This is a genomic window from Pseudomonas sp. GW822-FHT01E03 (assembly GCF_058802985.1).
Window position 1 is genome coordinate 248,949 of sequence record NZ_JBXAOQ010000001.1, and the last position, 57,349, is coordinate 306,297.

The window sequence follows — 57,349 nt, forward strand, 5'->3', positions numbered from 1 at the left end:
GCCGTAGATGGGGGTTCTGAAAATTTTGTGCAACCAGATAGGATTCAAGCGACTGGCAGGCCGCCATCGCGAACAAGCTCGCTCCCACAGAAGAGCAAAAAGCAGAGCATCCCGCATCACCGCATCGCTTCTCACCACTCTTCAGGCCGAGCGTTAGCTCGCCTGCAGCTCTTGATCTTGATCCACCCGCCCCCTCGGCAGGCTGAGCGGAGGTGTTCATCCGGGGATTGGCGCGCAGCGCCGTTCGACGCAGTCGAACTCATTGCATGTAGGTCGAAGCGAAGCCGACCGGAGGGCAATGCCCCCGGATGAATACCGCAGCGAAGGAACCCCGAGCCTAAGCGAGGGGCCGTACGTTCGGGGCGAGACCTTTGGTTCCTTTGGGGCGTTTGCCAAAGGGACTCGCCGTAAGGGCGAAACCGCCAGCCGCCGTTACCGAAGAAACGGATATGTACTCAATCAACCAAGAACCTGGTCGGCCCAAAGGCCGCCAAGTTCAAAAGCCAAGATCAAGCCAAACTCTTGCTGACCACTTCAAACACATCACTGGACAACTGCCCCGAAGCCCGAATCCGCTCCAGCTCCGCCTTCATCAAAGCCTGACGAGCACTGTCGTACTTGCGCCAGCGAGTCAAAGGCGCCAACTGCCGAGAAGCTATCTGCGGATTGAAGCCATTCAACTCGATCACCAAATCCGCCAGGAAGCGATACCCGGAACCGTCAGCGGCATGGAAGTTGATCAGGTTCTGCCCGGCAAACGCACCGACCAGTGCCCGCACCTTGTTCGGATTCTTGATGTTGAACGCAGGATGCTGCATCAACTGACGAACCCGCTCCAGACCACCAGGCAACACGCTGCCGGCCTGGACGCTGAACCACTGGTCCATGACCAGCGGGTTGTCCTTGAAGTGCTCGGCGAAGCTGGCCAGTGCCTTGGCCTTCTCGGCTTCGAACGGTGAATTGACCAACACGGCAAGTGCGGTCAGGCGCTCGGTCATGTTGTCGCACGAATCGAACTGCTCCAGAGTCGCAGCCACAACTTCCGGCTTGCCGCTGAGCATCAGGTACGACAGCGCAATGTTCTGCAACGCGCGGCGAGCGAAGTGCTCGGCTTCGGCCACGTACGGCGTCTGCTTCGACAACTCGCGATTGGCCTGATAACGCAGCCACAAACCTTCGAACAAAGCGTCAGCCAGTTGCTTACGGGCAAATTCACGCGCCGTGTGAATCGCTTCGACATCCGCCACTTCACTGATCTCGGTCAGGTACGCCTCGCTTGGCAGAGAGAGCATTTCCGCGACCATCGCCTGATCCAGCGACTCATCCGAAAGCACCGTGCGCAACGCCGCCACCAGACGCTGATCGAGTACCAGCGCTTCGCCCTTCTGCTGCTGGGCGATCAGCTCTTGCAGCACCTGCACCGACAGTTGCTGGCCGGCATCCCAGCGGTTGAAGCCGTCGCTGTCATGCTGCATCAGGAACATCAGCTGATCACGGTTGTACGGGAAGCTCAATTTCACCGGCGCCGAGAAGCCACGCAGCAACGACGGCAACGGTTGTTCGGCGATGTCGACGAAGGTGAAAGTCTGCTCGGCTTTGGTCACCGAAATGACCCGCGAGGTGCCTTGCGCAGTGGCTTCACCGGACAGACGCAGGGCAATCGCTGCCCCTTTGGAATCCAGCAGCCCCAGTTCGACCGGGATCACGAACGGCAGTTTTTGCACCTTGTCCGGGGTTTCCGGGCAGCTCTGACGGAAGGTCAGGCTGTAGGTTTTCGCAGCGGCGTCGTAGGACTCAGTTACCGCCAGGCGCGGTGTACCGGCCTGGCTGTACCAGCGCTTGAACTGGGTCAGGTCAACGCCATTGGCTTCTTCCATGGCCTTGATGAAGTCATCGCAGGTCACGGCCTGGCCGTCGTGGCGTTCGAAGTACAGGTCGCTGCCTTTACGGAAGCCTTCGGCGCCGAGCAAGGTGTGGATCATGCCGACCACTTCCGAGCCCTTTTCGTACACGGTCAGGGTGTAGAAGTTGGAAATCTCGATGAAGCTGTCCGGGCGCACGGCGTGGGCCATGGGGCCGGCGTCTTCGGCGAACTGGTGGGTACGCAGGTACGCCACATCCTGGATGCGCTTGACCGTGGCCGAGTTCATGTCCGAGGAGAAACCGGCATCGCGGAACACGGTGAAGCCTTCCTTGAGCGACAGCTGGAACCAGTCGCGGCAGGTCACGCGGTTGCCCGACCAGTTGTGGAAGTATTCGTGGGCGACGATCGCCTCGACCCGCTGGTGCGCGGCATCGGTGGCGGTTTCGGCCTTGGCCAGCACGGCGCTGGAGTTGAAAATGTTGAGGCCCTTGTTTTCCATGGCGCCCATGTTGAAGTCATTCACGGCGACGATCATGAAGATGTCCAGGTCGTACTCGCGACCGTAGACCTCTTCGTCCCAGCGCATGGATTTCTTCAGGCTGTTTATCGCGTGCTGGCACTTGTCGATGTTTTCCGGCTCGACGTAAATGCGCAGCGCCACGTTGCGCTCGCTCATGGTGGTGAAGCTGTCTTCGACACACCACAGATCGCCGGCCACCAGCGCAAACAGGTACGCCGGTTTCTTGAACGGGTCTTCCCAGGTCGCCCAGTGCCGGCCCTCTTCACCGGGACCGGAAGCGATCGGGTTGCCGTTGGACAGCAGCACCGGATAACTGTGTTGTTCGGCGACGACTGTGGTGGTGAAGGTGCTCATCACGTCCGGGCGGTCGAGGTAATAGGTGATCTTGCGAAAACCTTCAGCCTCGCACTGGGTGCAGAACATCGTGCCGGACTTGTACAGGCCTTCCAGCGCGGTATTGGTTTCCGGGTGGATCCGGACGCTGGTATCGACCGTGAAGGTGGTGCTGGTCGGATGCAGGGTCAGGTGATTCTCGGTCAGCTGATACTGCGCCTCGGAAAGCTCCTGGTCGGCAAGGGTGACCGACAGCAGTTCCAGCTGCTGGCCGTCCAGCACCAGCGGCGGCAGGCCCGGGCCGCGCTCGGGGTTGCGGCGCATCACCAGTTGCGCATGGACCAGGCTGTGGTCCTCGTACAACTCGAAGGTCAGGTGCGTTTCGTCGATCAGGTACTCGGGCGCCTGATAGTCCTTGAGGTAGATCATCTTCGGTTGTTCGGTGCGCATGCTGGAGTCCTTACTGATGCACGGCGAGCTGGTAAGCCGTGTATTTACGAATGTTGATCACGCCGGTGTCGAAGATCAGGTATTGACCCTTGATCCCCATCAGCGTGCCTTCGGCAATCGGGTTCTTGTCCAGGTTGAAGCTGACGATCTTCGCCGGGTACTGCTCGACCGGGTAGCGGATTTCCAGCGGTTCGACGTCGGTCACCGGCTGGATCGCCTGCAAGCCAAATCGCTGCTGCAACCCGAGCAAGCCTTCGGCACAGCTGTCGAACAGCTGATCGCGGACCTCGGCCAGGTTCACCGCCGCCGCATCGCCCTTGAGCAAAGCGCGCCAGTTGGTCTTGTCGGCCACCTGGCTGCGCAACAGATCCTCGACGAAACCGGACTGCTGGCGAGTCGATACGCGCATGATCGGCAAGGCCTGGCTCGCACCCTGGTCGAGCCAGCGGGTCGGCAACTGGGTGGCGCGGGTAATCCCGACTTTGACCCCCGACGAATTGGCCAGGTACACCACGTGATCGGTCATGCAGAACTTCTCGCCCCACTCAGGCTCCCGGCAGGTGCCGGCCTCGAAGTGGCAGCGTTCCGGGCTCATGATGCACACGTCGCACTGGGCCAGTTTGGTCATGCACGGGTAGCAGTAACCCTGGCTGAAACTGGTCTTGGTCTTGCGTCCGCAATGGGTGCAGTGGATCGCACCCAGGTATTCCAGGCGCACCGTGGTGCCGACCAACGGATTGACCGGGACCTCGGTTTCGCCCAGACGAAATGCGTATTGCACGTTCGGCCCGTCCAGGCGCGCCGACATTTTGCTGATTGCACCGCGGCCAATCTCGATCAATGGATGGCATCCGATTTGAACAGGATATTGGGCACTTGAATCGACTTGGAGCTGCATTCCTGCGGGCCCATGTAGCCGGTGCGCTGGTCCTCTGGCAGGTTCTGGATTTCCCAGGCGATCATTGCCTGCAGCGACAGCTCGCGTTGTTCGGCGGTGAGCTTGCCACCGTCGGACCATTTGCCGATTTCCACGGCCAGTTTCAGGCTCTCGTAGATATCGGGGGTGATGTTCTTGATCATTTCGTTAAAAGAGGACATTGGGTCTCCGTCTCTTTATTGCATGTTCTGAATTAGGCGGCCAGTTTACGGCGGTTATACAAACCGCCCAACAAACCGGTGAAGCATCCGATGAGTAACCCGCTGACGTGGGCCGCGTTGGCGATCTCGCCGAAGCCGATCATCGAGACCAACCCGGACAGGCACAGCAGCAACCACACCAGCATCATCACCAGCACGCCTCGCGGCAGGCGATAGGCCGGGTTCGGCGCCAGCAACTGGAAGATCCAACAATGCCCGAGCAGGCCATACAGTACGCCGGACAAACCGCCGAACAAGGTCGGGCCGCTGAAGAAATACTGGGCAAAGTTCGACACCAGGCTGAACAGCAAGGTCAGGCCGATCAGGTTGATACTGCCCTGGCGCGACTCGATGCGCCGCCCCAGCTCCCAGTACCACATGCCGTTCATCGCCAGGTGCAGGATGCCGAAGTGGATCAGCATCGGCGTGACCAGGCGCCACCACTGCCCCGCCGCCAGGCTGTCGGCCAGTGGCGTGAAGTGGATGTATTCGCCGACCACGCGGAACTCGAGGAAGGTCAGCCAGCGCATCGTTTCAAGGTTGTCGCCCAGCATGGTCACCGCGCCGACAACCAGGCTCAGCAGCAGCACCAGCGCGGTGGCCCTGGCGTATTTCAACTGCTCGACGAACCCCGGGCGCTTGACGGTATGCGCCACCGGAATGTCCAGTTGCTGATCGGGGTCACCCGCCGGAAAACGCTCGTACAGCGCACGCACGTCTTCACTGATGTTGTCCGGCACCCACAGCACCTGCTCGCCAGCTTCCTCGCTGACCCGATGGGGCACTTGCATGCGCTTGAGCAGGGTGACGAACCCGCTCAAGTCCACCGCCAGGGGCAGACGCAATACCGCTACAGCACTCATTGCAGCACCTCCGGCCGCTCGACATCGACCCAGACGAATTTTTGCGGATCCAGGCGGGTTTCCTGATCCAGTCGGTAGGCAACCAGTTTGCCGTACAGCACTGCGCTGTAATCCAGACAGGCCAGGTTCGGCCGGATCGGTGCCGGCTTGCCGCTGCGCCAGTAATGGCCGACGAACAACAGCGGCTCATCGATGCCATAGCGCAGCAAACTGTTCTTTTCGGTGGACGACAGCGGCGTCCGGGCCACGGGTTCCGGCAGTGCATCCGGTTGGAACACGATGTCGCCGTAGGTTTTCGGATCGTCTTCCCAGAACTTGGTGCGGAAGAACGAACGCACCAGGCCGTCGCCGCTGGTCATCGTCAGGCCATGGGGCAAACGCATGTCCGTGCCGCGCAGCAGCCGGTCGAATACGGTGCAGGCAAAAGAGCCCGACTCCGCCGACGCCTGGAGAAAATGCTCGTCGACGCAGCCGTTGGGGAACAACGCCCGCAGCGGCTCGATCAGCCCGGCGTCCCAGCAGGCGTGGACCACGCGAAAACGCCCGGCATCGACGAACAATGGCAACTGGTAGAACCATTGCTGGAAGTCGTGCCAGTCGCCCGGATGGTGTTCGAACTGGGTCAGGGTTTCGTGCAGCAGGCGGGCATGGCGCGGCGTGTGCTCACGCACGAACTGCTTGCCGCTGCCGGGCAGTGCCGGCGTGCTCCAGCCCAGCGCATTGAACTCGTGGTTGCCCATGATGCACAGCGCCTGACCGGCCTCGACCATGTCGTGGACGATATGCAGTGCCTCGCGAATCCGCGGGCCGCGGTCGATGATATCGCCGACGAACACCGCCATGCGCGAGGCATGTCGCCAGACGCCACCCTGCTTGTGATAACCGAGTCGGTCGAGCAAGTGCTCCAGGGTCAGAGCGCAACCGTGCACGTCACCGATCAGGTCGTAGCTACGCGCGGGATCGAGCATCAGTCGCCTCCACCCCCCAACTTGCTGCCCCAGCCAAGCTTGGTCCGGCAGACTTCATAGTAATTGTGGTCCAGCGGATGGATCAGCCGCAGTTTCTGGGCTTTCTTGCTGACGGTAATGGTGTCGCCCGGCGCGCAGGTGAAGTGGTTCTGCCCGTCGCACGAGACTTGCGGGTAAATCTGCATATCCTTGGACACGACGATTTTCAGCTCACTGTTGCCATCGACCACAATCGGTCTACCCGACAAGGTATGGGGGTACATCGGCACAATCACAATGGCGTCGAGCTTGGGATGCATGATCGGCCCGCCGGCGGACAACGCATAGGCGGTGGAACCGGTCGGCGTCGCGACGATCAGGCCGTCGGCCTTCTGGCTGCAGACGAACTGGCCGTCGATGTACAGCTCGAACTCGATCATTCGCGTGGATTTGCCGGGGTGCAGCACGACGTCGTTCAGTGCATCGCCCTGGCCGATGGCCTCACCGTGGCGGCGGACTTCGGCCTGCAACAAAAAGCGGTTTTCCACCAGATAGTGGCCATCCAGCACTTCGGCGACCTTGGTTTCCAGCTCATCGGGACGGATATCGGTGAGGAAACCCAGGCTGCCCCGGTTGATGCCGAGCACCGGAATATTGTGTTTGGCCAGCGCCCGGGCGGCACCGAGCAGGCTGCCGTCACCACCGACCACGATGACCATGTCGCAGACTTCGCCGAGCATCTTGCGCGACGAGGTTTGCAAGCCGTGCCCTGGCAGCACTTCGGCGATGGTGTCTTCGAGGATCACGTGCAGGTGACGGTCGAGCAGAAACCGTTTCAGTCGGCGGACGGTATCCAGCACCTGGGAACTGCCCAGGCGACCGATGATGCCGATATTGCGAAATTGCTCCATGGGGCTCCTGCGGGGATCTGCGTGGCGGCGAAAACCACGATTATGGGCGAAAGCCGCCCGTAGACAAAATCCTTTCAGTTTCAGGGGTGTGCCCGGGTTTCGGGCTATGCTCGCAAGATGATGCTATTTCCGGATTTGCTCCACCTGCCCCATCAGTTACGCCATCCCGAAGTGCGTGACCTGGCGTGGGTCATCCTCGCGCCGCCCATGCTGGACAATACCCCGTGGCCGCAGCGTCACCCGCTGGCCGGCAGCGACTGGGTGCAGGCACCGGATCGGCTGGAGCATTGGCTGCGGCAGCTGGATCGGGACAGTTATGGCCTGCTGCACTGGCTGGCCCAGGCCCGGACCCGGCGCCTGGGTTTGTACTACGAACGCCTCTGGCAATTCGCCGTGCAGCATGCACCGGGCATTGAACTGATTGCCGCCAACATGCCGATTCGCCGCGAAGGGCACACCCTCGGTGAACTTGACATGCTGCTGCGCGACCGCGACGGCGTGCATCACCTGGAACTGGCGATCAAGCTCTACCTTGGCCCGCAATCCGGCGACGGACACGACACTGCCAAGTGGCTGGGCCCGGGCTGCCACGACCGGCTCGACCGCAAACTGGCGCACCTGAGCCAGCATCAATTGCCGATTTCCACACGCCCCGAGAGCCGTGAAGTGCTCGCGGCGCTGGATATCCAGGCGTTCAGCGCACATTTATGGCTGGGGGGTTACTTGCTGTACCCGTGGCCCGGACAAGCCGCCCCGCCATTGGGTGCCCATCCACAGCATTTGCGGGGTCGCTGGTTGCATCAAAAGGATTGGCCGGCGTTGTTGGCCCAAAGCCCGCCCGGTCGCTGGCAACCCCTGCCCCGTCACGCCTGGCTGGCGCCGGCGCATTATTCGGCGGAGCACACCTGGAACCCCGGACAGATGCAGGCGTGGCTGGATGACCTGGACCCGCTGGCGCCAGCACAACTGCTGGTGCGCCTGACGGAAAATGCCAGCGGCGACTGGGAAGAGGCCGAGCGATTGTTTCTGGTGGCGGATCTTTGGCCGAATGTGCCGGGCAATGCCTGAGTTTTGCGTTGTCTGAGCCGGCCCCATCGCGAGCAAGCTCGCTCCCACATTGGAACTCAGCCGTATACACGCCTTGTATCCACTGAAGATCCCTGTGGGAGCGAGCTTGCTCGCGATAGGGTCAACCCGTTCCAAAGAGACAACCGTATCCCCGATTGTCCAACGCTTCGCAGGACAAAGCGCCGGCCAATGACCATCAGTCTTTCTTGTGCTGCTCGACCCATTGCCCATAAGCATTGATGAAACTTTGCAGGAACGGCTTTACCGACTCGGACAACTTGCCCGATTCGTCGAACGCCGAGCCGGCGTTCCCCAGATAGGCCTCCGGTTGCTGCATCATCGGCACATTGAGAAACACCATGGATTGACGCAGGTTGTGATTGGCACCAAACCCGCCGACGGCCCCCGGCGACACACTGATAACGGCTCCCGGCTTACCGCTCCAGGCGCTTTTGCCATATGGACGCGACCCCACGTCAATCGCGTTTTTCAACGGTGCCGGCACCGACCGGTTGTATTCCGGGGTCACGAACAACACCGCGTCGGATGAGCTCACCTGTTGTCGGAAAGTGCTGTAGGCTGCCGGCGGTGAAGCGCCATCGATATCTTCGTTATAGAGCGGCAGATCGCCAATTTCGACGATGTTGAGCTTGAGATTGGCCGGCGCCAGTTCTATCAGGGCCCGTGCGACCTTGCGGTTGATCGATTCCTTTCTCAAGCTGCCGACCACGACGGCGATCGTATAGACGTTGCTCATAAGATTTCTCGACTGTCCGATAGGAAGAGCTTGTAGTTATAGATGACGATTCAAACAGCGGGCGACCGAAAACCCCGTCCCTGACTATTTTTTTCCCGTAGGAAAACTTACCTCGCCCAAGCACGGTCTACAGTGCCGCAAATTGAGTGATTTATCTCCAGAGGTTCTAAGCAGATGGCAGCAGTACTCGTCGGTCAGTTCCATGCAAGAGACGCGCAAGGCCGCATTTATTCGGTGCACGAGTTTCAGGACTCCACCCCGGCGGCAGAAGGTTCAGGGCCTGTCACCACCTACAAGCTGGCCATTGGCGACCGCGTCAACAAGGTCGACGACAATGAATTCATGCTGGTGCAAACCGGCGTGACCATTACCCGCGAACCGCAGATCGCCAGCGCTTCATAACCCGTCGTTATGAGCAGAAGTCATATGCACGGACTTGGGGTAGGATTCAGCCACTGACTCCTCCACCTGCTGAACATGGACTTCACGCATGCGCTTACGCCATATCGAAGTGATCCAGGCACTCTTGCAGACCGGTCACCTGGGCACCGCCGCCGAATGGCTGCAGTTGCCGGTGGCCGAAGTCGAGCGCTTGCTGCGCGACGCCGAGGATCAGTTGGGTTTCATGCTGTTCGCCAGCGTGCGCGGACGATTGCAGGCCACCCGCGAAGCGCGGGAACTGCAGGTGGAAATTGCCCGGGTCTATGATGCGCTCGAACCGGTGCAGCGCCTGGCCAACAGCCTCAGGCAATACCTGGCGCCGCCGCTGCGCATCATCTGCACCCCTCCCCTGGCCAACCAATTGTTGCCACACAGCATCGCGGCCCTGCGCCGACGCCTGCCCGATGCGCCTTGCACGCTGCTGAGCCAGCCCACCCGCGACATCGTCAGAAGCCTGCTGCTGCGTGAAAGCGATCTGGGCCTGAGCCTGCATGACCCCGATCACGCAGACCTCGACTGCCATGTGATCGCCCAGGGCAAACTCCAGTTGCTCGCCCCCCATGGCTGGCTGCAACCGAAACAGAAATACATTTCACTGCAGGATCTGGCCGGCCAATCGATGATCGGCCTGGAGGGGCAGGACCCGTTGAGCCCGGCGCTGGAAAACAAACTGCACGGCTTGCGCCCTGCCCCGGTAATTCAGACCCGGGTCCAGACGCATCAGATGATGCGCAGCATGGTCGAGGCCGGCGAAGGCCTGGCCATCGTCGACCCCTTCACCGCCCTCGGCGCCAAAGCCTCGGGGCTGGACACCTGCCCGCTGGCGCCAGCGGTCCCGATCAGCCTCTACGCCCTGACCCTGAAAAACGCCGAACCCTCTCCGGCGGTTCAGACGCTGTTAACCATCGTCACGGAACAAGCCGCGGCGATGCTGACGAACTGAACGGATTTTCCAGCGGGTTTTCGAACAATCGATACCAGAACAGCGCCACTTCGGCGGTGTTCGGATCGATGCCGCGATAGCGCAGGTGGTCGATCCCACCAATCACGTAACCGCAGCGTTCATAGAGCCTGCAAGCCCCCAGGTTGTTGTTCTGGGTTTCGAGCATGATGCCTGGCAGCTTTTTCTTGCGGCTCCAGAACTGCGCCACATCCAGCAGGGCCTTGGCCACGCCATGCCGCCGGGCCGGTGCATGCACCGCCAGCTCGTCGATATGGGCAAAGCCGTTCCAGTTGGTGCTGACCACCAGGTGCCCCACGGGCTGGTCATCCAGATAAGCCATGAAAATCGCGCTGTCGGCGGAATCGCGAAAGCTGCTGAATTCCTCGGGATCGATGCCGTAGCACTTGCGATAAGGCGTGATCGGGGTGACAGGCCACTGTGCCACCGGCGCTCCTATTTGTGCCGCACCGTAGGCCGCGACTTCAAAACTGAAATCACTGCCCCAGATATAGGCGGCAAAACCCTCGTCGGCAACCCGTACCGACAACCCTGGATAATTCGGATTTATAACCGGCTGCATACTGGGAAATGTCCTCATTCCTTGATGCAATCGACGGTGTAGCACCGTCCACTGCCCTGATCTTCATGTTGCAATCCGTGCACATCAGCAACGAACCCCGGAAAACTGCTATCGAACGTGCGGGCAAACGCCAGGTAATCGATGATCGAGCGGGTCGACTCGGTAAAGCGCTCACCCGGCATGATCAGCGGAATGCCGGGTGGGTACGGCACCAGCATCACCGCAGCGATCCGCCCGTCCAGCGCATCGATCGACACGGCTTCGACTTCACCCCGCACCAATTGATCATAGGCGTCCGCCGGCTTCATCGCGACTTCCGGCAGAACGGTGTACATGCGCTTGAGGTGCCTGGCGGTGGCATTGCTGCGATAACAGGCATGCAACTGATCGCACAGATCACGCAGCCCCATGCCCTGATAGCGTGCGACATTCTCTTGCGCCACACAGGGCAGGCAACTGGCCAGACTGACGTTGGCGTCGTAGCTGCGCTTGAACTCCAGCAGTTCGGTGAGCAGCGTGCTCCACTTGCCCTTGGTGATGCCCATGGAGAACAACACCAGGAACGAGTACAGCCCAGTCTTCTCGACCACCAGGCCGCGCTCCCACAGGAACTTGCTGACCACCGCCGCCGGAATCCCGCGCTCGCTGAGGGCGCCACCGGCGGTCAATCCCGGCATCACCAGCGTGACCTTGATCGGGTCGAGCAGCACATAGTCGTCGGTCACGCCGCCAAAGCCGTGCCAGTCGGCATCGGGTTGCAGCAACCAGTCCTCGGTGACGACCCGCTCGATGCCTTCCGCCGACGGCGGTTGCCAGATCGAGAACCACCAGTCATCGGCGGCAATGTGCTGGCGCAAATTGGCCAGCGCACGGCGAAAACTCAGGGCTTCGTCGAACATTTCCTGCAGCAGCGAACGCCCGGCCGGCCCTTCCATCATCGCCGAAGCCACATCCAGCGAGGCGATGATGCCGTACTGCGGCGAGGTCGAGATGTGCATCATGAATGCTTCGTTGAAGCGATCCCGATCCAGTTGCCGCGCACCGCCATCGCGCACGTGAATCATCGATGCCTGACTGAAGGCCGCCAGCAACTTGTGGGTCGAATGGGTGGTGAACACCAACGGGCTGTCTTCATCACGGGAGGTGCCCATGCCGTAGCGCCCGGCAAAGAACTCATGAAACGCTGCATAGGCGTACCAGGCCTCGTCGAAGTGCAACACCTCAACGCTATTGCCCAGTTGCTGTCTGATCAGTTCGGCGTTGTAGCAGAGGCCGTCATAGGTTGAATTGGTCACCACGGCAAGCTTGACCTTCGGTGAACGCCCCTTGGTCAGCGGACTGGCGTCGATCTTGGCCTGGATCGATTCGCGACTGAACTCACTCAGGGGAATCGGGCCGATGATCCCCAGTTCATTACGCTCCGGACACAAGTACAGTGGGATGGCGCCGGTCATGATGATCGAATGCAGCACCGACTTGTGGCAATTGCGGTCCACCAGCACCAGGTCATCGCGGGCGACCACCGAGTGCCAGACAATCTTGTTGGCCGTGGACGTGCCATTGATCACGAAAAAGGTGTGATCGGCGCCGAAATTGCGTGCTGCACGGGCCTCGGCTTCAGCCAGGGGGCCGGTATGATCGAGCAAGGAGCCGAGCTCCGGTACCGACACCGAAAGATCCGAGCGCAGGGTGTTTTCCCCGAAAAACTGGTGAAACGCCTGCCCGACCGGACTTTTGTGATACGCCACGCCACCGCCGTGACCGGGGGTGTGCCAGGAGTAGTTGGAATCCGCCGTGTGCTGCACCAACGCCTTGAAAAACGGCGGCAGCAGGCCATCGAGGTATTTGCGCGCGGCGCGGGCCACCTGCCGGGCGAGAAAGGGCACGGTGTCCTCAAACAGATAAAGAATGCCGCGCAACTGATTGAGCTCGGCCATGGCGTCGGCGGGTGCGTTTTCCAGGGTCACTTTTTCGCCCAGGGCGAAGATCGGCAGATCCGGTGCACGCACCCGCGCCAGACCGATCAGTTCGGCCATGTTTTGCAACAAATGAGAATGGGTGCTGGCGTCTTCAGAGGCAATCAACATGCAGGACAGGCCGTGGTAAGTCGACGCCACCAGTCGTCCTTCGGTGTAGTCCACCGCCGAAACGACGCTGAACCCTTCCTGCTCCAGCTCCCGGGCAATCCCCCGCACGCGGTCACCGGCAACGCTGTCGGCCTTGATGTCGCGATGAACGATCAGGACCGGGAATTTCAAGTCTTTGTACATGAGGCTCAGCGTCCTGAGGCGGCAGACCAGAGCCTGCCAATCACCTCAGGGTAGAGTGTTGCAGCGGATGTGGCGAGCGGGATGCACCAACTTGTGGCGACGAGGGAGTTTACCTGTGGCGAGTATCTGCCAAACAGGGTGTTATGCCTGGGCTTCAGCCTCGGCCAACTGCACCCACAACGCCGGGGCACCAGCGGATTTGCCGATGATTTCCAGGCGCGCCGCGTGGCGGGCCAGGTCATCTTCACTGGCGCGGATGATGCGCGTCGGCTGACGGTCCGCCGGCAAACGGCGAATCTCGGTGGCCGAATTGTCCGCCCCTTCACCCGAGCCATTGCCATCGGAGGCATTGCCGGCCAGGGACAGACTGGTCTGCCCCCCGGTCATGGTCAGGTAGACGTCGGCAAGAATCTCGGAGTCGAGCAAGGCGCCGTGCAGTTCACGGCCGGAGTTGTCGACGCCATAGCGTTTGCACAGGGCGTCGAGGCTGTTGCGCTGCCCCGGGTGACGTTCCCGGGCCATCATCAGGGTGTCGAGGATCGAGCAGTGCTGCGTGATGTCCGCGCGGTCCTGTTGGCCCATCAGGGCGAATTCGTTGTTGATGAAGCCAACGTCGAACGCCGCGTTATGGATGATCAGCTGCGCGCCCTTGATGAACTCGAAGAACTCTTCGGCCACCTCGGCAAAACGCGGCTTGCCCACGAGGAATTCATTGGTGATGCCGTGGACGCCGATCGCGCCCTCGTCACTTTCGCGATCGGGTTGCAGGTACACATGGAAGTGCCGGCCCGTCAGGCGTCGGCCGATCAACTCGACACAACCGATTTCGATAATCCGGTGGCCGTCGGTCACCGGCATGCCGGTGGTTTCGGTGTCGAGTACAACGGATCTGGTGGCCATCAGTGCTCAGCTCTCAATCGGTCAATCGTGCAAAAGCGGCGATGTTAACACGCTCGCCGGGGTCTTTCAGATACACCGAGTCACCGCCTTCGCGAGCAAGCCCGCTCCCACATTGAATCGGCGTCGGCTCACAACTTTGTGGACGACACGAATCCAGTGTGGGAGCGGGCTTGCTCGCGAAGGTCACGGCGCGGTGCATCGGCAGTACCGAAATCAGCCCTGCTTGTACCCACGCACTTCATCCACACCACGGTTGGCCAACTGGTCGGCCCGTTCGTTGCCGTGATGGCCAATGTGTCCGCGCACCCATTTCCAGGTGACCTTGTGACGGTTGACCTGCTCGTCGAGCAACTTCCACAGGTCAGCGTTTTTCACTGGTTCCTTCGCCGCGGTTTTCCAGCCGCGCTTCTTCCAGTTGTCCATCCACTCGTTGATGCCTTTCATCACGTACTGCGAGTCGGTCACCAACAACACCTCGCAGGGACGCTTGAGCTCTTCCAGGCCACGAATCGCGCCCATCAGCTCCATGCGGTTGTTGGTGGTATTGGCTTCGCCGCCCCAGAGTTCCTTTTCAACGCCCTTGCACACCAGCAGTGCGCCCCAGCCGCCAGGACCAGGGTTGCCTTTGCAGGCGCCGTCGGTGAACAGTTCTACGCTATCGCTCATGCCAATCTATCCAGAAAATGCGCTGGCCCGCCGATCGCTGATCGACGACGCCCGAAGCCGGGACATGCCCGGCCACAAATGAAAAGTGTGTATTACGGTTCGATGTTGCGCCGGTTGACCTTGGCCATCGGCAACGGGATCAGCTTGCCCATCGGTTCGCGCCGCTCCTGGCGGACCGGTCGCAAGCCCACCACGATCTTGCGCGCCACCAATAAATAGAAGCCGCCGCCCGACAGTTGCCAGTCACCGGCCTTGCGCTCCCAACCGGCCAGGCGGGTCTGCCACGCCGGTGACGCAAGCGGCGGACGATAGCACCCGAAGCGGCGTTTCTCCAGCGCGAAACCCAGCAGGTTCAGCCAGTCGGCGACCCGTGACGGCGAAATGCAGCGCGCCTTGCGCAGCGCATCCTGGGCAAACACATGCCGCAGGCCCCAACTGCTCCAGGGATTGATGCCAATGATCAGCAAATGCCCGCCGGGACGTACGCTGCTTGCCGCCTCGCGAAGCAGACCGTGGGGCGACAGGCAGAAATCCAGGCCATGCTGCAGCACCACCACATCGGCGGCATGCTCGCTCAGCGGCCAGGCCTGCTCCTCACAAACGATCTCGACCCCCGGCAACGGCGCACCAAGGCGTACATTGCGCTGTACCTGAGGGGCAGACGGCGGAGTCTGGGCCGAGGGACCGTAATGCACCAGATAACCACCAAAGAACCGCCCGAGCTCGTCTTCGAGCATGCGCCGCTCTTCGTCCAGCAGAAATTGCCCGAGGGGACCGGCCAGCCATTCGCGGGCGGCGCTGATCAACGCCAGCCAGTCAGGATCGGCTTGTGCGAACGCTTTATCAGTCATTGCATTCTCCAACGCGCCAGGAAGTTCTAAGATGCGCCAATGTTTTCCGCTTGGCGAATCCGACGATGATACAGATCACTGCCCTGCCCGCCTTCACCGACAACTACATCTGGTTGTTACAAGACCACGGCAGCAAGCGCTGCGCGGTCGTCGACCCGGGTGATGCCGGCCCCGTACAAGCCTGGCTTGCGGCCAATCCGGGCTGGGTACTGAGTGATATTTTGATCACTCATCACCATCATGACCACGTCGGCGGCGTCGAACAGCTGAAAAAAGCGACGGACGCGAAAGTCTATGGTCCGGCCAGCGAAACGATCCCGGCGCGGGACGTTGCGCTAAAGGACAACGACAAGGTCTGCGTGCTCGGCTGGGACTTCGACGTCCTCGCGGTCCCCGGCCACACCCTGGGGCACATCGCCTATTACCATCACGGCTTGCTGTTCTGCGGCGACACACTGTTTGCCGCCGGCTGCGGACGCTTGTTCGAAGGCACGCCACAGCAAATGTACAGTTCGCTGACACGCCTGGCCGGGTTGCCGGAAGACACGCTGGTGTACTGCACCCACGAATACACCCTCGGCAACCTGAAGTTTGCCGCGGCCGTCGAACCGAACAACCCGCACACCGCCGAGCGCCTGGCCAAAGTCACCCGCCAACGGGAATCCGGGATCATGACGCTGCCGTCGACACTGGCGCTGGAAAAGCTAACAAACCCGTTTTTGCGCTCCGGCGAAACATCCGTTAAAGAAAAAGCGGACGAACGGACCGGCACCGATAACTCGGCGCCCGATATGGTTTTTGCGGCGCTTCGAGCGTGGAAAGACAGGTTCTAAAGAGGCCTATCAAGATTGCAACAATTCTGAAAGGTTGACCGCGCAGGGTGCGCTTCCTAGAATCGCCCGACATTTTTGCCCGGAACTTACTTCCAGCCAATGTCGTCACCTATTCGCAAAGCCATCAGTTCAGACGCATTGACCCGCTTGGCTCAAGCCATTGCGGTGGCTGTGTCCGCCACCCTGGCGGGCTGTTCCAGCCATGCGCCGCAGACCGATGCGGCGCACACGCAGAACATCGCCGCGCGCGCCAAGCAGAAGCCGATCTGGCTCAGCGAAAAACCCAGCCCGCAAATTCCCCAGGACGTCTGGGAGCGCATGCGCCAGGGCTTCCAGCTGCAAGACGGGCTGGGCGTCAACCCGCGCATCGAGCAACAGCGCCTGTGGTTCGCCAGCAATCCATCTTTCCTCGAAAACGCCGGCGAGCGTGGCAGCCTCTACATTCACTACATCGTCGAACGTCTTGAAGAACGCAACATGCCGCTGGAACTGGCCCTGCTGCCAGTGATTGAAAGCGCCTACAACCCGATGGCCTATTCCCGGGCCAACGCGGTGGGTCTTTGGCAGTTCATCCCGTCCACCGGGCGTTACTTCAACCTGCGTCAAACCCGCTTCTATGATGGCCGTCGCGACATCACCGCGTCGACCACCGCCGCCCTGGATTACCTGACCCGCCTGCACGACATGTTCAACGGCGACTGGATGCTGGCCCTGGCGGCCTACAACGCCGGCGAGGGCACCGTCAGCCGGGCCATTGAGCGCAATGAACGCCTCGGCCTGCCGACCGACTACTGGAACCTGCCGCTGCCCTCTGAAACCCAGGCCTATGTGCCAAAGTTGCTGGCACTGTCACAGGTGGTGATGGCGCCGGAAGCCTACGGTGTGAACCTCAATCCGATCGCCAACGAGCCCTACTTCCAGGTCGTCGAAATTAACCAGCGCATGGACCTGTCCAAGGTTGCTGAAGTTGCCAATATCGACGAAGACGAACTGTTCCAGCTCAACCCGGCCTTCAAGCAGCGCACCACCCTGGATGGCCCGCAACATCTGCTGGTGCCGACCTCCAAGGCGCAATTGCTGACCAGCAGCCTGCAGACCATGCGTCCTGAAGAACTGATCAGCAAGAAATCGCTCAAGCCGGTCTTCGAAGGTGCCGACGACAGCCAGGTCGCCAGCGTCAAGCGTTCCTATCGGGTCAAGCGGGGTGACAACCTCGGTTCCATCGCCAAGGCCAACAACGTTGACGTGAAGGACCTGCAACGCTGGAACAAACTGAGCGGCAAGAACCTCAAGCCCGGCCAGACCCTGGTCATGCAGGACAACAGCAAACGCAACGCCGGGCGCGTCAACACCGTGATTGCAGCCAATACCAAGAAGCAGCAGGCCAAGTACAAGGTCCAGCAAGGCGACTCGCTGTACATCGTGGCCAAGCGCTTCAACGTGGAGATGCAGCACCTCAAGCGCTGGAATCCGCGTGTCGGCCAGGCGCTCAAGCCTGGTCAGATGTTGACGGTGGCTAATCCGCACTAACTGTAGGAGCGAGCTTGCTCGCGAAAAACCCAAGGGCACCGAGTTGATTCAGGTGCCCCGCGTCATCATTGACCACCATCGCGAGCAAGCTCGCTCCTACAGGAATGCGATCGCCCGGATCCCCCGTCTTTTTCCTGTCCATACAAGCTGTTACTGTACGGTCCACAAAGCCCAAGCCGCCTGGATCGGATCCCCTATTTGAAGCGTCCCCTGCCCCTCCTCCTGATCAGCCTGGCCTTGAGCTCCACCGCAAGCGCGACGATCAGCGAAAGCCATGGTTATGCGCAGTTCGGCACGCTCAAGTACCCGGCCCGATTTACCCACTTCGACTGGGTCAACCCGCAAGCGCCCAAGGGCGGTACTTTGCGGGTGATGGCGTTTGGCACTTTCGACACGCTCAACCCCTACACCTTCAAGGGCACCAGCCCGGTTACCACGCCGAGTTTCCTGCAATACGGCATCAACGAGCTCAACGAACCGCTGATGGTCGGCACGGGGCAGTACGCACCTTCGGGTGACGAGCCCGCGTCCAGCTACGGCCTGATTGCCCAGTCGGTGGAGTACAACGAGAACCGCAGCTGGGTGGTGTTCAACCTGCGTCCCGAAGCACGCTTCCATGACGGCACGCCGATCACCGCCTACGACGTCGCGTTCTCCTATCGCGTGTTGCTCAAGGAAGGCCATCCGCTGTACCGCACCAGTCTTCAGGAAGTGTCGCGGGTCGACATCCTCAACCCGCAGCGCATCCGTTTCGTGTTCAAGCGTGCCGGCAATCCGCTGCTGATCCTGCGCCTGGGTGAAATGCCGGTGCTGGCGCAGCACTACTGGAAAGGCCGCGACTTCAAGGCCACCACTTTCGAGCCGCCGCTGGGCAGCGGGCCGTATCGCATCACCTCGGTCACGCCAGGACGACAGATCGTCTTCGAACGGGTCAAGGATTACTGGGGCAAGGACCTGCCGGTCAATCGCGGCAAGTACAACTTCGACCGCATGGAAGTCGAGTTCTACCGCGACAGCGTCGTGGCGTTCGAGGCGTTCAAGGCCGGTGAATTCGACATCTATATCGAGCACCAGGCGAAGAACTGGGACACCGGCTACAAATTCCCCGCCGTACGCCGCGGCGAGGTGATCAAGACGCAGATTCCCCATCAGATCCCGACCCAGACCCAGGGCCTGTTCATGAACAGCCGCCGTCCGGCTTTCTCGGACACCAAGGTCCGTGAAGCGCTGGGGCTGATGTTCAACTTTGAATGGACCAACCGCTCGCTGTTCGGCGGCGCCTACCAACGCGCCATGAGCTATTACCCCAACAGCGAGTTCTCGGCCAGCGGTTTGCCGGTCGGACATGAATGGCTGCTGCTCAAGCCCTATCGCGAGCAACTGCCGGCGAGGCTCTTTACCGAGCCGTTCAGCCTGCCGCAGACCGATGGCCGCGGCATTCCCCGGGAGACCCTGCGCAAAGCCCTCGGCCTGCTCGCCGAAGCCGGCTGGAAGCTCAATGGCCAGCGCCTGCAAAACACCGCCGGGCAGCCGCTGCGCCTGGAACTGCTGCTGGTCAACCCGAACCTGGAACGCATCCTCCAACCTTACGTCGAGAACCTGGCCAGCATCGGCATCGACGCGCGGCTGCGCACGGTCGATCGCGCGCAATACAAGCAGCGCCTCGACCAGTTCGATTTCGACATGATTCTGATGACCCTCAACCAGACACTCAGCCCGGGCCTGGAACAATGGCAGTACTTTCACTCCAGCCAGGCCGGGGTCAAGGGCAGCAAGAACTACGCCGGCATTGCCAACCCGGTGGTCGACCATTTGCTCGAACAGTTGCTGGCCGCCCGGACCCGCGATGAACAGGTCGCCGCCGGCAAGGCCCTCGACCGCGTGCTGCTGTGGCAGCACTACATCGTTCCCAACTGGTACCTCAATTATCACCGCCTGGGGTACCGCAACCGGCTCGCCTTCGTCACCACCCCGCCCTACACCCTGGGCCTGAACGCGTGGTGGCTGAAATCTTCGGAGAAAGATCAATGAAACCCATCCGTGCCCTGCTCCTGCAGGCCAGCGGTCTGCTGTTCGCCGGGCTGGCCTGCGCCGCCCCGCAACATGCCGTGACCTTGTATAACGAACCGCCGAAATACCCGGCCGATTTCAAACACTTCGACTACGTCAACCCGGACGCGCCCAAGGGCGGGATTTTCCGCCAGGCCGGTTTCGGCGGCTTCGACAGCCTTAACCCCTTCATCAGCAAAGGCGTGCCGGCGGACGATATCGGCAACATCTACGACACCCTGGCCAAGCAAGGCCTGGACGAGCCGTTCACCGAGTACGGCTTGATCGCCCGCCTGATCGAGAAAGCCCCGGACAACGCCTGGGTGCGCTTCTACCTGCGCCCCGAAGCACGTTTCCATGACGGCCATGCGGTACGCGCCGAGGACGTGGTGTTCAGCTTCCAGATGCTGACCAAGGACGGCGCGCCGATGTACCGCGGCTACTACAGCGATGTGGCCGAAGTGATCGCCGAAGACCCGCTCACCGTACTGTTCAAGTTCAAGCACACCAACAACCGCGAGTTGCCGCTGATCCTCGGCCAGTTGCCGGTGCTGCCCAAGCACTGGTGGGCCGACCGCGACTTCAACAAGGGCAACCTGGAAATCCCGCTGGGCAGTGGCCCGTACAAGGTCAGCGAAGTGAAAGCCGGACGCTCGGTGCGATACGAGCGGGTCAAGGACTACTGGGGCAAGGACCTGCCGGTCAATCGCGGTTTCTACAACTTCGACGTGATGACCACCGACTACTACCGCGACAACACCGTGGCCCTGGAAGCGCTCAAGGCCGGGCAGTTCGACTACTGGCTGGAAATGACCGCGAAGAACTGGGCCAACGCCTACAACATTGCGGCGGTCACCGAAGGTCGACTGGTCAAGGAACAGATTCCCAACGGCAATCCCACCGGCATGCAAGGGTTCGTGTTCAATATGCGCCGCCCGGTGTTCCAGGATGTGCGTGTGCGCCAGGCCCTGTCGCTGTTGCTGGATTTCGAATGGACCAACAAGCAACTGTTCAACGGTGCCTACGCGCGTACCCGCAGTTACTTCGAGAACTCGGAAATGGCCGCCACCGGCCTGCCTGACACCGATCAGGTGGCGATCCTCGAACCGTTCCGTAGCAAGCTGGCACCTCAGGTGTTCAACGAAGCCTTCCAGAACCCGACCACCGACGGCAGCGGCATGATCCGCGCCCAGCAACGGCAAGCCTATCAATTGCTGCAGGAGGCCGGCTGGCGCATCGTCGATGACAAGATGGTCGACGCCACCGGCAAGCCGGTGGTCATCGAGTTCCTGTTGGCCCAGACCGAATTCGAACGGGTGCTGCTGCCGTTCAAACGCAACCTGAGCGACCTGGGCATCGATCTGGTGATCCGCCGGGTCGACGTCTCGCAGTACATCAACCGCGTGCGTTCCCGGGACTTCGACATGATCGTCGGCAGCTTCCCGCAGTCCAACTCGCCGGGTAACGAACAACGGGAATTCTGGATGTCGGACGCCGCCGACAAGCCCGGCAGCCGCAACTCCATGGGCCTGAAGGATCCGGTGGTCGATCAACTGGTCGAGCAACTGATCAACGCCGATTCGCGCAACAGCCTGGTGGCCCACGCCCGCGCGCTGGACCGAGTTCTGCAATGGGGCTATTACGTAATACCCAACTGGCACATCAAGACCTGGCGCGTGGCCTACTGGAACCACATCGGCCATCCCAAGGTCTCGCCTAAATACGATATCGGCACGGCCACCTGGTGGGTCAAGCCGGACATCAAGCCGGCAATAGAAGTCGAAACCACACTGCAGGCCGATCCTGCGGGCACGGAGTAATCAGATGCTGGCGTACATTTTTCGGCGACTGTTGCTGATCATTCCGACCCTGTTCGGCATTCTGCTGATCAACTTCGTGATCATCCAGGCGGCCCCCGGTGGACCGGTGGAGCAGATGATCGCCAAGCTCGAAGGCTTCGAGGGCGCCACCAGCCGCATCGCCGGCGGTGGTGCCGAAGTCTCGGTGGCAGGCTCGGCCTATCGCGGCGCCCAGGGCCTGGACCCGGCGCTGATCAAGGAAATCGAGCACATGTACGGCTTCGACAAATCGGCGCCGGAACGCTTGTGGATCATGGTCAAGAACTATGCATCCCTGGATTTCGGCGACAGCTTCTTCCGCGACGCCAAGGTCATCGACCTGATCAAGGAAAAGATGCCGGTGTCGATCTCCCTCGGGCTGTGGAGCACGCTGATCATGTACCTGGTGTCGATCCCGCTGGGGATCGCCAAGGCCAAGCGGCACGGCAGCCACTTCGACGTCTGGACCAGTTCGGCGATCATTGTCGGCTACGCGATCCCGGCGTTCCTGTTCGCCATCCTGTTGATCGTGGTGTTCGCCGGCGGCAGTTACCTGGACTGGTTCCCCTTGCGCGGGCTGACTTCGAACAACTTCGATGAACTGAGCATGGGCGGCAAGATCCTCGACTACTTCTGGCACCTGGCGCTGCCGGTGACCGCGCTGGTCATCGGCAACTTCGCAACCATGACCCTGCTGACCAAAAACAGCTTCCTCGACGAGATCAACAAGCAATACGTGATCACCGCCAGGGCCAAGGGCCTGACCAACCACCGCGTGCTGTACGGCCACGTGTTCCGCAACGCCATGCTGCTGGTGATCGCCGGGTTTCCTTCGGCCTTCATCGGCATCTTCTTCACCGGCTCGTTGCTGGTGGAGGTGATCTTCTCCCTCGACGGCCTCGGCCTGATGAGTTTCGAGGCGGCGATCAACCGCGATTACCCGGTGGTGTTCGGCACGCTGTTCATCTTCACCCTGCTCGGGCTGGTGGTGAAACTGATCGGCGACCTCACCTACACCTTTGTCGATCCACGCATCGACTTCGAAAGCCGGGAGCATTGAGATGAACCTGTCCCCTCTCAATCGCCGCCGCTTCGAACTGTTCAAGGCCAACAAGCGTGGCTGGTGGTCGCTGTGGTTGTTCCTGGTCCTGTTCGGCGCCAGCCTGGGTGCCGAGTTGATCGCCAACGACAAGCCGCTGGTGGTGCACTACGACAACAACTGGTACTTCCCGGCGCTCAAACGCTACCCGGAAACCACCTTCGGCGGTGAATTTCCGCTAGAGGCGAACTACAAGAGTCCGTACATCCGTGAACTGCTCAAGGCCAAAGACGCCTGGGTGCTGTGGGCGCCGATTCCCTACAGCTACCAGAGCATCAACTACGACCTGAAAGTCCCGGCCCCGGCCCCGCCCTCGACGGACAACCTGCTGGGCACCGACGATCAGGGCCGCGACGTGCTGGCCCGGGTGATCTACGGTTTCCGCATTTCCGTACTGTTCGCCCTGACCCTGACCGTGCTCAGCTCGATCATCGGCGTGATCGCCGGGGCCTTGCAGGGTTTCTACGGCGGCTGGGTGGATCTGGCCGGGCAGCGGTTCCTGGAAATCTGGTCTGGATTGCCGGTGCTGTACCTGCTGATCATCCTTGCCAGTTTCGTGCAGCCCAACTTCTGGTGGTTGCTGGGGATCATGCTGCTGTTCTCATGGATGAGCCTGGTCGACGTGGTGCGCGCCGAGTTCCTGCGCGGGCGCAACCTGGAATACGTGCGCGCCGCGCGCGCCCTGGGCATGCAGAACGGCGCGATCATGTTCCGTCACATCCTGCCCAACGCGATGGTCTCGACCATGACCTTCATGCCGTTCATCCTCACCGGCGCCATCGGTACGCTGACCGCCCTGGACTTCCTCGGCTTCGGCTTGCCGGCGGGCAGCCCGTCCCTGGGTGAACTGGTGGCCCAGGGCAAATCCAACCTGCAGGCGCCGTGGCTGGGCATCAGCGCCTTTGCGGTGCTGGCCTTGATGTTGAGTCTGCTGGTGTTCATCGGCGAGTCCGCTCGCGATGCCTTCGACCCGAGGAAGTGAAATGAATCAGCACAATCTGATCGAAGTGCGCGACCTGTCCGTCAATTTTGTCGTCGGCAATCGCTGCCAGCGGGCGGTCGAAGGCGTCAGCTTCGACATCAAGCGCGGTGAAACCCTGGCGTTGGTCGGCGAGAGTGGTTCCGGCAAATCGGTCACCGCACACTCGATCCTGCGCCTGCTGCCCTACCCGCTCGCCCGGCATCCGTCCGGCACCATCTTGTATTCCGGGCAGAACCTGCTGGACCTGAAAGAAAAAACCATCCGCCACATTCGCGGCAACCGGATTGCGATGATCTTCCAGGAGCCGATGACCTCGCTCAATCCCCTGCACTCGATCGAGAAGCAGATCAACGAAGTGCTGGGCATCCACAAGGGCCTGACCGGCAAGGTTGCGACCAAACGCACCCTGGAGCTGCTGGAGATGGTCGGCATCCCCGAGCCGCACAAGCGACTCAAGGCCCTGCCCCACGAATTGTCCGGCGGCCAGCGTCAGCGGGTGATGATCGCCATGGCCCTGGCCAACGAGCCGGAACTGCTGATCGCCGACGAGCCGACCACCGCGCTGGACGTGACCGTTCAGCTGAAAATCCTCGAATTGCTCAAGGAATTGCAGGCCCGATTGGGCATGGCCCTGCTGCTGATCAGCCATGATTTGAACCTTGTGCGAAGAATTGCGCATCGCGTATGTGTCATGCAGCAAGGTTGCATCGTCGAACAGGCATCGTGCGAAGAACTGTTCCGCGCGCCGCAGCATCCGTACACTCGGGAACTGCTGGCAGCGGAGCCCGGCGGCAAGCCTGCAAGCAACGTGATCGGCCCGCCGTTGCTGGCGGTCGAGGACCTCAAAGTCTGGTTTCCGATCAAGAAAGGCCTGCTCAAGCGCACGGTGGATTACGTCAAGGCGGTCGACGGCATCAATTTCAGCCTGCCCCAGGGCCAGACCCTGGGGATAGTGGGAGAAAGCGGTTCCGGCAAATCGACCCTGGGCCTGGCAATTTTGCGGTTGATCGCCAGCAAGGGTGCCATCCGCTTTGAAGGCCAGCAGCTAGACTGCCTGACGCAGCAACAGGTCAGGCCGCTGCGACGGGAGATGCAAGTGGTGTTTCAGGACCCGTTCGGCAGCCTGAGCCCGCGGATGTGCGTGAGCCAGATCGTTGGCGAAGGCCTGCGGATCCACAAGATGGGCACCGAGGCGGAACAGGAACAAGCGATCATTGCGGCACTCAAGGAGGTAGGTCTGGACCCGGAAACCCGGCACCGCTACCCCCACGAATTTTCCGGCGGGCAACGGCAGAGAATCGCCATTGCCCGGGCATTGGTGTTAAAACCGGCGTTGATTTTGCTGGACGAGCCGACTTCGGCCCTCGACCGCACGGTACAACGCCAGGTAGTGGAGCTTTTGCGTTCACTGCAAACCAAGTACAACCTGACGTATCTGTTTATCAGCCATGACCTGGCTGTGGTGAAAGCGCTGAGCCACCAGTTGATGGTGGTCAAGCATGGCCAAGTGGTCGAACAGGGAGACGCGCAAAGCATTTTTGCCGCCCCCCAACATCCGTATACACAGCAGTTGCTGGAAGCCGCTTTTTTGGCTCCGGCCACTGCGCAATAACCTGAAAGAGGAGCAACACATGGGTTTTCTCGCCGGTAAGCGCGTACTGATCGTCGGTGTCGCCAGCAAGCTGTCCATCGCATCCGGCATCGCTGCCGCCATGCATCGCGAGGGCGCTGAGCTTGCCTTCACTTATCAGAACGACAAACTCAAGGGTCGTGTCGAAGAGTTCGCACAAGGCTGGGGTTCGAGCCCTGAGCTGTGCTTCCCGTGCGACGTGGCCAGCGATGAAGAAATCGCCAAGGTCTTCGAAGAGCTGAGCAAGAAGTGGGACGGCCTGGACTGCATCGTGCACTCCGTCGGCTTCGCCCCGGGCGACCAACTGGACGGCGACTTCACCGAAGCCACCACCCGCGAAGGTTTCCGCATCTCCCACGACATCAGCGCCTACAGCTTCGTGGCCCTGGCCAAGGCTGGCCGCGAAATGATGAAAGGCCGCAACGGCAGCCTGCTGACCCTGTCGTACCTGGGCGCCGAGCGCACCATGCCGAACTACAACGTCATGGGCATGGCCAAGGCTTCCCTGGAAGCCGGCGTACGTTACCTGGCCGGCTCCCTGGGCCCGGACGGTACTCGCGTCAACTGTGTATCGGCAGGCCCCATCCGTACCCTCGCCGCTTCCGGCATCAAGAACTTCCGCAAGATGCTGGCCGCCAACGAAGCGCAAACCCCGCTGCGCCGCAACGTCACCATCGAAGAAGTCGGCAACGCCGGCGCCTTCCTGTGCTCGGACCTGGCGTCCGGCATCAGCGGTGAAATCATGTACGTGGACGGTGGCTTCAACACCACGGCCATGGGCAGCATCGAAGAGTAATCTTCGCTCAGCCAAAAAACCCGCCGCTTTTGGCGGGTTTTTTATGCCTGCGATTTCCCGGACAAACACAGCCCCCCCCGTGGGAGCGAGCTTGCTCGCGATTACGGCCTGTCAGTCGACATCAATGGTGAATGTCAGTCCGATATCGCGAGCAAGCTCGCTCCCACAGGGGATCATGTTCAGTCAGCTATCGGCGTCAGGCATTTGGCAAACAACTGCTGAATCGGCTGCATCCGCTGGCTATAGCGCTGCAACAGCACGATCTCCCGATGGAAGGTCAGTTCGCCCAGCGGGACGATCCGCACCCCCGCCCCATGCTCCAGCCACAGCCCCGCCTCCGGCAACAACGAAACCCCCAACCCACACTCGACCATTTTGACAATGGCCTCCAGTTCATCCAGCTCCAGAGCCACGTGCACCTCGATCTGCCGTTCGCGCAGAAACCGCGTCACCAGCCGCCCGCCAAACGAATTGCGGTCGTAGCGCACATGAGGGTGCTCGGCGAGCAGTTGCAGCGGATCATCGCCGCCCAGGTCCGCCGGTACGATCAGCACGAACGGTTCCCGGCGAATGACCTGCGCAGACAATTCCTTGGGCAACTCAAACGGCGGCTTGATCAGGATCGCCAGGTCCACTTCTCCCGTGTCGACCTGACTCAGCAGATTCAGTGACACACCGGGCACCAGCTTGGGCTCCAGCAAGGGCGCCTGTTGGCGCAAGCGCACCAGCGCCTGGGGCAGCAGCCCGGTCTGAGCAGTCGCCACTGCGCCGATTCTCAGTTCGCCACGGTACTCGCTGACATCGTCGCTGACGGCCATGCGGCTGAAGGTCTCGAGCATTTCCCTGGCCATCGGCAACGCACGTTGCCCCGCCGCGTTGAGCAGCGCCTGGCGGCCGGTGCGGTCGAACAGACGGATGCCAAGGGCTTGTTCCAGGTTGCGAATCTGCGCGCTGACCGCCGATTGCGTCAGGCCGATGTGCATGCCCGCTGCCGCGAACGTGCCGTAACGCGCCACCGCGATAAAGGTTTTCAGTTCGCGCAGCATGGCGGCCTCGATTGATCGAAATAATTTGAGCTCGATGCAAAAATTATCGTCTTTCAATCAAAAAGCACAGGGCTAAACTCGACACATTCCCACCCACACCGAGGTTCGCCTGATGCAACTGTCCCCTTTTCACCTGGCCATTCCGGTCTACGACTTGCCGGCCGCCCGACATTTCTATGGTTCAGTGTTTGGCCTGGAGGAAGGTCGTTCCAGCGAGCATTGGGTGGACTTCAATTTTTTCGGCCATCAACTGGTGATTCACCTGGCGCCGAAAAACCCCACGCAAGAAGCCGCGCACACCAATGCCGTGGATGGTCACGATGTGCCGGTGCCGCATTTTGGCGTGGTACTCGGGATGGCCGAGTGGGAGGCGCTGGCCGAGCGGTTGAAGTCGCTGGAGACACGCTTCGTGATCGAACCGGGGATTCGATTTCAGGGGCTGGTGGGTGAACAGGCGACGATGTTTCTGTTTGATCCTTGCGGGAATGCGCTGGAGTTCAAGGCGTTCAAGGATATTGGACAACTGTTTGCCAAGTAGGCGTTGCCTGTCAGGACGCCATCGCGAGCAAGCTCGCTCCCACAGTGGATTTGTGGCGTCCATAAATCCTGCTCGCGAAGAGGTCCGCTAATACAACACCGCCCTAACGGCTCATCACACGCTCGGCCTCCTCCAGCAGTTCCTCGATTGAGTCATGAACAGCGGGGTTGTATTCGACCTGGGTAACGCTGAACCGAATGTCATAACTGCGATGCGCCGTGGCGTTGCGCTCATCGAGTATCTCATTGAGTCGCACCTTGATCGCCTCAATCTCAACGGCACTGGACCCGGTCAGCAGCGCCACGAACCGGTCGCCGTCGAGTCGGCCGACCACATCGTTTTCACGAAAGCCGATACGCAGGACATCGGCGAACGTCTTGAGCGCATCGTCACCTTTGGCCCGGCCATACAGATAGCAGATGAGCTTGAATTCATCGAGGCTGAGGTACAGCAGTGTCGCCGGCGTCTCCAGTTGTCGGCAGGCGTCCAGCCCGAGTTGGGCCAATGCGGTGAAACCATGGCGATTGGACAGCAGCGTCAGCTCGTCCATGCTCGCCATCTGCACCCCTGCCAGTTCTTGTTCGGCCTGGCGAGCCAGTTCGCGCAACCGTTCACGTTCTTGCTGTGGCGTGAGCAACGGGTTGGCTGATTGGCCCGGTTTACCTGTTTTGCCTGAGATCAACATCGTTCACTCCCTTGGCGGGTATGTACGTTAGAGTCGCCCGTACCCACATTGACTCCCTGTAAGCGTGCCGCTGGTCAGCTACCTGCCACCGGGCACGGTCCTCCCGCATCGGCCCAGCGCTTGAACTGGGCGACGAAAGTATCGTGGGGCACCGGCACCGGCGCGCGATTGCCGCCGGGGTTCCAGCCCCACAGCACCAGCTTGTCGTCGCTGACGTGCTTGATCAGCGCGGCAAAATCCCGATCGCCGTTGCTGGAGCGATCCTTGATCATCGCGCACAGCCGGTCGGCTGGCAGGCCGATCCAGGCCATGCGGTGCGCGGCCGGTGGCAAACTCCAGTGCGGCGCACCCGGTGGTGCGTGGGGGCCGTAACTGGCCGGCGGATTGCTTTGCGCATGGCAGGTTGCACAGGGCAACCCGGCCGAACCCTTGCCGTCCATGCCACGCACGACATTCATGGCGTGGGGCACGCCGGCATCGAATTGCAGCGGCGAATCCCCAGGAATATGGCAGTTCTGGCAACGGGGGCTCTGGAAGACCTTCTGCACGGTGTCGAACGCCTGCAAGGCCTCGCGGTCATCGGCGAACACGTGCGATGCGTAGGCGATGAGACAGACCAGGATCACCGCCCCAAGCAACCAGTGATGTCGTTTCATCTCACACCCCCGCCAGCTGCAAGGGCAGCTCCCGCAGGCGCTGCCCGGTCAGGGCAAACACCGCGTTGGCCACCGCTGGCGCCATGGGTGGCACACCGGCTTCGCCGATACCACCGGGTTTGTCGCTGCTGGGCACGATATGCACTTCGACCAGCGGCATTTCGTTGAGCCGCAGCACCCGATAGTCGTGATAGTTGGACTGCACCACCTGCCCGTCCTTGAGTGTCAGCTTGCTGTGCAAGGCGAAGCTGAGGCCAAAGGTAATACACGATTCCATCTGCGCGGCGATGCTCTGCGGGTTGACCGCAATGCCGCAATCCACCGCGCACACCACCCGGTGCACGCGGATGGCGAGGTTCTCCTGGGACACCTCGGCCACCTGGGCCACGTAGCTGCCGAACGACTCATGCACCGCCACACCCAGGGCATGGCCGTCCGGCAGTGGCGCCGTCCAGTTGGCCTTCTCCACCGCGAGGTTCAGCACACCCAGATGGCGCGGATGGTCCTTGAGCAAGGTGCGCCGATATTCCACCGGATCCTTGCCGGCCGCCGTGGCCAGTTCATCGATCAGCGACTCCATGACAAACGCGGTGTGGGTGTGCCCCACCGAACGCAGCCACAACACGCTGATGCCGGTCTGCGGTGAATGCAGTTCAATCTGGTGATTGGCCAACCCTTCGAGGTAGGGGCTGTCCGCCACGCCTTCGACGGAGGTCTTGTCGATCCCGTCCTTGACCATGCTCGCTTCAAGCGAGGTCCCGGCCATGATCGACTGGCCGACCATCACATGCTTCCAGGCCAGTGGCAGGCCGTCAGCGCCGAGCCCGATACGCGCATGGTGCAGGAACGCCGAGCGGTAATAGCCGCCGCGGATGTCGTCCTCCCGCGCCCACACGGTTTTCACCGGTGCACCGGCAGCCTTGGCGACATACACCGCTTCGCTGACGAAATCCGACGTCGGATTGGCCCGGCGCCCAAAGCCGCCACCGAGAAACTCGGTATGGATCACCACCTGTTCGGGTTTGAGCCCGGTGATTTTCCCGGCGACCATTTGGTCCAGGGTCTGGAACTGGGTGCCAGTCCAGATTTCGCATTTGTCCTTGGTGATGCTCACCGTGCAGTTCAGTGGCTCCATCGGCGCGTGTGCCAGGTAAGGCACGCTGTATTCAACGTCGATTTTCTTGGCCGCTTTCGCCAGCGCAGCCTGGGTATCCCCCGCCTGGCCTGCGTTCAGGCCGGGGGTGGTGGCGAGTTTGCGGAAGTTCTCCAGCAACGCCTGGCTGTCGAGCCCGGCGTTCGGCCCCGGATTCCACTCGATTTTCAGCGCATCGCGCCCCAGCTTCGCCGCCCAAAAATGATCGGCAATCACCGCGATGCCGGTCGGCACTTGCACCACTTTGTGCACACCCGGAATCGCCAGCGCTTCGGCGCCTTCAAAGGATTTGACGCTACCGCCGAAGGTGGGCGAACGGGCGACCATCGCAGTCATCAGCCCGTCAAACTGCACGTCCATGCCGAACTTCGCCCGGCCGGTGATTTTTTCCGGAGTGTCCAGACGTTGGGTGGGTTTGCCGATCAGCTTCCAGTCCTTTGCGTCCTTGAGTTTGATCGAGGCCGGGTCTGGCCGTGGCAATTGCCCAGCCTCATCGGCCAGTTCGCCGTAGGTGGCACGGTGCTCACCGGCCATGACCACCCCCGATTCGGTATGAATCTCGGACGGCGCGACGTTGAAACGCTTGGCCGCTGCGTCGATCAACATCAAGCGCGCCGCCGCGCCGGCCTGGCGATAGCGGTCGAACTCCATCCAGGTCGAGGTCGAACCGCCGGTGATTTGCATCCCGCCAAAACCAGGCAGGCCGTAATCGGCGGCCGAAGCCGGTGCATGCTCGACGCGGATTTTCGTCCAGTCGGCGTCCAGTTCTTCGGCGATCAGCATGGTCAGGCCGGTCCAGATGCCCTGGCCCATTTCCGAGTGCCCCAGCAATACGGTGACACTGTTGTCGTTGCCAATACGCAGGAAGGCATTGGGCGCAAACACGTTACCCTGGTTTTCCGCGCCCATGGCGAAACGGTGGGCACCGGGCATGGCAAACGCGACCACCAGCCCGCCGCCCAGCATGGCACTGCCCTTGAGAAAACCACGACGCGATAACGCGTTGATGCTGTTCATGGCGCAAGCTCCCTTCAACCCGGCCTCAACCCAGCTCGGCGGCGCGCTTGACCGCCGCGCGGATCCTCGGGTAAGTGCCGCAACGGCAGATGTTCCCGGACAGCGCCTGATCGATGTCGCTGTCGGTCGGTTTCGGAATTTTCGCCAGCAATGCGGCCGCCGACATGATCTGCCCGGACTGACAATAGCCACACTGGACCACGTCAAGTTCCGCCCAGGCCTGTTGGACCGGGTGCGAACCATCCGCGGAAAGGCCTTCGATGGTGAGAATCTTTTGCCCATGGGCCACGGCCGTGGCCGGTGTGATGCACGAGCGCAGCGGTGCGCCATCGACGTGCACGGTGCAGGCCCCGCATTGGGCGATGCCGCAGCCGAATTTGGTGCCGGTGAGGTGGGCGACATCGCGCAAGACCCAGAGCAGCGGCATGTCGGCGGGGACATCCAGCTCCTGATCCTGGCCATTGATGTTCAGGGTCAGCATGGCGCGGTTCCTCAGACTCAGGGTGATCTGAAGGGGCGTCGCTGCGGCCTTGTAAAACCTGCGCGCGCCTCGGGTTACCCTTCAGCTAAGCGCAAATTTGCCGGCAGGCCGAGGCGCATCGACCACCGGTCACCTGTAGGAGCGAGCTTGCTCGCGAAAAACGTCAGTACAACGCGGTCATTCAGACAGGGCGCGTTATCGTTGACGTCCGTCGCGAGCAAGCTTCGCTCCTACACCCTCGGCCTGAACAAAATACCGGTGTAACGCGACAGAAACAGCCCGAATGCCATACACCAAAGCAGCGCCGACATTCCCAATCCCCACCCAGAATAAGGCACCAGCAACACCCGTGACACACCCGCCAGCAACAACAGGGTAAACCCCGCAACGATCGCCTTTGACGGCTGCAACAAGCGCCCGGTGTGCCCCAGGCTGACCCGCGCGATCATCGCCAGAACCAACCCGCCGATGCCGCCGACGGCCAGCGAATGGGTGGCCAGGCTTTGCTGCGGCATCCAGCCCAGGTGCCACAGCGCCATGGCCAGCGTCGCCACCGCGAGCCAGGTGTAAGCCAGGTACAGCGACCACAGCAGCGGCACGCGCCACAGACCGCGATCATGCCAGCGCCACAATCGCAGCAGATGCAAACCGCTGATCAACGCAAACAGCAGCGCCAGCCACACACGTGGGGCGTCATTCAAACCGGCGGCAAAAGACACCGCCGCCAGCATCGCGCTGATCAGCAACACCTTGCCCGGCAACGGATGAGCCGCAGGCGTTGCGGGACGGTTCAAGCCGCGCTGGATGAAGAACGGAATCACCCGCCCGCCGATCACGCTCATCAGCGCGCCCACCAGCCACAAAGCGGCCAGCACGCCATGCCGCTGCAGATTCACGTCTTCATTGAAAATACCCAGCAACGTCAGCGCCTGACAGCCTGCCAACAACGTGACCATCAGTAAAACCGGATAATTTTCCCGCTTGCCGGCGGCGATCAAATCCCGTCCCAGCACACACGCCAGCAGCGGCAGAAAGGGCACTTGCAAGGCCAGCAACAGGATGGCGGGCATCGGCATCAACCAGGCCAGCCGAGCGATCAGCCATACCAGCACCAGCCCGATCAGCGGCCACCCATTGAGCCCTGGCCGGCCGGTCCAGTTGGGTACCGCCGTCAACAGAAACCCGGCAATGATGGCCGCGGTAAAACCGAACGGCATTTCATGGCGATGCCAGGCGAGCATGCCCCCCATTGGTTGTGCGCCGGGGAGTCGACCGTACAACCACAACGCCCAGACCGCCACCGCGATGGCCGCGAACCCGGCACCCGCCAGAAAAAACGGGCGAAAGCCGAGGGAGAAAACAGGTGCAGCAGCGATTCCACGCATCACGCCACCACTCTGGCCGAAGTTTGGCTCAGCCCGTACTGCGACAGCAGCCGCATGACATAGCCGATTTTCAGCAGGGTCGGGCCGAGGATGGTCATGGCGTGCATCGACACCAGGGCGCCAATCGACAGGTGGCCTGCGTAGAGATAGGCGCCGTAGACTCCGGCGAAAAACATGACCAGGCCAACGCCGAGTACACGACTGGAGAGATGCAGAACGTTTTGAGGGTTGCTGAAGAAATGGGACATTTTCCGTACGCCTGTAGCCGCTCAGTTGTACGTTTGATGCTTCATGTTCCGTGCCAGCTCATGACCCCTTGTAAACCGGCACCTCCAGATCAACGAAGTCAATTTGACTCAACCCAGATATTGTCCTTATGACAACATAAAGAGTCATTACGACAACAATGTCCTCCAGACACGGTTCAATCAACCTAAAAGCAAACCAATATCATTTGCACAGACATGGGCCATTTGCTTTAATCGCGATCAATTCTTATTTACACAAGGACGCGAACCGCCCATGGACATGCGCTCACGATGACGGTTGCCGATTCCTCCTGCGTCCAGACCCTCTACGCCACGCATCACCGCTGGTTGCACGCGTTGCTGCGCCGGCGTCTGAACAACGCGTTTGATGCTGCCGACCTGGCCCATGACACCTTCATCCGTGTGCTCAAGCGCCCTCAGGTGTTCGACGGCGAAACCCACGAACGTTCGTATCTGGCGACCATCGCCCGAGGCTTGTGTATCGATCACTGGCGTCGTCGGCAACTTGAACAGGCCTGGCTGGACACCCTCGCGGCGCAGCCCCAAGCCGTTCACCCTTCGCCAGAGCAGCGGGCGATCATCGTCGAAACCCTGTATGAAGTGGACGCCATGTTGCAACGCTTGCCCCAACGGGTCCGTGATGCGTTCGTGTTGGCCCAGTTGCAGGGGTTGCCCTACCGCGCCATCGCCGAAGAAATCGGCGTGTGTGAGCGCATGGTGAAGAAGTACCTGGCCCAGGCATTGATGCATTGCGCCATGCTCGAAGCAGAACTCGATGGCCTGCTGATTCAATGACACAGACCGCATCGAACGCCATCAGCCATGCCAGTCTCGAACAAGCTGCGCAATGGTATGTCCAACTCAACGACCAACAGGCCGGGGAACAAGACCGCCAGCACTGGCAAGCCTGGCTGACGCAAAGTAGCGAGCATCAGGCTGCCTGGCATTATGTCGAGCGGGTTGGCCAGCGCTTTGCCGCCTTGCAGAACGATCATCCGCAAGCGGTCAGCCATGTACTGCGCAACACCGAACGTGCCGCCATCAGTCGCCGCCACACCGTGAAGGGTCTGCTGGTTCTGGTGTCGGGAGGTTTGCTTGGGTGGAGTGCCTGGGAGGAAACCGCCCTGGCGCCCACCCTGGTTCGCTGGCGCGCCGACCTCTCCACCGGCACCGGCGAAACCCGCGAAACCCGGCTCAGCGATGGCAGCCAGATCTGGCTCAATGCGTTGAGCGCGCTGAATGTTCGGTTCGACAGCACACAACGACTGCTGCTGTTGCGGCTTGGGGAGGTGTTGATCGACACCGCCAAAGACAGCCACCGCCCGCTGCTGGTGCACACCGCCCAAGGCCGGATGCGCGCGCTGGGCACGCACTTCAGTGTGCGCCAGGAGGATCGGCGGACAGTGCTCAACGTCTACGAAGGCGCCGTCGAAGTCCGGACTGCCCAAGGCCAGGTTCAGGTGGTGGAAACGGGACGCCAAGTGGCATTCAGCGAAAACCACATTCCGACACCGACCGCCGCCACGGCGACTCGTGAAGCCTGGCGCCGTGGCCTGCTGCTGGCAGACAACCTGCCGTTGGGCCAATTGCTCCAGGAGCTGAGCCAATACCGTCACGGGCATCTGGGCTGCGACCCGGCGGTGGCCGGGCTGTCGGTCATGGGTTCGTTCCCGCTCAAGGACACCGATCAGGCTTTGCGCCTGCTGGAAGCGGCATTGCCGGTACGGGTGCAGAAGCCGCTGGACTGGTGGGTCAACGTCGGCCCAAAAGCCTGATGAAGATTTTTTCTGTCGCGCCGGTTCCCTTTTGCCTTTTTCGTCCGGTTAACCCTTCAAGCACCTCGATTGCCGATTGATCCGACTCCCGGGAACCCCATGCCGCGCGCCACCGTTACCCGCACCCGCTTCGCCTTGCATCCGCTGATGCTGGCTCTGGCGGTTGTCTTGCCGGGCCTGGACGTGTCGCGAACTCAAGCCGCCCCCCTCGTCAACAGCGAACAACCCGGCAGCCAGGCACGCCATTACACCATCGCTGCCGGATCGCTGGTGAGCGTCCTCAACCGCTTTGCCGAACAGGCCGGGATTTTTCTCGCCGGACACAATGACCTCGCGGCCGGCAAACGCAGCCCTGGTCTTGACGGTGTCTACAGCCAGCAGCAAGCGTTGCAACGACTGCTGCAAGGCAGTGGCCTGCAAGCGCAACGCCAGGGCACCGGCAGCTACGTGCTGCAAGCCACAGCCGTGACACAAGAGGCACTGGAACTGGGTGCGACGAACATTTCCGGGCAGGCACCCGGGACGATCAGCGAAGACTCCCGCGCCTACACCGTCAGCTCGACGTCTTCAGCCACTGGCTTGGCGCTGTCCCTGCGCGAAACGCCGCAATCGGTCACGGTCATCACCCGCCAACTCATGGACGACCAGGGGGCCACCAGCATCGTCGATGTCCTGCGCCGCACTCCTGGCATCAGCGTGCAAAACTACGACAGCGAACGCTGGGAATTTTCCAGTCGTGGCTTGCCGATCACCAATTTCCAGTACGACGGCGTCAATACCGACTACGACGGTGTCTACGACTACGGCACCTCGAGCACTGACATGGCACCCTACGACCGCGTTGAGATCATCAAAGGCGCGACCGGCCTGATGACCGGGGCGGGTGATCCCTCGGCAACCGTCAATCTGATTCGCAAGCGCCCGACCCCGGTGTTGAAAGCCTCGGTCACCGGCACCGTCGGCTCCTGGGACAACTATCGCAGCGAAGGCGATATTTCCGGCCCGCTGAGCGCCAGCGCAAATGTCCGCGGGCGTCTGGTCGGGGTCCACCAGGACCGCAGCGCCTACGCCGATCACTACCGCAACACCAAGGACATCGCCTACGGCATTGTCGAAGCCGACTTGACCCCGGACACCCTTGTCACCGTCGGTATCGACCAGCAAGACACCCGTTCCCGGGGCGCCAGCTGGACCGGTTTCCCGATGTACTACAGCGACGGCTCGCGCACCGACTTCTCCCGTTCCTTCAACCCGGCCACCGACTGGAGCCGTCGCGACTTCACCAACCAGACGGTGTTCGCCTCAGTGCAGCAGCAACTGGTCAACGATTGGGCACTCAAGGTCAGTTACGACCGCAAACACCGCCAGCACGATACCTTCCTCGCCTCCGCCAGTGGCGGCAACCCGGACCCGGTCAGCGGTAACGGCATGTTCATGTACATGGGCAAGTTCGAGGGCGATCAGGTTCAGGACAACATCGACGTCAACCTGACCGGTCCATTCACCCTATGGGGTGGCGATCACGAACTGATCGTCGGTTTCATGTCAATGAACACGCGCCAGGACATCCCGGTGTACGGTTCGGTGTACCCGCCAATGGACGGCAGCATCTTCGACTGGCGCGGCGAGTTTGCGAAACCCGGGATCCCACGGGTGGGCACCAACGACATTGTCCAGCGCCAGACCGGTGCCTACCTGGCCACCCGGCTCAAGCCCGTCGATGACCTGGCGCTGATCCTCGGCACGCGTGTCAGCGACTTCTCGGGGCACGACGACCTGGATTACAGCGACCCACACACCGCCGACCTGCGCGACAGCTATCGCCAGAGCGGTGTCGTCACGCCTTATGCCGGGCTTGTCTATGATTTCGACGACATCTGGTCGGTGTACACCAGTTACACCAGCATCTATCAGCCGCAAATGAGCAAGGACGCCAACCGGCGACTGCTCGATCCGGTACAAGGCAAAAGTCTTGAAGCGGGCATCAAGGCTGAATACTTCGATGGGCGCCTGAACACCAGGTTCGCCCTGTACCGCATCGAACAGGACAACATCGCCGAGTATGTCAGCGGCGTTGATACCGAGTCGGTGTACCGCGCCGTCCAGGGCGCCACCACCAAAGGCTTCGAGATCGAACTGGCCGGCGAGTTGCGGGACGGCTGGAACCTGTCGGCCGGCTACACCTATAACCACACCCGCGATGCCAAGGGTGATTACGTCTACGGTTCGGTGCTGCAAACCACTGCACCGGAACAAGTGGTGCGAGTATTCAGCACCTACCGCCTGCCTGGACCCTGGGACAGGCTCACCGTCGGTGCAGGCGTGAACTGGCAAAGCGAATTCTTTGGCAATGTGTTCCGTCCCGACCCCGCCGATACGGTGAACTTCGGTCAGTACACGACGATCACCCAGCCCGGTTACGCCCTGGTGGACGCGATGGCGCGCTATCGCTTCAACGAGCACCTGAGCACCACACTGAACGTGAAGAACCTGTTCGATAAAACCTACTACACCGGTCTTGGCAACTTTGGCACCGGGTTTTATGGCGAACCGCGCGCCGTACAACTGACCACCCGATGGGCGTTCTGATCGTGGCCTGAAACGGGTGTTTGGCGATCTACGGTACTGCCGAACGAACTCAGGCTGGCTACGCTGTAATCCAGCATGCATAACCTGCCGAGGAGTGCCCGCCATGCAACGTGTTCAAAAACTGACGCCCTGCCTGTGGTTCGACAATCAGGCCGAAGAGGCGGCAAAGTTCTATTGCTCGATCTTCGACCATTCGAAAATCACCGCCATCACCCATTACGGCCACGCCGGATTCGAATTCCACGGCCGGCCCGAAGGTTCGGTCATGACCGTCAGCTTCGAACTCGACGGGCAGAGCTTCACCGGTCTCAACGGCGGGCCGATGTTCACGTTCAGTGAAGCGGTTTCGTTTCAGGTCAATTGCCAGAGCCAGGAAGAAGTCGACCATTACTGGGGCCGCCTGTCGGCCGGCGGCGCGCCCGAGGCCCAGCAATGCGGCTGGCTCAAGGACAAGTTCGGGCTGTCGTGGCAGATCGTCCCCGTTGCGATGATGGACATGATCAAAGACCCCGACACGAAAAAATCCCAACGAGCCATGCAGGCGATGATGCAGATGAAAAAACTCGATATCGCCGAACTGCAACGAGCCTTTGACGGCGAGAGCTAATACACTCGGGCACTGACCTGCCGAGGAGCGAGCATGAAGCACGCCGTTGCCAAGAACGCCGACAAGGCCCCGCGCTTCTGGCGCGATGACGCCCTGCCCTTCATCGAAGCCCGCGCCATCGCCGACGGGCGTGAAGTCTGCTACACACGGCACGCCCACGAGCACTTTTCCATCGGGGCGATCACCGCCGGGCGCAGCACCTATCTCCATGAGCAGTCGGCGTTCGAGGTCAGCGTCGGCACTGTCGTGCTGATGAACCCCGGCGACGTCCACGCCTGCAACCCGATCGAAGACCAACCCTGGTCGTACCTGATGCTGTACGTCGATACGCCGTGGCTGACCGATTTGCAGCATCAGCTCGGGTTCAGCGATGACGCGGCGTTTCGCCGCTTTTCAGTAACCCATACCCGGGACGCCAACCTGTTTGCCGGCCTCGCGGGCTTGTATGAGGTACTGGTCGATCCACAGCAAGACGTGCTGCGCAAACACAGCGTGGCCGTGGAGTTCTTTACCGAGGTTCAGCTCCGGTTCAACCCGGTCGATCAGCCACTGCGCGAACCCAATTTCAAGCTGGAGCGTGCTGCCGATTACATCCGCGACCACTGCACGCAAACCCTCAGGCTCGAAGACATATGCGAGGCGGCGCAACTGTCACCGTCCTACCTGATCCGCGCCTTCAAACAGCATTACGGCATGACGCCCCACGCGTTCCTGGTGAACCGGCGCATCCAGTTCGCCCAGGATCAATTGCGCAGCGGCAAACTGATTGCAGACGTGGCACTGGAAGCGGGGTTCGCCGATCAGGCGCATTTTCAACGGGCATTCAAACAGCACCTGGCAGCGACACCGGGGCAGTATCGGGGCTGAGGCAACACAAAGATGCTCTTGAGCCTGACTCTCCCCTGTGGCGAGGGGGCTTGCCCCCGTTGGGCTGCGAAGCGGCCCCCGACGTTCTTTCAGACATACATTGCATGCAGGATTTACGACGGCTGCGCCGCCGAACGGGGGCAAGCCCCCTCGCCACAAAGTGCTCGCCACAAAACCTGCAGTGACTGCCGTTACGGCAGCAACAGGTACACCGCGCTCACCACCAGCAGCAGCGCCATGGCGCGATTGAACAGGCGCATGCCGGCCGGGTTGTGCAAAAAGCCGCGCAGAAATGTCCCGGCATACGCCCAGCAGCCGACCGACGCATAGCAGATCACCAGGTAGATCGCGGCGAATTGCCAAACCAGGCGTGCCTCGCCATCGGCGACAAACGCGCCCATGCCGGCCACGCAGGCCAGCCAGGCTTTCGGGTTGAGCCATTGCATGATGGCGCCATACAGCATCGACGGCGCCTGCGCCGATTCGCTGGCTTGCACCTGCCCATTGTCGGCCGCCAGCTTGAAGGCCATGTACAACAGAAACGCCACGCCTGCCCATTGCACCCCCTGCGTCAGTGCCGGCCATCGTTGCAACAACTCATGCAGGCCAAGCCCCATCAGCACCAACAGCAAAACAAACCCCAGGGTGGCCCCGACCACGTGACGCTGGCTGGCCCGGAAGCCAAACCGCGCGCCGGAACTCAACGCCACAATGTTGACCGGCCCCGGCGTGATGGACGCGACCAGCGCAAACGCTGCCATGGACATCATCAGACTCATTGCACACCTTCTTCCATCGAGTTGAACAAGGCCCTCAAGGTAAAGAGCCCACCGGTTCGCGTATTGAAGAAAACTACCCTGCCCGGCCTCGCTATGAGTAATAGCTGACGATGCTTTTCACTTTGCTCAAGGCAGTGCGCAACGAGTCCATGTCCACCGAACCCAACGCCAGGCGTATCGCGTGCGGCACGTGGGCCGAAATCGCAAAAGGCTCGGCCGGCGACACCGACACCTGCTCGCGCATCAGTGCCATGGCGATCTGGTCGGCCCGGGCGTCCTCCGCCAACGGCAGCCAGATGAAGTAGGAATTGGGGTGACTGATGGTCCTGAGCCCTGCCAGCATCTCGCGGGCCAGGGCTTGCCGGGTCCGGGCGTCTGCACGTTTTTGCGATTCCAGTTGGCTGACGGTGCCATCGTCGAGCCAGGCCGTGGCGATGGCGGTCACAACGCCGGGAGTGTTCCAGGTGGTCGCCATGATCGTGCGCTCGAAGGCGGCGACCCATTGCGCCGGTGCGGCGATGAAGCCAACGCGCAGCCCGGTGGCGACATTCTTCGACAGACCGGACACGTACACCGTCCTCTCCGGCGCCAGCTCGGCCAACGGTGGCGGTACGTTTTCAGCCAGGAACGCGTAGGCGGCGTCCTCGATGATCGTCAGGTCATGCCGGCGCGCAATCGCCACCAACTGCTCGCGCTGATCCAGGTCCATCACCCAGCCCAAAGGGTTGTGCAGGGTCGGCATCGAGTACAGCGCCCGTACCGATCGGCTGCGACAGAGTTTTTCCAGGGCAGGCAGATCAGGCCCGGTATCCGTGACCGGAATGGGCAAGACTTCCAGATGCAGGGTTTCGGCCAGCGTCTTGAAACCGGGATAGGTCAGCGCATCGGCGGCGATCACATCACCAGGCTTGAGCAGCGACATCATCGCCACCGCCAGGCCATGCTGGGCGCCGCTGACGATCAACACCTGTTCAGCCGGCACGTTCAGCCCCCGATCAAGCAGATGGCGCGCGACCGAGGCCCGCTCGTGCAGGCGTCCCGCGTGAGGCTGATAGCGCAGGAGGGATTCAAGGTCCCCGGATAACGCCAGTTGACGCAAGGCAGTGCGCAACAGGTCGGCCTGACCGGGCAATGACGGGTAGTTGAAATTCAGGTCGATCATCCCCGCCGCCACCACGTGCTGCGAGATGCCCTGCCCCGGCGGCAGCGAGGTCTCCCTGACAAAGGTCCCGCGTCCGGTTTCGCCGCTGACCAGGCCCATACCCTCCAGCTCGGCATACACCCGGCTGGCGGTGACCAGCGCCAGACCGTGCTCGGTTGCCAGTTGCCGGTGAGTCGGCAGGCGCGTGCCGGGCGGCAGATGCCCGGAGCGGATGTCGGCGGCAAAGGCATCTACCAGGGTCTTGTAGCGGGATCGAGGCATGTCGAGATGTATCCATGACAATTTTTTGATTGTATCGATAGTCACTCATAGGATGAGTTTCGTGCAATCAGACAATGAGCGTGAGCCAAATGGAACGGACCTCGAACCTGCAACCCCGGACGCTGGAAAACAGCACCAGCGGCTGGATCAACGGCCTGATCGGCGTGGTGATCTTCAGCGGCTCGCTACCGGCGACACGGGTGGCGGTGCTGGAGTTTGACCCCGTGTTCCTGACGGTTGCGCGCGCGACCATCGCGGCGGTCCTGGCGTTGTGCCTGCTGTGGTTATTCAAGGAAAAACGCCCGGCGCGCCAGCAACTGATTCCGTTGATGATCGTCGCCCTGGGCGTGGTCATCGGCTTTCCCCTGTTGACCGCGCTGGCGCTGCAATACGTGACTTCCGCGCACTCCATTGTCTTCGTCGGCCTGTTACCCCTGGCAACAGCGGTGTTTGGCGTTCTGCGCGGCGGCGAGCGGCCAAGGGCGGCGTTCTGGATTTTCTCGGTGCTGGGCAGCCTGCTGGTGGTCGGGTTTGCCCTGTCCCAAGGGCTGACCGCCTCCCCCCAAGGCGACATCTTGATGCTGCTGGCCATCCTCGCCTGCGGCCTGGGTTATGCCGAAGGCGCGAAACTGTCGCGCACCCTCGGTGGCTGGCAGGTGATTAGCTGGGCGCTGGTGCTGTCGCTGCCGGTCGTGGCCGTGCTCAGCTGGATGCGCATGCCGGCTTCGTTCACCGGCATCAGCACGCCGGCCTGGTTCAGCCTGGCTTACGTCTCGCTGTTCAGCATGCTGATCGGATTCGTGTTCTGGTATCGCGGCCTGGCCCAAGGGGGCATCGCCGCCGTCGGGCAATTGCAGCTGCTTCAGCCGTTTTTCGGGCTGACCCTGGCCGCCACCCTGCTGCATGAGCATGTCAGCCTCGGCATGCTGGGTGTCACCGTCGCCGTGATCCTCTGCGTCGCCGGGGCGAAAAAGTTCGCGAAATAACCCCGTGTACGGTGGTTTGCGCCCATCACTGTATGGGTCTGGCCAAGGGTGAGCCGTGATAAAAATAGCGCTCTTGCTACAGGAGCCCACCATGGACCTCGCCACCCTCACCCTGTTTCTGCCGGCCTGTTTTGCCCTCAACATGGCGCCAGGCCCCAACAACCTGTTGTCGGTCAGCAATTCGACCCGCTATGGCTACCGCACCGCGTGCGTGGCCGGTATCGGCCGGTTGTTGGCATTCGCCGGGATGATTGCCCTGGCCTCGGCGGGGCTGGCGGTGGTGTTGCAAACCTCCGAGCTGCTGTTCTACGCCATCAAGATCCTCGGCGCGGCTTACCTGTTCTACCTCGCCTGGCAATTGTGGCGCGCAGATCCGGGTGTGGAAAACGTGGTCACCTCAGCGCCCGTGGGCACGCTGGCGCTGGCCCGGCAGGAATTCCTGGTCGCGGCCGGCAACCCCAAGGCCATCCTGATTTTCACCGCGTTCCTGCCGCAATTCGTCGACTCGACCCACGCCATTGCGCCGCAGTTCGTGGTGTTGGGCGCGCTGTTTCTGGTGCTGGAATGGGTCGCCATCGGCGCTTACGCCTACATGGGCCTGCACATGCGCCGCTGGTTCGCCAGGCCATCGGGCAAGCGGATGTTCAACCGCTGCTGCGCCGGGTTGCTGTCGGCGGCGGCTTCGGTACTTCTGATGGCCAGACGCGCCTGAAGTAGATATTTTTCCCATGTGGGAGCGGGCTTGCTCGCGATTGCTGTCTCACATTCAACATTGATGCTGCCTGATACACCGCCATCGCGAGCAAGCTCGCTCCCACATTGACTCGCAGTGTTCAAAGGAGCGAAATTCGCTGTCGATTTTCCGGTGGAGGTCGCCCATGACGCGATCTATGCTGGGCCCATGAACCTACAAAAAACGCTTCTACCGCCCCGTGCCGAGATGGTTCGCGCCATGCTCGAACGAGACACCTCCTACGAGGGGGTGTTTTTCACGGCGGTCAAGACCACAGGCATCTTCTGCCGTCCCGGTTGCACCGCCCGCAGCCCGAAGCCTGAGAACGTCGAGTTCTTTGCCAGCGCCGAACAATGCCTGGCGGCGGGCTATCGCGCCTGCAAGCGCTGCAAACCGCTGGACACCGCCGCCAGCGCGCCGGACTGGGTGCAGAAACTGTTCAAGTCGGTAGACGCCGACCCGGAACAGCGCTGGACCGACGCCCGGCTACTGGCTGAAGGCATCGAACCACTGAAACTGCGTCGCTGGTTCAAGCAGCACTTCGGCATGACCTTCCACGCCTGGCTGCGCACCCGGCGCCTGGGCATGGCGCTGGGCGGGATCAAACAGGGCGACTCCATCGATGACGTCGCCTTCGATTCCGGCTACGAGTCCCTGAGCGGTTTTCGCGATGCCTTTCAAAAATCCTTTCACATCACCCCGGGCCGGGCGGCCAACAGCGAGCCGCTGCTGTTCACGCGCCTGACCACCCCCCTGGGGCCGATGATCGCCATGGCCGAACGGCGTGGGCTGGTGCTGCTGGAGTTTCTCGATCAGGCCTCGCTGAACCCTTCGGTCCAGGCGCTGCAAAACCGTTTCGGTTATGCCGTGGCACCGGGGCACAACGCGCATTTGCAGCAGATCGAAGAGCAGTTGTCCGCGTATTTCGCCGGTACGCTCACTGAGTTCAGCGTGGCCTTGCACATGCCCGGTAGCGAGTTTTCCCGCAGGGTCTGGGCTGAACTGGCGAAGATCCCTTACGGCCGGACCACCACCTACGGCGCCATTGCGGCGATTCTGGGCAAGCCCGGTGCCAGCCGGGCGGTGGGCCTGGCCAACGGGCATAACCGCTTATCGATTGTCGTGCCCTGCCACCGGGTGATCGGCGCCGACGGCTCGTTGACCGGCTACGCTGGAGGCCAGCCGCGCAAGGCGTTTCTGCTCAGGCTGGAAAACGCAGCGGTGCAGCTCACGGAGCAGCTGGCGTTCTGATCCCCCCACAGTTTTTTCATAAGGAAGGAAACTCGATGGACAGGCTCGACAATCAACTGCACCAACTGCATCACGAGGGTTTGCTGATCCTCACCAACGTCGCCGATGCCGCCGGTGCGCGGCTGGTGGAGCAACTGGGCAACAAGGCCGTCGCCACCAGCAGTGCGGCGGTGGCCTGGGTACATGGCTATCCGGACGGCAACACCCTGCCCCTTGAGCGCCTGGTCTCGACGGTCGAGTCGATTGCCCGGGTCATTTCGGTGCCACTGACCGTGGACATCGAAGCCGGTTACTCCGATGACCTGGAACGGGTGGCAAAAGTGGTTGACGCCGTGATTGCCGCCGGCGCTGTCGGAATCAATATCGAGGACGGCTCCTCGCCGCCGGAATTACTGGTACGCAAGATTGAAACCGCGCGCCAGGTGGCCGATCGACGTAACGTGAACCTGTTCATCAATGCGCGCACCGATGTTTATCTTCGGGGTCTGGTGCCTGCCGAAGATCGCGTCGCCGAAACCCTCGAGCGCGCCAAGCTGTATCAGGCGGCCGGTGCCAATGGCCTGTTTGCGGCGGGCGTTACCGCGGAGTACGAGATCAAGGCGCTGTGCCACGGCACCTCGCTGCCGCTGAATGTGCTTGGCTTCCCGGGCCTGCCGTCGCCCGAAGTGCTCACAGAACTTGGTGTGCGCCGCCTGTCCGCAGGTTCAGGCATCGCCGAATTCCTCTACGGTGCCATGGCCGGCATTGCCAAAAGCTTTCTGCAAACCGGCAAGTTCGATACCCACGACCTGAAGGCCCTTACCTATGGCGAAGTGAACGCCCTCTTGAAACCGTCTGGGAAAGCCTGAGCCCATGGCTGACGGCTATCAGGCGGCCAGTGCGTTCCTGGCGGCCATCGATGACGACTGGCGCCGCCACATCGACGCCGTCGGCCCGTGCCTGCACCAGCCGCACGCGGCCCGTGATCCCTATGAGTCGCTGGTGCGGGCGATTGCTTATCAGCAACTGCACGCCAAGGCCGGTGATGCGATTGTCGGCCGGCTGCTGGCACTGTTCGGTTCGGGTGCGTTTCCCAGGCCTGAGCAGATCGTCGCCACGGATTTCGACCGACTGCGCAGTTGCGGATTTTCCGCGAGCAAGATCGCGACCATTCAGGGTATCGCCCAGGCGTCGCTGGACGGCGTGGTGCCCGATTACGCCACGGCGTTGGCCATGGACGATGAAGCACTGATCGAGCGCCTGATCACGTTGCGCGGCGTGGGCCGCTGGACCGTGGAGATGCTGCTGATCTACAGCCTGGAGCGGCAGGATATCCTGCCGGCCGATGACTTTGGCGTGCGTGAGGGCTATAGGCGACTCAAGGGCCTGGAGGTGCAGCCGACACGCAAGCAGATGATCGAGATCGGGTTGGGGTGGAGTCCTTATCGGACGGTGGCCTCCTGGTATTTGTGGCGGGTGCCTGGCCGGTAGACCGCGTTATCGTTCATCGCGAGCAAGCTCGCTCCCACATGGACTCTGTGTACATAAAATCTTTGGCAGACACAAAACCTGTGGGAGCGAGCTTGCTCCGGGCGGCGATCCGACGATGGCGTCAGTAGCGACACCACATCATCCAAAACCAGTCACAACCCCGACTTCAACCGACTGAACGCCCTGATCAACGCCCGGTTGAACGCCTTGCCATTGTCATTCTTGCTGTACAGCGAAGCCCGGACCGCGGCCGGCGGATACGTCCCCGGATCGTTGCGAATCGCCGGGTCGATCAAGCCGTCCGCCGCCGTAATCGCATTGGCGTAGTGGATGGTGTCGGTGATCGGCGCGATCACTTGCGGGGTCATCAGGTAATCCATCAACGCCAGGCCGGCCTGCGGATGCGGCGCGTCCTTGGGAATGACCATGGCATCGAACCAGATCAACGTGCCCTCCTTCGGAATCCGGTATTTCAGCGAATACGGCTTGCCCGCCGCCTCGGCCTGGCCCGCCGCGATGGCCACGTTGCCGTTCCACGACATCGCCACGCAGGTGTTGCCGTTGGCCAGGTCGCTGATGTTCAGGTCGTTGTCGAAGTAGCGGATGTACGGACGAATCTTCGCCAGTTGCTGCTCGGCCAACTTCAGGTCATCGAGGTTCTGGCGGTTGATGTCCAGGCCCATGTACTTCATGACCGCCGCAAACACTTCGTTGGGATCGTTGAGCAAGCTGACCCCGCAATCGGCGAATTTCGAGACCACGGCCGGATCGAACAGCATCGCCCAACTGTCGGTCGGCGCGTCGGGCAGGCGCTGTTTGACAGCCTGTTCCTGATACCCCACACCCGTGGTTCCCCAGGCGTAGATCCCGGCATAGCGGTTGCCCGGATCGAACACCGCCATGTGCTGGCGGAACTCCTCGCCGACGCCGGCAAAGTGCGGCAGTTGCTGCTTGTCGACCGTCTGCACCGCGCCACTCTCGATGGCCCGGGACAGATGCTGCCCCGCCGTCAGCACCAGATCGTAGCCACTGCGGCCGGTGAGCAGCTTGGTCTCGACGGTTTCCAGGGAGTCGAAGTGGTCGACCACCACATGGATGCCGGTTTTCGCTTCAAAATTCTTCAAGGTGTCCGGGGCCAGGTACTCGCCCCAGATGTACAGGTTGACCACCGGTTTGGCGGTGTCGGCAGCCTGCACACACAGGGGTGCAAGCACCAGCAGTATTGCTTGAGTCAGTTTGTGCAGGCCCACGATCACGCTCCCCTTTTGTTGGAGGCGGTGACGGCGTACTGCGGCATGGTGATGCACGCGACGTTGCCGCCACCGAGGAGGATTTCCCGGGAGTTTTCGATGCCGACGATGCTGTGTTGCGGGAACAGCTCGGCCAGGGTCGCCAGCGCCACTTTGTCGTTGCGATCACCAAACAGCGGCACCACGATGGAGCTGTTACCGGCGTAGTAGTTGATGTACGACGCGCAGATTTTCGTCCCGGCCTGGCGGGTATGGGTGCTGTCCTGCCGGTCCAGGCCTTCGGCTTCTTCGGCGGTCCACTCCAGCACATCCGGCTGCGGCAGCTTGTGCACGATCAACTCGCGGCCACGACTGTCGCGGGTGCTGCGCAGGATGTCGTAGGCCTCCTGATAGATTTCCCACTGCGGGTCGTCGCGGTTGTCGGTCCATTGCAGCACCACTTCACCGGGGCGCACGAAGCACGCGAGGTCGTCGACGTGGCCGTCGGTTTCATCGAACTTGCAGCCCCGTGGCAGCCAGATCACCTGCTCGGCGCCGAGGTAATCGGTCAGGCGGCGGGTGACTTCGTCCTTGCCCAGGTGCTGGTTGCGATTGCGGTTGAGCAGGCATTGCTCAGTGGTCAGGATGCTGCCCTGGCCGTCGCTCTGGATACCGCCCAGTTCGGCGATCAACGGTGCGCGATAGCGGTCGAAGCGTTCGATTTCGAGGATCTTGCCGGCGATCTGGTCGTCCTTGTCCCACGGATAGTACAAGCCGCCGTCGAGGCCGCCGTAGGCGTTGAATTCGAAGTCGACGCCGCGCACTTCGCCACTCTGGTCATTGACCACAAAACACGGGCCGCTGTCGCGGAACCAGGTGTCGTTGCAGGTCATTTCGACCACGCGTACTTGCGGCGGCAACTGGCGGCGCGCGGTGGCGAACTGTGCCGCCGAGGCGCACACGGTGACCGGTTCGCTCATGGAAATGGCGGTGACGATCTGCACCCAGACTTTCTGCGCCGGCTTGGCACCGTTGCGCCAGACGTCGGTACGCTCCGGCCAGCCGAGCCAGCAACCGGACTTGGCTTCGAATTCGCCGGGCAGGCGGAAACCGTCCTGTTTGGGAGTGGTGTCGAGCAAACGGGCCATGGTCAAACCTCTTCAGCGGGGATTGGAATGACCACAGGCTAAGGGCGACAGCGACTGGCTCGCCAACGATGATTATTTCGGAATACTTGAATTCAACTCATCAATCGAGCAACTGATCGTTGAACCATTCCAGCATTTGCGCCACCGCCGGACGCTCCAGCCGCAGCCGCTCGCACACCAGCGCATATTGGCCCAGCGCGGTCATGCTCGAGGTGAACGGCCGTACCAGCCGCCCGCTGAGCAAATCTTCCTGGGCCGTCAAGTTGTCGCCCATGGCCACGCCCTGCCCTTGGGCCGCGGCCTCCAGTGCCAGCCCGGCGTGGGCGAAATACAGTTGACGATCAGGGCGCTGGTCACCGGCATGGCTGGTAAGCCACGCGGTCCAGGTCTTGCCGTCCTGGTCGTCGTGCAGCAGACAGTGGCGGGCCAGGTCCTTCGGGGTTTTCAGGGTGCCCTGGTTGAACAGGCCGGGGCTGCACACCGGGAAGAACTGCAACGCAGGCAGCGGCCGGACGAAATACGCGGTGCTGTCCACCGGGCCGGTGCCGTAGGTGATCGCCAGGTCGATGTCTTCCCCGGGTGCCGTGGCGTCGATCGGCTGTTCGTACAGATGCAAGGTGATGTGTGGGTAACGCGCGTAGAAATCCGTGAGACGACTCATCAGCCACTTTTGCGCCAGCTCGGCGGTGACCGCCAGACGCAATACCGCCAGGGATGAAGGGTCGCGCAGTTCATCGCAGGCATCGCCAATCAGTTCGAAAGCCTGCTGCAAACTTTGCATCAGGCGCCCGGCGGCCAGGGTCGGGCGAATCTGCCGGCCCTCGCGCACGAACAGCGGCACACCGAGTTGCTCTTCGAGTTGGCGAATCTGGTGGCTGACCGCGCTGTCGGTGACACACAACTCGGCCGCCGCCCGACCGAAATGGGCGTGACGGGCGGCGCATTCGAAGGTTCGCAGGGCTGCCAGGGAGGGTAAGCGTCGCATGGGGGTCATGTCCCGGTTTCGAGGGGGACATGCTGACTTGGCCTTTCGTGGGCGTCCAGTGGGACCGCGTTATCGTTCATCGCGAGCAAGCTCGCTCCCACAGGGGATTGCATTCCAAATGTGGGAGCGAGCTTGCTCGCGATGGGGCCAGTATATTCACCATAAATCCACCGCCCTATCACGCTGGCTGATCAACGATGACATGCCCCCGAACCCGGCGCATGTTGAACCCTCAACCGGAGGGATTCGCCATGCTCAACACACTCAAACAGATCAACTCAACCTCGGCCTTCAACCGCTGGGCCGGCTTTGAAGTCACCCGCGCTGAAACTGGTGGCGACCGGCGACGCGATTCTGGTGCCGGTCGAGTAGCCCTTACGGTCTAGGCTGTTCAGGGTACGCTCAAGTCAGCCGGAGGCTCCCATGCATCTCGAAGGTTCCTGCCATTGCGGCGCGGTGTCGTTCAGTTTGACCAGCGCCCACCCCTACCCTTACCAGCGTTGCTACTGCTCGATCTGCCGCAAGACACAGGGCGGTGGCGGCTATGCGATCAACCTCGGTGGCGATGCCGCCAGCCTCAAGGTTCGCGGGCGCAAACACATCGCGATTTACCATGCGCGGCTCAAGGAACAAGACGACAAGCGCGCCCACAGCAGCACGGCCGAGCGGCATTTCTGCTCGGTCTGCGCAACGGCTCTGTGGCTATTCAGCCCGGAGTGGCCTGAGTTGATTCACCCCTTCGCCTCGGCCATCGACACGCCGCTGCCGGTGCCGCCGGAGCACACGCATCTGATGCTCGGTTCAAAAGCGCCGTGGGTGGAGGTCCAGGCGCTGCCCGGGGATCAACAGTTCGATCTGTACCCCGTGGAATCCATCGCCCAGTGGCATGAGCGTCTCGGCCTGGTCTGCCGAGAATAATTATCAGTTTTTTTCATACGGCAGTTCCCCTTTGCGTTTTTCGTTCGGTCAACCCCTCAGAAGCACTTCAACTACCGATCGATTCGATGCAAAGGGATCCCCATGTCGCACCCGCTTGTCGCCCATTTCCGTTTTGCCTTGTGCCCTCTCGCGCTGGCCTTGCCTGCCGCCCTGCTGAGCCTTGTACCCGTTGTCCACGCCGCTGAAACCGATGCCGAAAAGAACTCGGCCCGGGACGACGGCGTACTGCAACTGGGCGCAACGACCATTTCCGGCCAGGCGCTGGGCGCTACCACCGAAGGCACCCACTCCTACACCACCGGTTCAACATCCACGGCCACCGGCCTGCCCCTGTCGATCCGCGAAACGCCGCAATCGGTGACCGTCATTACCCGTCAGCAGATGGACGACCGCGGTGTGCAGAGCATCGGCGACGCGCTACGCAACACCCCCGGTATTTCGACGCAGAAGTACGACAGTGACCGCACCGAGTTTTCCGCCCGTGGCTTTGCCATCACCAACTTCCAGTACGACGGCGTGAACATTCCGTATGACGGTGTCTACGGTGAAAACCCTAACAACGGCGACGACGCGTCCAGCCTGGACCGCATCGAAATCGTCAAGGGTGCGACCGGCCTGATGACCGGTTCGGGCGACCCGTCCGCCACCGTGAACCTGATCCGCAAGAAGCCGACCAAGGAATTCAAGGCGTCGATCAGCGGCACCGTCGGTTACTGGGACGCGTATCGCAGCGTCGGCGATATTTCCGGTTCGCTGAACGATTCCGGCAGTGTGCGTGGCCGCTTTGTCGGCGCTTATTCCGACAAGAACTCCTACCAGGATCATTACAGCCAGAAGAAAGACCTGTTCTACGGCATCCTCGAAGCCGATCTGACACCCGACACCCTGCTGACCTTCGGCGTCGACAAGTCAAGCACCACCCCGCGAGGCTCGTCCTGGACCGGCAACCCGGTGTACTTCTCGGACGGAGGCCGTACCGACTTCCCCCGTCACTTCAACCCGGGCGCCGACTGGAGTCGTCGCGACTTCGACGACATCACTTACTTCGCCTCCCTGGAACAGGCTCTGGCCAACGACTGGAAGTTCAAGGCCAGCATCGACCAGAAAACCACCGATCACGACACTCGCCTGGCCTCGGCCAGCGGCGGCAACCCGGACCGCGCCACCGGTGAAGGCATGTTCCTGTACTGGGGTCGCTGGGAAGGTCATCGCGTGCAAAACACCGCTGACGTGAACGTCACTGGCCCCTTCACCCTGGGAGGCCGCGAGCATGAACTGGTGGCTGGCTTCATGGCTTCCCACTCGCGCCAGACCGGCGCGACCTACGACACCAGCGCCTTCGAATTGGTCCCGGGCAGCATCTACGACTGGAACGGCGATCTGCCGGAACAGAACTTCCCGAACAACGGCAAGTACGAACGCACCCAAAGCCAGAATGGCCTGTACCTGGCCACGCGCCTGCACGCGACCGACGATCTGTCGATCATTCTCGGCAGCCGCCTGAGCACCTTCAAGTACAACGAGGATTATTCGTACTATCCGGGTGCGGGACTCGATGACACCCATGCCAGCTACAAGGAACATGGCGTGGTCACGCCATATGCCGGTGTGGTTTATGACCTGGACGACACCTATTCTGCATACGCCAGCTACACCAGCATCTACCAGCCACAAACCTACAAGGACGCCAACGGTTCGACCCTGGCACCGGTCGAGGGCGCCAGTTACGAAGCCGGCCTGAAAGCCGCTTACTTCGACGGGCGACTGAACGCCAGCCTGGCCTTCTTCCGCATCGAGCAAGACAACCTCGCCGAATCGATCGGAACCAACCCGGTCACCAACGAAGGCATCTACAAAGCCATCGACGGCGCAACCACCAAGGGTGTGGAACTGGAACTGGCCGGTGAAGCGGCCGAAGGTTGGAACCTGTCGGCCGGCTATACCTACGCCCGCACCCGTGACGCTGATGAACAGCGCATCTTTGGCTTCCCGCTGGCGACCTCCAAACCGGAACATGTCGTGCGTACGTTCACCACCTACCGCCTGCCCGGCGCACTGGATCAGGTGACCATCGGTGGCGGTATCAGCTGGCAGAGCGCGTTCTACGGCAAGATCTACAGCCCGACAACGGGCGGCGACACCCGCATCAAGCAAGGTGGCTACACCCTCGTCGACCTGATGAGCCGCTACCAGTTCAACGAAAACCTGAGCTTCACCGTCAACGCCAACAACGTGTTCGACAAACGCTACCTGACGGGCCTGGGTAACTTCGACACCACGTACTACGGCGAACCACGCAACGTGATGTTGACCACCAAGTGGGATTTCTAAGCTGAGCGCCCGCCAGAAAACTGATACCTGTCAGTTAACACCGGAACCTGTGGGAGCGAGCTTGCTCACGATAGCGGTCTGTCAGCCACCTCAGGTGTGACTGCCTGATCCGTCATCGCGAGCAAGCTCGCTCCCACAATGGGTTGCGGTGTTTATGCGGCGGCCGGTACACCGCTATGGAAGCGGAACTCAACATCCGGGGATTCGATCAATTCCTGCTCGGCGGCACGGACCTTGTCGATCACCTGGGCGATGTCCTTGGCGTCCCCATATTGGTAGGCCAGCTTCAGGTAACCCTGGAAATGCCTGGCCTCGCTCTTGAGCAGACCGAAATAGAACTTGCTCAGTTCTTCGTCCAGGTGCGGCACCAGCGCTTCGAAACGCTCGCAACTGCGGGCTTCGATGAAGGCGCCGACCACCAGGGTGTCCACCAGTTTCACCGGCTCGTGACTGCGCACCACCTTGCGCAGCCCCGACGCATAGCGCCCGGCGGACAGCTGGCGCAGTTCGATCTTGCGCCGTTTCATCAGGCGCATGACCTGTTCGTGGTGCACCAGTTCTTCCCGGGCCAGGCGCGACATCATGTTGATCAGATCGACGTGGGAGTGATACTTGGCGATCAGGCTCAACGCGGTGCTGGCGGCCTTGAATTCGCAGTTCTTGTGGTCGATCAGCAGGGTTTCCTGATCGGCCAGCGCGGCCTGGATCCAGCCGTCGGGGGTGCGGCAGCCAAGGAACTCGTGAATTTCGGGAAGGATCATGGGGCTCACGGAAAAATAGGTTCAAAACGAAGGGCGCCGATTATACCGGCCTGCCCGCAGACCACCAGTCGCCGACCGTTGATATGCATCAAGTCCCCGAATCGCCGACAGCAACTATAGTTGTGCAACGCCGTGCTTTTTCATTTTCAGGAGATCCCGCTCATGCAAGCCATTCGCAGCATTCTGGTGGTCATCGAACCCGAGCACTCGGAAAGCCTGGCGCTCAAACGGGCGAAGTTGATCGCCGGTGTGACCCAGGCGCAGTTGCATCTGCTGGTGTGCGACCCCAAGCATGATCACAGTGGCATGTTGGGTGTGCTCAAGGCCGCTTTGACGGAGGACGGCTACAGCGTCACCACCGAGCAGGCCTGGAACGACAGCCAACACCAAACCATCGTCGATGTGCAGCAAGCCGAAGGTTGCGGCCTGGTGGTCAAGCAGCACTTCCCCGACAGCCCGTTGAAAAAAGCCCTGCTGACCCCGCAGGACTGGAAGCTGCTGCGGTCCTGCCCGACTCCGGTGCTGCTGGTGAAAACCGCCGATTCATGGAAAGACAAAGTGATCCTGGCAGCCATCGACGTCGGTAACACCGACCAGGAACATCGCCACCTGCACAACACCATCATCGATCATGGCTATGACATCGCAACCCTGGCCAAGGCCCGCCTGCACGTGATCAGCGCCCACCCGTCGCCGATGCTGTCGGCGGCCGACCCGACGTTTCAACTGAGCGAAACCATCCAGGCGCGCTATCGCGAACAGTGCAAGGCGTTCCAGGCGGAATTCGACATCGACGATGACCACCTGCACATCGAGGAAGGCCCGGCGGATGTGCTGATTCCGTTCATGGTGCACAAACTGCAGGCAGCGGTGACGGTGATCGGCACCGTAGCGCGCAGCGGGTTGTCAGGGGCGTTGATCGGCAATACGGCGGAAGTGGTGCTCGATGCGGTCGAGAGCGATGTGCTGGTGCTCAAGCCGATGGAAGTGGCGGATCATCTCGAGGAGATTGCGGACAAGCATTGAAGCCGAACATGCTTTTGTGGCGAGGGGGCTCGCCCCCGTTGGGTCGCGAAGCGGCCCCCTGCATTCCGGCAGATGTACTGTGCCAGCTCAATTTGCGACGGCTGCGCCGCCTTACGGGGACAAGCCCCCTCGCCACATATCAGCGGGTCAGCCGCCAAAGGCGTCTTGCAGGAACCCCGGCGCAATATAGCGCTGGTAATGGGCTTCGGAGAGCAGGAAAAATTCCCGATCAATGGCGTCGCGCAATTCCGGCAGGTTCCACTCGCGAAACTCCGGCAGCAGCACCATCCCGTAGGCTTCCAGGTTGTTGATCACCCGCGCACCGCGCGCGATCAACTGGTAGGCCCAGCAATATTCCGATTGATGGGGCACGAAGCGGATCTTGCGCTGTTCCAGCTGCATTCGGAGCAGCGCCGGATCGAAAATTTCCACCTTGGCGGCCATCACCTGTGACAGCAACTGCTCAAGACGCAGCCATACCGCGCGCTTTTCTTCCTCGTTGTAACCGTTCCAGTGGATCACTTCGTGGTGGAAACGCTTGCAGCCACGGCACACCAGGTCACCGTAAACAGTGGAGCAGAGGCCGACGCAGGGAGTCTTGATGGTCTGATTGGGCATAGATAGGCAAAACGCGAAAAAGCAGAACAGGCCGGCATGTTAGCCCTTTGTCGGCCATTGATCACCCCTCAAAGTTCAGGGCCTGTGGAGAATCGGGCTCTGGTGACCGCCACCACCAAAGTCCAATAAACACTGACTTACCTTTAATTTTTTTTTGCCGTAGAATCAGCCTGCCTTTTTAGGCGCCAATGTCCGTTAGAAGCTGTTTTCAAAGCGTCACGAGCACAGTCGTTCCTTCAGAGCGGTGTTGGCGAGGGGTTTTTCCAGCGGGGAAAAGCCCAACGCCAACCCTCATCAGCTCCCGTTCTGCAGGCGTAAAACTTTGAAAGCAGCTTCTGTAAGGAATTGTCGGTAATTCTGGCTAAGTGGCTCACAACGCCATGCAGCGCATGAGTACGGCAATTTCGGGATGAGCGTCCCGGACACCCATTTGGGACCACTGATGAGGGTAATAACTGTGCTTGAAGCCTACCGCAAACATATCGAAGAGCGCGCAGCACTGGGTATCGTTCCCCAGCCGCTAAACGCCGAACAAACTGCAGGCCTGGTCGAGCTGCTGAAAAATCCCCCGGCTGGCGAAGAAGCATTCCTCGTTGACCTGATCACCAATCGCGTTCCGCCTGGAGTGGACGAAGCAGCCTATGTAAAGGCCGGCTTCCTGTCCGCCATCGCCAAAGGCGAAGCCAAATCCCCCCTGATCGACAAGAAGCGCGCTGTTGAACTGCTCGGCACCATGCAGGGCGGCTACAACATCGTGACTCTGGTTAACCTGCTGGACGACGCCGAACTGGCTCCAGTAGCGGCCGAAGAACTCAAGCACACCCTGCTGATGTTCGACGCCTTCCACGACGTCGCTGAAAAAGCCAAGAACGGTAACGTTCACGCCCAAGGCGTGCTGCAATCCTGGGCTGACGGCGAGTGGTTCGTGAAGCGCCCGACCCTGGCCGACAAGATCAGCCTGCGCGTGTTCAAGGTCACCGGCGAAACCAACACCGACGACCTGTCCCCTGCTCCTGATGCCTGGTCCCGTCCAGACATCCCGCTGCACGCCCTGGCCATGCTGAAAATGGCTCGCGACGGCATCGTGCCTGACGCACAAGGCGTCACCGGTCCGATGAAGCAGATCGAAGAAATGCGCAACGCCGGTTTCCCTATCGCCTACGTCGGTGACGTGGTCGGTACCGGTTCTTCGCGTAAATCGGCGACCAACTCCGTACTGTGGTTCTTCGGCGACGACGTTCCTTATGTACCGAACAAGCGTGCCGGCGGTTTCTGCTTCGGCAGCAAGATCGCTCCGATCTTCTACAACACCATGGAAGATGCTGGCGCACTGCCAATCGAATTCGATGTTTCCAACATGCACATGGGCGACGTGATCGACCTGTACCCGCATGCTGGCAAAGTCTGCAAGCACGGCACCGACGAAGTCCTGACCACCTTCGAAATGAAGACTCCGGTGCTGTTGGACGAAGTTCGCGCTGGCGGCCGTATCCCGCTGATCATCGGCCGTGGCCTGACCGAGAAGGCTCGCACCGAGCTGGGTCTGCCACCTTCGAACCTGTTCAAGAAGCCTGAAGCTCCGGCTGAAAGCACCAAGGGTTTCACCCTGGCGCAGAAAATGGTCGGCAAGGCTTGCGGCGTGACCGGCGTTCGTCCGGGCACCTACTGCGAACCGAAGATGACCACCGTGGGTTCCCAGGACACCACCGGTCCAATGACCCGTGACGAACTCAAAGACCTGGCGTGCCTGGGCTTCTCGACCGACCTGGTGATGCAGTCCTTCTGCCACACCGCGGCTTACCCTAAGCCGATCGACGTGACCACCCACCACACCCTGCCTGACTTCATCATGACCCGCGGCGGCGTTTCCCTGCGTCCGGGCGACGGCATCATCCACTCGTGGCTGAACCGCATGCTGCTGCCAGACACCGTCGGTACCGGTGGTGACTCCCACACCCGTTTCCCGATCGGCATCTCGTTCCCGGCCGGTTCCGGCCTGGTTGCGTTCGCCGCAGCCACCGGCGTCATGCCGCTGGACATGCCTGAGTCGATCCTGGTTCGCTTCAAAGGCGAACTGCAGCCAGGCGTCACCCTGCGTGACCTGGTTCACGCCATTCCTTACTACGCGATCCAGGCTGGCCTGCTGACCGTAGAGAAGAAAGGCAAGAAGAACGCCTTCTCCGGTCGCATCCTGGAGATCGAAGGCCTGCCTAAACTGACCGTAGAGCAAGCGTTCGAACTGTCTGACGCCTCGGCTGAACGTTCGGCTGCCGGTTGCACCATCCAGCTGTCCAAAGAGTCGATTGCCGAATACCTGCAGTCCAACATCACCCTGCTGCGCTGG

At 61.4% G+C, this 57,349-nt stretch carries 52 protein-coding genes (1 of these 52 running past the window's edge); 26 read left to right on the plus strand and 26 right to left on the minus strand.

Annotated elements, in window-relative coordinates; genetic code table 11:
• Positions 1–509 precede the first annotated feature (509 nt).
• From pepN to AC1RP7_RS01080, 6 genes are read right to left on the minus strand one after another with little or no spacing between them, the layout of a single operon-like run.
• Positions 510–3,167, minus strand: coding sequence for an aminopeptidase N (pepN, locus tag AC1RP7_RS01055; protein ID WP_493180835.1), 2,658 nt, complete (start codon positions 3,165–3,167; stop codon positions 510–512).
• Positions 3,168–3,177: 10 nt separating this feature from the next.
• On the minus strand, positions 3,178–4,008 hold the full coding sequence (locus tag AC1RP7_RS01060; RefSeq protein ID WP_493180834.1) for a DUF2797 domain-containing protein: 831 nt from the start codon (positions 4,006–4,008) through the stop codon (positions 3,178–3,180).
• Positions 4,005–4,265: a YeaC family protein gene (locus AC1RP7_RS01065; RefSeq protein WP_053158810.1), complete on the minus strand. Its 261-nt coding sequence runs from the start codon at positions 4,263–4,265 to the stop codon at positions 4,005–4,007. The genes AC1RP7_RS01060 and AC1RP7_RS01065 overlap by 4 nt, the downstream gene beginning before the upstream one ends.
• Positions 4,266–4,297: 32 nt before the next feature.
• Positions 4,298–5,167, minus strand: a complete 870-nt coding sequence (locus AC1RP7_RS01070; protein WP_429520877.1) for a rhomboid family intramembrane serine protease — start codon at positions 5,165–5,167, stop codon at positions 4,298–4,300.
• Positions 5,164–6,138: a metallophosphoesterase gene (locus tag AC1RP7_RS01075; protein ID WP_371319467.1), complete on the minus strand. Its 975-nt coding sequence runs from the start codon at positions 6,136–6,138 to the stop codon at positions 5,164–5,166. Before AC1RP7_RS01075 ends, AC1RP7_RS01070 begins: the two co-directional genes overlap by 4 nt.
• Positions 6,135–7,025, minus strand: coding sequence for an NAD(+) kinase (locus tag AC1RP7_RS01080; RefSeq protein ID WP_008016128.1), 891 nt, complete (start codon positions 7,023–7,025; stop codon positions 6,135–6,137). Before AC1RP7_RS01080 ends, AC1RP7_RS01075 begins: the two co-directional genes overlap by 4 nt.
• Before the next feature lie 117 nt (positions 7,026–7,142).
• Here AC1RP7_RS01080 and AC1RP7_RS01085 point away from each other — a divergent pair, with 117 nt between their 5' ends.
• Positions 7,143–8,093 (plus strand): DUF1853 family protein, encoded by a 951-nt coding sequence (locus AC1RP7_RS01085; protein ID WP_218498215.1) that lies wholly within the window; start codon positions 7,143–7,145, stop codon positions 8,091–8,093.
• Between the two features lie 196 nt (positions 8,094–8,289).
• Here AC1RP7_RS01085 and AC1RP7_RS01090 read toward each other — a convergent pair whose 3' ends face one another.
• Positions 8,290–8,850 carry an NADPH-dependent FMN reductase gene (locus AC1RP7_RS01090; protein ID WP_154860111.1) on the minus strand — a complete coding sequence of 187 codons (561 nt, stop codon included), beginning with the start codon at positions 8,848–8,850 and terminating at the stop codon, positions 8,290–8,292.
• 174 nt (positions 8,851–9,024) lie between these two features.
• On the opposite strand from AC1RP7_RS01090, the gene AC1RP7_RS01095 reads away from it, so the two are divergent.
• Both AC1RP7_RS01095 and AC1RP7_RS01100 read left to right on the plus strand, forming a co-directional pair.
• Positions 9,025–9,252, plus strand: coding sequence for a hypothetical protein (locus AC1RP7_RS01095; protein WP_057715028.1), 228 nt, complete (start codon positions 9,025–9,027; stop codon positions 9,250–9,252).
• Positions 9,253–9,340: 88 nt separating this feature from the next.
• Complete coding sequence (locus AC1RP7_RS01100) at positions 9,341–10,234, plus strand: LysR family transcriptional regulator (protein WP_057715029.1); 894 nt, start codon at positions 9,341–9,343, stop codon at positions 10,232–10,234.
• On the opposite strand, the gene AC1RP7_RS01105 is transcribed toward AC1RP7_RS01100, so the two are convergent.
• The 5 genes from AC1RP7_RS01105 to AC1RP7_RS01125 form a co-directional block, all read right to left on the minus strand.
• Positions 10,200–10,814, minus strand: a complete 615-nt coding sequence (locus AC1RP7_RS01105) for a GNAT family N-acetyltransferase (RefSeq protein WP_057715030.1) — start codon at positions 10,812–10,814, stop codon at positions 10,200–10,202. The two genes, AC1RP7_RS01100 and AC1RP7_RS01105, sit on opposite strands and share 35 nt — an antisense overlap.
• A 14-nt stretch (positions 10,815–10,828) precedes the next feature.
• A complete protein-coding gene (locus AC1RP7_RS01110) occupies positions 10,829–13,084 on the minus strand; it encodes an Orn/Lys/Arg family decarboxylase (RefSeq protein ID WP_090455012.1) in 2,256 nt (751 codons plus the stop codon).
• A gap of 141 nt (positions 13,085–13,225) precedes the next feature.
• On the minus strand, positions 13,226–13,984 hold the full coding sequence (gene dnaQ / locus AC1RP7_RS01115) for a DNA polymerase III subunit epsilon (protein ID WP_046037200.1): 759 nt from the start codon (positions 13,982–13,984) through the stop codon (positions 13,226–13,228).
• 213 nt (positions 13,985–14,197) lie between these two features.
• Complete coding sequence (gene rnhA / locus AC1RP7_RS01120; RefSeq protein ID WP_007979123.1) at positions 14,198–14,650, minus strand: ribonuclease HI; 453 nt, start codon at positions 14,648–14,650, stop codon at positions 14,198–14,200.
• A 92-nt stretch (positions 14,651–14,742) separates the two neighbouring features.
• Positions 14,743–15,501 (minus strand): class I SAM-dependent methyltransferase, encoded by a 759-nt coding sequence (locus AC1RP7_RS01125; RefSeq protein WP_007988453.1) that lies wholly within the window; start codon positions 15,499–15,501, stop codon positions 14,743–14,745.
• 65 nt (positions 15,502–15,566) lie between these two features.
• On the opposite strand from AC1RP7_RS01125, the gene gloB reads away from it, so the two are divergent.
• The 8 genes from gloB (at position 15,567) to fabI (ending at position 26,258) form a co-directional block, all read left to right on the plus strand.
• Positions 15,567–16,334, plus strand: coding sequence for a hydroxyacylglutathione hydrolase (gene gloB, locus AC1RP7_RS01130; RefSeq protein WP_057715032.1), 768 nt, complete (start codon positions 15,567–15,569; stop codon positions 16,332–16,334).
• Between the two features lie 99 nt (positions 16,335–16,433).
• Complete coding sequence (locus AC1RP7_RS01135; RefSeq protein ID WP_493180833.1) at positions 16,434–17,864, plus strand: transglycosylase SLT domain-containing protein; 1,431 nt, start codon at positions 16,434–16,436, stop codon at positions 17,862–17,864.
• 210 nt (positions 17,865–18,074) lie between these two features.
• Positions 18,075–19,895: an extracellular solute-binding protein gene (locus AC1RP7_RS01140; protein WP_493181011.1), complete on the plus strand. Its 1,821-nt coding sequence runs from the start codon at positions 18,075–18,077 to the stop codon at positions 19,893–19,895.
• On the plus strand, positions 19,892–21,733 hold the full coding sequence (locus tag AC1RP7_RS01145) for an extracellular solute-binding protein (protein ID WP_154860118.1): 1,842 nt from the start codon (positions 19,892–19,894) through the stop codon (positions 21,731–21,733). The genes AC1RP7_RS01140 and AC1RP7_RS01145 overlap by 4 nt, the downstream gene beginning before the upstream one ends.
• Positions 21,734–21,737: 4 nt before the next feature.
• Positions 21,738–22,811, plus strand: coding sequence for a microcin C ABC transporter permease YejB (locus AC1RP7_RS01150; protein WP_057715036.1), 1,074 nt, complete (start codon positions 21,738–21,740; stop codon positions 22,809–22,811).
• Between the two features lies 1 nt (position 22,812).
• On the plus strand, positions 22,813–23,832 hold the full coding sequence (locus AC1RP7_RS01155; protein WP_057715037.1) for an ABC transporter permease: 1,020 nt from the start codon (positions 22,813–22,815) through the stop codon (positions 23,830–23,832).
• A gap of 1 nt (position 23,833) precedes the next feature.
• Positions 23,834–25,444, plus strand: a complete 1,611-nt coding sequence (locus AC1RP7_RS01160; RefSeq protein ID WP_090455008.1) for an ABC transporter ATP-binding protein — start codon at positions 23,834–23,836, stop codon at positions 25,442–25,444.
• 19 nt (positions 25,445–25,463) lie between these two features.
• Positions 25,464–26,258, plus strand: coding sequence for an enoyl-ACP reductase FabI (gene fabI, locus AC1RP7_RS01165; protein WP_057715039.1), 795 nt, complete (start codon positions 25,464–25,466; stop codon positions 26,256–26,258).
• Positions 26,259–26,437: 179 nt separating this feature from the next.
• Here the strand turns inward: fabI and AC1RP7_RS01170 are convergent, their stop codons facing one another.
• Entirely contained in the window at positions 26,438–27,304 is an 867-nt protein-coding gene (locus tag AC1RP7_RS01170; RefSeq protein ID WP_493180832.1) for a LysR family transcriptional regulator, read from the minus strand.
• 112 nt (positions 27,305–27,416) lie between these two features.
• On the opposite strand from AC1RP7_RS01170, the gene AC1RP7_RS01175 reads away from it, so the two are divergent.
• Complete coding sequence (locus AC1RP7_RS01175) at positions 27,417–27,842, plus strand: VOC family protein (protein ID WP_492624802.1); 426 nt, start codon at positions 27,417–27,419, stop codon at positions 27,840–27,842.
• 103 nt (positions 27,843–27,945) lie between these two features.
• Here AC1RP7_RS01175 and AC1RP7_RS01180 read toward each other — a convergent pair whose 3' ends face one another.
• The 6 genes from AC1RP7_RS01180 to AC1RP7_RS01205 all read right to left on the minus strand — a co-directional run bounded on the left by AC1RP7_RS01180 (position 27,946) and on the right by AC1RP7_RS01205 (position 33,467).
• On the minus strand, positions 27,946–28,527 hold the full coding sequence (locus AC1RP7_RS01180; protein WP_223502160.1) for a GGDEF domain-containing protein: 582 nt from the start codon (positions 28,525–28,527) through the stop codon (positions 27,946–27,948).
• A gap of 74 nt (positions 28,528–28,601) precedes the next feature.
• Positions 28,602–29,183 (minus strand): hypothetical protein, encoded by a 582-nt coding sequence (locus AC1RP7_RS01185; protein WP_057715043.1) that lies wholly within the window; start codon positions 29,181–29,183, stop codon positions 28,602–28,604.
• 1 nt (position 29,184) lies between these two features.
• The gene (locus AC1RP7_RS01190; protein WP_493180831.1) at positions 29,185–31,353 is read right to left on the minus strand and encodes a xanthine dehydrogenase family protein molybdopterin-binding subunit; all 2,169 of its coding nucleotides are present in this window, start codon (positions 31,351–31,353) and stop codon (positions 29,185–29,187) included.
• A gap of 25 nt (positions 31,354–31,378) precedes the next feature.
• Positions 31,379–31,834: a (2Fe-2S)-binding protein gene (locus AC1RP7_RS01195; RefSeq protein WP_057715045.1), complete on the minus strand. Its 456-nt coding sequence runs from the start codon at positions 31,832–31,834 to the stop codon at positions 31,379–31,381.
• A gap of 230 nt (positions 31,835–32,064) precedes the next feature.
• Positions 32,065–33,219 (minus strand): NnrS family protein, encoded by a 1,155-nt coding sequence (locus tag AC1RP7_RS01200; RefSeq protein ID WP_493180830.1) that lies wholly within the window; start codon positions 33,217–33,219, stop codon positions 32,065–32,067.
• Positions 33,219–33,467, minus strand: a complete 249-nt coding sequence (locus tag AC1RP7_RS01205) for a transmembrane sensor/regulator PpyR (protein ID WP_493180829.1) — start codon at positions 33,465–33,467, stop codon at positions 33,219–33,221. The genes AC1RP7_RS01200 and AC1RP7_RS01205 overlap by 1 nt, the downstream gene beginning before the upstream one ends.
• A gap of 291 nt (positions 33,468–33,758) precedes the next feature.
• On the opposite strand from AC1RP7_RS01205, the gene AC1RP7_RS01210 reads away from it, so the two are divergent.
• From AC1RP7_RS01210 to AC1RP7_RS01230, 5 genes are all read left to right on the plus strand, one after another.
• On the plus strand, positions 33,759–34,283 hold the full coding sequence (locus AC1RP7_RS01210; protein ID WP_150814632.1) for a sigma-70 family RNA polymerase sigma factor: 525 nt from the start codon (positions 33,759–33,761) through the stop codon (positions 34,281–34,283).
• Positions 34,280–35,263, plus strand: a complete 984-nt coding sequence (locus tag AC1RP7_RS01215; RefSeq protein WP_493180828.1) for a FecR domain-containing protein — start codon at positions 34,280–34,282, stop codon at positions 35,261–35,263. The genes AC1RP7_RS01210 and AC1RP7_RS01215 overlap by 4 nt, the downstream gene beginning before the upstream one ends.
• 99 nt (positions 35,264–35,362) lie before the next feature.
• Positions 35,363–37,852: a TonB-dependent siderophore receptor gene (locus AC1RP7_RS01220; RefSeq protein ID WP_493180827.1), complete on the plus strand. Its 2,490-nt coding sequence runs from the start codon at positions 35,363–35,365 to the stop codon at positions 37,850–37,852.
• 103 nt (positions 37,853–37,955) lie between these two features.
• Entirely contained in the window at positions 37,956–38,459 is a 504-nt protein-coding gene (locus tag AC1RP7_RS01225) for a VOC family protein (protein WP_090455000.1), read from the plus strand.
• 33 nt (positions 38,460–38,492) lie between these two features.
• Positions 38,493–39,326 (plus strand): AraC family transcriptional regulator, encoded by an 834-nt coding sequence (locus AC1RP7_RS01230; RefSeq protein ID WP_150814636.1) that lies wholly within the window; start codon positions 38,493–38,495, stop codon positions 39,324–39,326.
• Positions 39,327–39,517: 191 nt separating this feature from the next.
• Here the strand turns inward: AC1RP7_RS01230 and AC1RP7_RS01235 are convergent, their stop codons facing one another.
• Both AC1RP7_RS01235 and AC1RP7_RS01240 read right to left on the minus strand, forming a co-directional pair.
• The gene (locus AC1RP7_RS01235) at positions 39,518–40,105 is read right to left on the minus strand and encodes a LysE family translocator (RefSeq protein ID WP_493180826.1); all 588 of its coding nucleotides are present in this window, start codon (positions 40,103–40,105) and stop codon (positions 39,518–39,520) included.
• 91 nt (positions 40,106–40,196) lie between these two features.
• The gene (locus AC1RP7_RS01240) at positions 40,197–41,528 is read right to left on the minus strand and encodes an aminotransferase-like domain-containing protein (protein ID WP_493180825.1); all 1,332 of its coding nucleotides are present in this window, start codon (positions 41,526–41,528) and stop codon (positions 40,197–40,199) included.
• An 89-nt stretch (positions 41,529–41,617) separates the two neighbouring features.
• Between AC1RP7_RS01240 and AC1RP7_RS01245 the strand changes: the two genes are divergently transcribed.
• The 5 genes from AC1RP7_RS01245 to AC1RP7_RS01265 all read left to right on the plus strand — a co-directional run bounded on the left by AC1RP7_RS01245 (position 41,618) and on the right by AC1RP7_RS01265 (position 45,968).
• Positions 41,618–42,514 (plus strand): DMT family transporter, encoded by an 897-nt coding sequence (locus tag AC1RP7_RS01245; RefSeq protein ID WP_057715055.1) that lies wholly within the window; start codon positions 41,618–41,620, stop codon positions 42,512–42,514.
• A gap of 91 nt (positions 42,515–42,605) precedes the next feature.
• Positions 42,606–43,226: a LysE family translocator gene (locus AC1RP7_RS01250; RefSeq protein WP_057715056.1), complete on the plus strand. Its 621-nt coding sequence runs from the start codon at positions 42,606–42,608 to the stop codon at positions 43,224–43,226.
• A gap of 189 nt (positions 43,227–43,415) precedes the next feature.
• A complete protein-coding gene (locus tag AC1RP7_RS01255) occupies positions 43,416–44,498 on the plus strand; it encodes a bifunctional transcriptional activator/DNA repair enzyme AdaA (RefSeq protein WP_057716615.1) in 1,083 nt (360 codons plus the stop codon).
• Positions 44,499–44,533: 35 nt separating this feature from the next.
• On the plus strand, positions 44,534–45,346 hold the full coding sequence (locus AC1RP7_RS01260; RefSeq protein WP_493180824.1) for an isocitrate lyase/PEP mutase family protein: 813 nt from the start codon (positions 44,534–44,536) through the stop codon (positions 45,344–45,346).
• A gap of 4 nt (positions 45,347–45,350) precedes the next feature.
• Positions 45,351–45,968 carry a DNA-3-methyladenine glycosylase family protein gene (locus tag AC1RP7_RS01265; protein ID WP_493180823.1) on the plus strand — a complete coding sequence of 206 codons (618 nt, stop codon included), beginning with the start codon at positions 45,351–45,353 and terminating at the stop codon, positions 45,966–45,968.
• 152 nt (positions 45,969–46,120) lie between these two features.
• Here the strand turns inward: AC1RP7_RS01265 and AC1RP7_RS01270 are convergent, their stop codons facing one another.
• From AC1RP7_RS01270 to AC1RP7_RS01280, 3 genes are all read right to left on the minus strand, one after another.
• Positions 46,121–47,218: an extracellular solute-binding protein gene (locus AC1RP7_RS01270; RefSeq protein ID WP_218498230.1), complete on the minus strand. Its 1,098-nt coding sequence runs from the start codon at positions 47,216–47,218 to the stop codon at positions 46,121–46,123.
• Between the two features lie 2 nt (positions 47,219–47,220).
• Complete coding sequence (gene aguA, locus AC1RP7_RS01275) at positions 47,221–48,345, minus strand: agmatine deiminase (protein ID WP_218498231.1); 1,125 nt, start codon at positions 48,343–48,345, stop codon at positions 47,221–47,223.
• A gap of 100 nt (positions 48,346–48,445) precedes the next feature.
• A complete protein-coding gene (locus AC1RP7_RS01280; protein ID WP_090454991.1) occupies positions 48,446–49,330 on the minus strand; it encodes a LysR substrate-binding domain-containing protein in 885 nt (294 codons plus the stop codon).
• 423 nt (positions 49,331–49,753) lie between these two features.
• Between AC1RP7_RS01280 and AC1RP7_RS01285 the strand changes: the two genes are divergently transcribed.
• A complete protein-coding gene (locus AC1RP7_RS01285) occupies positions 49,754–50,248 on the plus strand; it encodes a GFA family protein (RefSeq protein ID WP_057715061.1) in 495 nt (164 codons plus the stop codon).
• Between the two features lie 102 nt (positions 50,249–50,350).
• Entirely contained in the window at positions 50,351–52,600 is a 2,250-nt protein-coding gene (locus tag AC1RP7_RS01290) for a TonB-dependent siderophore receptor (protein WP_493180822.1), read from the plus strand.
• 152 nt (positions 52,601–52,752) lie between these two features.
• Here AC1RP7_RS01290 and AC1RP7_RS01295 read toward each other — a convergent pair whose 3' ends face one another.
• Positions 52,753–53,361, minus strand: coding sequence for a MiaE family protein (locus tag AC1RP7_RS01295; RefSeq protein WP_493180821.1), 609 nt, complete (start codon positions 53,359–53,361; stop codon positions 52,753–52,755).
• Positions 53,362–53,523: 162 nt separating this feature from the next.
• Between AC1RP7_RS01295 and AC1RP7_RS01300 the strand changes: the two genes are divergently transcribed.
• A complete protein-coding gene (locus tag AC1RP7_RS01300) occupies positions 53,524–54,387 on the plus strand; it encodes a universal stress protein (RefSeq protein WP_057715063.1) in 864 nt (287 codons plus the stop codon).
• A gap of 147 nt (positions 54,388–54,534) precedes the next feature.
• Here AC1RP7_RS01300 and AC1RP7_RS01305 read toward each other — a convergent pair whose 3' ends face one another.
• Positions 54,535–55,005 (minus strand): DUF1289 domain-containing protein, encoded by a 471-nt coding sequence (locus AC1RP7_RS01305; RefSeq protein WP_057715064.1) that lies wholly within the window; start codon positions 55,003–55,005, stop codon positions 54,535–54,537.
• Positions 55,006–55,462: 457 nt separating this feature from the next.
• Here AC1RP7_RS01305 and acnB point away from each other — a divergent pair, with 457 nt between their 5' ends.
• Positions 55,463–57,349 carry the 5' portion of a bifunctional aconitate hydratase 2/2-methylisocitrate dehydratase gene (gene acnB / locus AC1RP7_RS01310; protein ID WP_340316407.1) on the plus strand. Its footprint extends 714 nt past the window's final position, so the window shows 1,887 of its 2,601 coding nt (coding positions 1–1,887); the start codon lies at positions 55,463–55,465; the stop codon falls past the right edge of the window.

Coding starts and splice junctions, on each gene's coding strand:
- pepN (WP_493180835.1), bottom strand. CDS start 3,167: ATGCGCACCGAACAACCGAAGATGATCTACCTCAAGGACTATCAGGCG.
- AC1RP7_RS01065 (WP_053158810.1), bottom strand. CDS start 4,265: ATGTCCTCTTTTAACGAAATGATCAAGAACATCACCCCCGATATCTAC.
- AC1RP7_RS01070 (WP_429520877.1), bottom strand. CDS start 5,167: ATGAGTGCTGTAGCGGTATTGCGTCTGCCCCTGGCGGTGGACTTGAGC.
- AC1RP7_RS01080 (WP_008016128.1), bottom strand. CDS start 7,025: ATGGAGCAATTTCGCAATATCGGCATCATCGGTCGCCTGGGCAGTTCC.
- AC1RP7_RS01085 (WP_218498215.1), top strand. CDS start 7,143: ATGATGCTATTTCCGGATTTGCTCCACCTGCCCCATCAGTTACGCCAT.
- AC1RP7_RS01090 (WP_154860111.1), bottom strand. CDS start 8,850: ATGAGCAACGTCTATACGATCGCCGTCGTGGTCGGCAGCTTGAGAAAG.
- AC1RP7_RS01095 (WP_057715028.1), top strand. CDS start 9,025: ATGGCAGCAGTACTCGTCGGTCAGTTCCATGCAAGAGACGCGCAAGGC.
- AC1RP7_RS01100 (WP_057715029.1), top strand. CDS start 9,341: ATGCGCTTACGCCATATCGAAGTGATCCAGGCACTCTTGCAGACCGGT.
- AC1RP7_RS01105 (WP_057715030.1), bottom strand. CDS start 10,814: ATGCAGCCGGTTATAAATCCGAATTATCCAGGGTTGTCGGTACGGGTT.
- AC1RP7_RS01110 (WP_090455012.1), bottom strand. CDS start 13,084: ATGTACAAAGACTTGAAATTCCCGGTCCTGATCGTTCATCGCGACATC.
- dnaQ (WP_046037200.1), bottom strand. CDS start 13,984: ATGGCCACCAGATCCGTTGTACTCGACACCGAAACCACCGGCATGCCG.
- rnhA (WP_007979123.1), bottom strand. CDS start 14,650: ATGAGCGATAGCGTAGAACTGTTCACCGACGGCGCCTGCAAAGGCAAC.
- AC1RP7_RS01125 (WP_007988453.1), bottom strand. CDS start 15,501: ATGACTGATAAAGCGTTCGCACAAGCCGATCCTGACTGGCTGGCGTTG.
- gloB (WP_057715032.1), top strand. CDS start 15,567: ATGATACAGATCACTGCCCTGCCCGCCTTCACCGACAACTACATCTGG.
- AC1RP7_RS01135 (WP_493180833.1), top strand. CDS start 16,434: ATGTCGTCACCTATTCGCAAAGCCATCAGTTCAGACGCATTGACCCGC.
- AC1RP7_RS01145 (WP_154860118.1), top strand. CDS start 19,892: ATGAAACCCATCCGTGCCCTGCTCCTGCAGGCCAGCGGTCTGCTGTTC.
- AC1RP7_RS01150 (WP_057715036.1), top strand. CDS start 21,738: ATGCTGGCGTACATTTTTCGGCGACTGTTGCTGATCATTCCGACCCTG.
- AC1RP7_RS01155 (WP_057715037.1), top strand. CDS start 22,813: ATGAACCTGTCCCCTCTCAATCGCCGCCGCTTCGAACTGTTCAAGGCC.
- AC1RP7_RS01160 (WP_090455008.1), top strand. CDS start 23,834: ATGAATCAGCACAATCTGATCGAAGTGCGCGACCTGTCCGTCAATTTT.
- fabI (WP_057715039.1), top strand. CDS start 25,464: ATGGGTTTTCTCGCCGGTAAGCGCGTACTGATCGTCGGTGTCGCCAGC.
- AC1RP7_RS01170 (WP_493180832.1), bottom strand. CDS start 27,304: ATGCTGCGCGAACTGAAAACCTTTATCGCGGTGGCGCGTTACGGCACG.
- AC1RP7_RS01175 (WP_492624802.1), top strand. CDS start 27,417: ATGCAACTGTCCCCTTTTCACCTGGCCATTCCGGTCTACGACTTGCCG.
- AC1RP7_RS01180 (WP_223502160.1), bottom strand. CDS start 28,527: ATGTTGATCTCAGGCAAAACAGGTAAACCGGGCCAATCAGCCAACCCG.
- AC1RP7_RS01185 (WP_057715043.1), bottom strand. CDS start 29,183: ATGAAACGACATCACTGGTTGCTTGGGGCGGTGATCCTGGTCTGTCTC.
- AC1RP7_RS01190 (WP_493180831.1), bottom strand. CDS start 31,353: ATGAACAGCATCAACGCGTTATCGCGTCGTGGTTTTCTCAAGGGCAGT.
- AC1RP7_RS01195 (WP_057715045.1), bottom strand. CDS start 31,834: ATGCTGACCCTGAACATCAATGGCCAGGATCAGGAGCTGGATGTCCCC.
- AC1RP7_RS01200 (WP_493180830.1), bottom strand. CDS start 33,219: ATGCGTGGAATCGCTGCTGCACCTGTTTTCTCCCTCGGCTTTCGCCCG.
- AC1RP7_RS01205 (WP_493180829.1), bottom strand. CDS start 33,467: ATGTCCCATTTCTTCAGCAACCCTCAAAACGTTCTGCATCTCTCCAGT.
- AC1RP7_RS01210 (WP_150814632.1), top strand. CDS start 33,759: ATGACGGTTGCCGATTCCTCCTGCGTCCAGACCCTCTACGCCACGCAT.
- AC1RP7_RS01215 (WP_493180828.1), top strand. CDS start 34,280: ATGACACAGACCGCATCGAACGCCATCAGCCATGCCAGTCTCGAACAA.
- AC1RP7_RS01220 (WP_493180827.1), top strand. CDS start 35,363: ATGCCGCGCGCCACCGTTACCCGCACCCGCTTCGCCTTGCATCCGCTG.
- AC1RP7_RS01225 (WP_090455000.1), top strand. CDS start 37,956: ATGCAACGTGTTCAAAAACTGACGCCCTGCCTGTGGTTCGACAATCAG.
- AC1RP7_RS01230 (WP_150814636.1), top strand. CDS start 38,493: ATGAAGCACGCCGTTGCCAAGAACGCCGACAAGGCCCCGCGCTTCTGG.
- AC1RP7_RS01235 (WP_493180826.1), bottom strand. CDS start 40,105: ATGAGTCTGATGATGTCCATGGCAGCGTTTGCGCTGGTCGCGTCCATC.
- AC1RP7_RS01240 (WP_493180825.1), bottom strand. CDS start 41,528: ATGCCTCGATCCCGCTACAAGACCCTGGTAGATGCCTTTGCCGCCGAC.
- AC1RP7_RS01245 (WP_057715055.1), top strand. CDS start 41,618: ATGGAACGGACCTCGAACCTGCAACCCCGGACGCTGGAAAACAGCACC.
- AC1RP7_RS01250 (WP_057715056.1), top strand. CDS start 42,606: ATGGACCTCGCCACCCTCACCCTGTTTCTGCCGGCCTGTTTTGCCCTC.
- AC1RP7_RS01255 (WP_057716615.1), top strand. CDS start 43,416: ATGAACCTACAAAAAACGCTTCTACCGCCCCGTGCCGAGATGGTTCGC.
- AC1RP7_RS01260 (WP_493180824.1), top strand. CDS start 44,534: ATGGACAGGCTCGACAATCAACTGCACCAACTGCATCACGAGGGTTTG.
- AC1RP7_RS01265 (WP_493180823.1), top strand. CDS start 45,351: ATGGCTGACGGCTATCAGGCGGCCAGTGCGTTCCTGGCGGCCATCGAT.
- aguA (WP_218498231.1), bottom strand. CDS start 48,345: ATGGCCCGTTTGCTCGACACCACTCCCAAACAGGACGGTTTCCGCCTG.
- AC1RP7_RS01280 (WP_090454991.1), bottom strand. CDS start 49,330: ATGCGACGCTTACCCTCCCTGGCAGCCCTGCGAACCTTCGAATGCGCC.
- AC1RP7_RS01285 (WP_057715061.1), top strand. CDS start 49,754: ATGCATCTCGAAGGTTCCTGCCATTGCGGCGCGGTGTCGTTCAGTTTG.
- AC1RP7_RS01290 (WP_493180822.1), top strand. CDS start 50,351: ATGTCGCACCCGCTTGTCGCCCATTTCCGTTTTGCCTTGTGCCCTCTC.
- AC1RP7_RS01295 (WP_493180821.1), bottom strand. CDS start 53,361: ATGATCCTTCCCGAAATTCACGAGTTCCTTGGCTGCCGCACCCCCGAC.
- AC1RP7_RS01300 (WP_057715063.1), top strand. CDS start 53,524: ATGCAAGCCATTCGCAGCATTCTGGTGGTCATCGAACCCGAGCACTCG.
- AC1RP7_RS01305 (WP_057715064.1), bottom strand. CDS start 55,005: ATGCCCAATCAGACCATCAAGACTCCCTGCGTCGGCCTCTGCTCCACT.